The sequence below is a fragment of the Streptomyces griseicoloratus genome (assembly GCF_014534645.1).
Taxonomy (GTDB): Bacteria; Actinomycetota; Actinomycetes; order Streptomycetales; family Streptomycetaceae; genus Streptomyces; species Streptomyces griseicoloratus.
Window position 1 is genome coordinate 455,064 of the sequence record NZ_JACVQF010000200.1, and the last position, 55,430, is coordinate 510,493.

51 protein-coding genes and 1 pseudogene are annotated in these 55,430 nt (G+C 72.4%); 28 read left to right on the forward strand and 24 right to left on the reverse strand.

What is annotated here, in order from left to right; genetic code table 11:
• Window positions 1-68: 68 nt before the first annotated feature.
• Complete coding sequence (locus H0H10_RS40160; RefSeq protein ID WP_188182833.1) at window positions 69-329, reverse strand: transposase; 261 nt, start codon at window positions 327-329, stop codon at window positions 69-71.
• A gap of 39 nt (window positions 330-368) precedes the next feature.
• Window positions 369-1,625 carry a nitrate/nitrite transporter gene (locus H0H10_RS22525; RefSeq protein ID WP_188182834.1) on the reverse strand — a complete coding sequence of 419 codons (1,257 nt, stop codon included), beginning with the start codon at window positions 1,623-1,625 and terminating at the stop codon, window positions 369-371.
• Window positions 1,626-1,879: 254 nt separating this feature from the next.
• Between H0H10_RS22525 and H0H10_RS22530 the strand changes: the two genes are divergently transcribed.
• The 5 genes from H0H10_RS22530 (at window position 1,880) to narI (ending at window position 9,250) form a co-directional block, all read left to right on the forward strand.
• Window positions 1,880-2,302, forward strand: a complete 423-nt coding sequence (locus H0H10_RS22530; RefSeq protein WP_188182835.1) for a pyridoxamine 5'-phosphate oxidase family protein — start codon at window positions 1,880-1,882, stop codon at window positions 2,300-2,302.
• Between the two features lie 130 nt (window positions 2,303-2,432).
• Window positions 2,433-6,131: a nitrate reductase subunit alpha gene (locus H0H10_RS22535; protein WP_188182836.1), complete on the forward strand. Its 3,699-nt coding sequence runs from the start codon at window positions 2,433-2,435 to the stop codon at window positions 6,129-6,131.
• A 1-nt stretch (window position 6,132) separates the two neighbouring features.
• Window positions 6,133-7,668, forward strand: coding sequence for a nitrate reductase subunit beta (gene narH / locus H0H10_RS22540; RefSeq protein ID WP_188182837.1), 1,536 nt, complete (start codon window positions 6,133-6,135; stop codon window positions 7,666-7,668).
• Window positions 7,665-8,522 carry a nitrate reductase molybdenum cofactor assembly chaperone gene (gene narJ / locus H0H10_RS22545; protein ID WP_188182838.1) on the forward strand — a complete coding sequence of 286 codons (858 nt, stop codon included), beginning with the start codon at window positions 7,665-7,667 and terminating at the stop codon, window positions 8,520-8,522. Before narH ends, narJ begins: the two co-directional genes overlap by 4 nt.
• The gene (narI, locus tag H0H10_RS22550; protein WP_188182839.1) at window positions 8,519-9,250 is read left to right on the forward strand and encodes a respiratory nitrate reductase subunit gamma; all 732 of its coding nucleotides are present in this window, start codon (window positions 8,519-8,521) and stop codon (window positions 9,248-9,250) included. Before narJ ends, narI begins: the two co-directional genes overlap by 4 nt.
• An 83-nt stretch (window positions 9,251-9,333) precedes the next feature.
• Here narI and H0H10_RS22555 read toward each other — a convergent pair whose 3' ends face one another.
• The 3 genes from H0H10_RS22555 to H0H10_RS22565 all read right to left on the reverse strand — a co-directional run bounded on the left by H0H10_RS22555 (window position 9,334) and on the right by H0H10_RS22565 (window position 13,344).
• Window positions 9,334-10,539 (reverse strand): globin domain-containing protein, encoded by a 1,206-nt coding sequence (locus H0H10_RS22555; RefSeq protein WP_188182840.1) that lies wholly within the window; start codon window positions 10,537-10,539, stop codon window positions 9,334-9,336.
• Between the two features lie 242 nt (window positions 10,540-10,781).
• Window positions 10,782-12,524 (reverse strand): sensor histidine kinase, encoded by a 1,743-nt coding sequence (locus H0H10_RS22560; RefSeq protein ID WP_188182841.1) that lies wholly within the window; start codon window positions 12,522-12,524, stop codon window positions 10,782-10,784.
• A gap of 127 nt (window positions 12,525-12,651) precedes the next feature.
• Window positions 12,652-13,344, reverse strand: coding sequence for a response regulator (locus tag H0H10_RS22565; RefSeq protein WP_188182842.1), 693 nt, complete (start codon window positions 13,342-13,344; stop codon window positions 12,652-12,654).
• Window positions 13,345-13,575: 231 nt separating this feature from the next.
• On the opposite strand from H0H10_RS22565, the gene H0H10_RS22570 reads away from it, so the two are divergent.
• Window positions 13,576-14,085, forward strand: a complete 510-nt coding sequence (locus tag H0H10_RS22570) for a hypothetical protein (RefSeq protein WP_188182843.1) — start codon at window positions 13,576-13,578, stop codon at window positions 14,083-14,085.
• On the opposite strand, the pseudogene H0H10_RS40165 reads toward H0H10_RS22570, so the two are convergent.
• Window positions 14,085-14,180: pseudogene (locus H0H10_RS40165) on the reverse strand (MerR family transcriptional regulator); the annotation flags it as partial. The gene H0H10_RS22570 and the pseudogene H0H10_RS40165 overlap by 1 nt on opposite strands.
• Window positions 14,181-14,441: 261 nt before the next feature.
• Between H0H10_RS40165 and H0H10_RS22575 the strand changes: the two are divergent.
• Window positions 14,442-14,900 (forward strand): cyclic nucleotide-binding domain-containing protein, encoded by a 459-nt coding sequence (locus tag H0H10_RS22575; RefSeq protein ID WP_188182844.1) that lies wholly within the window; start codon window positions 14,442-14,444, stop codon window positions 14,898-14,900.
• A gap of 42 nt (window positions 14,901-14,942) precedes the next feature.
• On the opposite strand, the gene H0H10_RS22580 is transcribed toward H0H10_RS22575, so the two are convergent.
• Window positions 14,943-15,230, reverse strand: coding sequence for a DUF1876 domain-containing protein (locus H0H10_RS22580; RefSeq protein ID WP_188182845.1), 288 nt, complete (start codon window positions 15,228-15,230; stop codon window positions 14,943-14,945).
• A gap of 637 nt (window positions 15,231-15,867) precedes the next feature.
• Here H0H10_RS22580 and H0H10_RS22585 point away from each other — a divergent pair.
• The 3 genes from H0H10_RS22585 (at window position 15,868) to ppk2 (ending at window position 19,152) form a co-directional block, all read left to right on the forward strand.
• Window positions 15,868-17,346, forward strand: coding sequence for a glutamate-cysteine ligase family protein (locus tag H0H10_RS22585; RefSeq protein ID WP_188182846.1), 1,479 nt, complete (start codon window positions 15,868-15,870; stop codon window positions 17,344-17,346).
• Window positions 17,347-17,407: 61 nt separating this feature from the next.
• Window positions 17,408-18,241 carry a class II glutamine amidotransferase gene (locus H0H10_RS22590; protein ID WP_188182847.1) on the forward strand — a complete coding sequence of 278 codons (834 nt, stop codon included), beginning with the start codon at window positions 17,408-17,410 and terminating at the stop codon, window positions 18,239-18,241.
• A 107-nt stretch (window positions 18,242-18,348) separates the two neighbouring features.
• On the forward strand, window positions 18,349-19,152 hold the full coding sequence (gene ppk2, locus H0H10_RS22595) for a polyphosphate kinase 2 (RefSeq protein WP_188182848.1): 804 nt from the start codon (window positions 18,349-18,351) through the stop codon (window positions 19,150-19,152).
• Window positions 19,153-19,163: 11 nt separating this feature from the next.
• On the opposite strand, the gene H0H10_RS22600 is transcribed toward ppk2, so the two are convergent.
• Window positions 19,164-19,664 (reverse strand): hypothetical protein, encoded by a 501-nt coding sequence (locus H0H10_RS22600; RefSeq protein WP_188182849.1) that lies wholly within the window; start codon window positions 19,662-19,664, stop codon window positions 19,164-19,166.
• A gap of 128 nt (window positions 19,665-19,792) precedes the next feature.
• On the opposite strand from H0H10_RS22600, the gene H0H10_RS22605 reads away from it, so the two are divergent.
• From H0H10_RS22605 to H0H10_RS22615, 3 genes are all read left to right on the forward strand, one after another.
• Window positions 19,793-20,332 carry a hypothetical protein gene (locus H0H10_RS22605; protein ID WP_188182850.1) on the forward strand — a complete coding sequence of 180 codons (540 nt, stop codon included), beginning with the start codon at window positions 19,793-19,795 and terminating at the stop codon, window positions 20,330-20,332.
• A gap of 113 nt (window positions 20,333-20,445) precedes the next feature.
• The gene (locus tag H0H10_RS22610; RefSeq protein WP_188182851.1) at window positions 20,446-21,321 is read left to right on the forward strand and encodes an AraC family transcriptional regulator; all 876 of its coding nucleotides are present in this window, start codon (window positions 20,446-20,448) and stop codon (window positions 21,319-21,321) included.
• 129 nt (window positions 21,322-21,450) lie between these two features.
• Window positions 21,451-21,873 carry a DUF350 domain-containing protein gene (locus H0H10_RS22615; RefSeq protein ID WP_188182852.1) on the forward strand — a complete coding sequence of 141 codons (423 nt, stop codon included), beginning with the start codon at window positions 21,451-21,453 and terminating at the stop codon, window positions 21,871-21,873.
• 52 nt (window positions 21,874-21,925) lie between these two features.
• Here the strand turns inward: H0H10_RS22615 and H0H10_RS22620 are convergent, their stop codons facing one another.
• Window positions 21,926-22,357, reverse strand: a complete 432-nt coding sequence (locus H0H10_RS22620) for an SRPBCC family protein (protein WP_188182853.1) — start codon at window positions 22,355-22,357, stop codon at window positions 21,926-21,928.
• 462 nt (window positions 22,358-22,819) lie between these two features.
• Between H0H10_RS22620 and H0H10_RS22625 the strand changes: the two genes are divergently transcribed.
• From H0H10_RS22625 to H0H10_RS22645, 5 genes are read left to right on the forward strand one after another with little or no spacing between them, the layout of a single operon-like run.
• Window positions 22,820-23,896 carry an ABC transporter substrate-binding protein gene (locus tag H0H10_RS22625; protein ID WP_188182854.1) on the forward strand — a complete coding sequence of 359 codons (1,077 nt, stop codon included), beginning with the start codon at window positions 22,820-22,822 and terminating at the stop codon, window positions 23,894-23,896.
• A complete protein-coding gene (locus H0H10_RS22630) occupies window positions 23,893-24,750 on the forward strand; it encodes an ABC transporter permease (protein WP_188182855.1) in 858 nt (285 codons plus the stop codon). Before H0H10_RS22625 ends, H0H10_RS22630 begins: the two co-directional genes overlap by 4 nt.
• A complete protein-coding gene (locus H0H10_RS22635) occupies window positions 24,726-25,484 on the forward strand; it encodes an ABC transporter ATP-binding protein (RefSeq protein WP_188182856.1) in 759 nt (252 codons plus the stop codon). The genes H0H10_RS22630 and H0H10_RS22635 overlap by 25 nt, the downstream gene beginning before the upstream one ends.
• A complete protein-coding gene (locus H0H10_RS22640) occupies window positions 25,481-26,818 on the forward strand; it encodes an LLM class flavin-dependent oxidoreductase (protein ID WP_188182857.1) in 1,338 nt (445 codons plus the stop codon). The genes H0H10_RS22635 and H0H10_RS22640 overlap by 4 nt, the downstream gene beginning before the upstream one ends.
• Window positions 26,815-28,065 (forward strand): vanadium-dependent haloperoxidase, encoded by a 1,251-nt coding sequence (locus H0H10_RS22645; RefSeq protein ID WP_188182858.1) that lies wholly within the window; start codon window positions 26,815-26,817, stop codon window positions 28,063-28,065. Before H0H10_RS22640 ends, H0H10_RS22645 begins: the two co-directional genes overlap by 4 nt.
• 4 nt (window positions 28,066-28,069) lie before the next feature.
• Here H0H10_RS22645 and H0H10_RS22650 read toward each other — a convergent pair whose 3' ends face one another.
• Genes H0H10_RS22650 through H0H10_RS22665 form a run of 4 tightly spaced genes read right to left on the reverse strand, consistent with a single transcriptional unit; the run spans window position 28,070 to window position 33,220 of the window.
• Complete coding sequence (locus H0H10_RS22650) at window positions 28,070-29,989, reverse strand: amylo-alpha-1,6-glucosidase (protein ID WP_188182859.1); 1,920 nt, start codon at window positions 29,987-29,989, stop codon at window positions 28,070-28,072.
• Window positions 29,986-31,353, reverse strand: coding sequence for an MGH1-like glycoside hydrolase domain-containing protein (locus H0H10_RS22655; RefSeq protein ID WP_188182860.1), 1,368 nt, complete (start codon window positions 31,351-31,353; stop codon window positions 29,986-29,988). Before H0H10_RS22655 ends, H0H10_RS22650 begins: the two co-directional genes overlap by 4 nt.
• Window positions 31,350-32,150: a sugar phosphate isomerase/epimerase family protein gene (locus H0H10_RS22660; RefSeq protein WP_188182861.1), complete on the reverse strand. Its 801-nt coding sequence runs from the start codon at window positions 32,148-32,150 to the stop codon at window positions 31,350-31,352. The genes H0H10_RS22655 and H0H10_RS22660 overlap by 4 nt, the downstream gene beginning before the upstream one ends.
• A 23-nt stretch (window positions 32,151-32,173) precedes the next feature.
• On the reverse strand, window positions 32,174-33,220 hold the full coding sequence (locus tag H0H10_RS22665; RefSeq protein WP_188182862.1) for a zinc-dependent alcohol dehydrogenase: 1,047 nt from the start codon (window positions 33,218-33,220) through the stop codon (window positions 32,174-32,176).
• 151 nt (window positions 33,221-33,371) lie between these two features.
• Between H0H10_RS22665 and H0H10_RS22670 the strand changes: the two genes are divergently transcribed.
• The 7 genes from H0H10_RS22670 (at window position 33,372) to H0H10_RS22700 (ending at window position 42,344) form a co-directional block, all read left to right on the forward strand.
• Entirely contained in the window at window positions 33,372-34,775 is a 1,404-nt protein-coding gene (locus H0H10_RS22670; protein ID WP_188182863.1) for an ABC transporter substrate-binding protein, read from the forward strand.
• A gap of 31 nt (window positions 34,776-34,806) precedes the next feature.
• Window positions 34,807-35,826, forward strand: coding sequence for a carbohydrate ABC transporter permease (locus H0H10_RS22675; protein ID WP_188182864.1), 1,020 nt, complete (start codon window positions 34,807-34,809; stop codon window positions 35,824-35,826).
• Window positions 35,826-36,692, forward strand: coding sequence for a carbohydrate ABC transporter permease (locus H0H10_RS22680; protein WP_188182865.1), 867 nt, complete (start codon window positions 35,826-35,828; stop codon window positions 36,690-36,692). The genes H0H10_RS22675 and H0H10_RS22680 overlap by 1 nt, the downstream gene beginning before the upstream one ends.
• Before the next feature lie 18 nt (window positions 36,693-36,710).
• Entirely contained in the window at window positions 36,711-37,910 is a 1,200-nt protein-coding gene (locus tag H0H10_RS22685) for an ROK family transcriptional regulator (RefSeq protein WP_223180278.1), read from the forward strand.
• Between the two features lie 33 nt (window positions 37,911-37,943).
• A complete protein-coding gene (locus tag H0H10_RS22690; RefSeq protein ID WP_188182867.1) occupies window positions 37,944-38,840 on the forward strand; it encodes a Gfo/Idh/MocA family protein in 897 nt (298 codons plus the stop codon).
• Window positions 38,841-39,031: 191 nt separating this feature from the next.
• Window positions 39,032-40,240, forward strand: a complete 1,209-nt coding sequence (locus H0H10_RS22695; RefSeq protein ID WP_188182868.1) for a S8 family peptidase — start codon at window positions 39,032-39,034, stop codon at window positions 40,238-40,240.
• A gap of 196 nt (window positions 40,241-40,436) precedes the next feature.
• Complete coding sequence (locus tag H0H10_RS22700; protein ID WP_188182869.1) at window positions 40,437-42,344, forward strand: TerD family protein; 1,908 nt, start codon at window positions 40,437-40,439, stop codon at window positions 42,342-42,344.
• 70 nt (window positions 42,345-42,414) lie between these two features.
• Here the strand turns inward: H0H10_RS22700 and ykgO are convergent, their stop codons facing one another.
• From ykgO to H0H10_RS22725, 5 genes are all read right to left on the reverse strand, one after another.
• Complete coding sequence (ykgO, locus tag H0H10_RS22705) at window positions 42,415-42,537, reverse strand: type B 50S ribosomal protein L36 (protein WP_114533933.1); 123 nt, start codon at window positions 42,535-42,537, stop codon at window positions 42,415-42,417.
• A 26-nt stretch (window positions 42,538-42,563) separates the two neighbouring features.
• Window positions 42,564-42,728 carry a 50S ribosomal protein L33 gene (gene rpmG, locus H0H10_RS22710; RefSeq protein WP_188182870.1) on the reverse strand — a complete coding sequence of 55 codons (165 nt, stop codon included), beginning with the start codon at window positions 42,726-42,728 and terminating at the stop codon, window positions 42,564-42,566.
• 98 nt (window positions 42,729-42,826) lie between these two features.
• Entirely contained in the window at window positions 42,827-44,158 is a 1,332-nt protein-coding gene (locus H0H10_RS22715; protein ID WP_188182967.1) for a M20/M25/M40 family metallo-hydrolase, read from the reverse strand.
• A complete protein-coding gene (locus H0H10_RS22720) occupies window positions 44,158-45,555 on the reverse strand; it encodes a cytosine permease (protein ID WP_188182871.1) in 1,398 nt (465 codons plus the stop codon). Before H0H10_RS22720 ends, H0H10_RS22715 begins: the two co-directional genes overlap by 1 nt.
• A gap of 2 nt (window positions 45,556-45,557) precedes the next feature.
• A complete protein-coding gene (locus H0H10_RS22725; protein ID WP_188182872.1) occupies window positions 45,558-46,511 on the reverse strand; it encodes a DUF1177 domain-containing protein in 954 nt (317 codons plus the stop codon).
• A 149-nt stretch (window positions 46,512-46,660) separates the two neighbouring features.
• Here H0H10_RS22725 and H0H10_RS22730 point away from each other — a divergent pair, with 149 nt between their 5' ends.
• On the forward strand, window positions 46,661-47,494 hold the full coding sequence (locus H0H10_RS22730) for an IclR family transcriptional regulator (RefSeq protein ID WP_188182873.1): 834 nt from the start codon (window positions 46,661-46,663) through the stop codon (window positions 47,492-47,494).
• 58 nt (window positions 47,495-47,552) lie between these two features.
• Window positions 47,553-48,278: a dipeptidase PepE gene (gene pepE, locus H0H10_RS22735; RefSeq protein ID WP_188182874.1), complete on the forward strand. Its 726-nt coding sequence runs from the start codon at window positions 47,553-47,555 to the stop codon at window positions 48,276-48,278.
• A 54-nt stretch (window positions 48,279-48,332) separates the two neighbouring features.
• Here the strand turns inward: pepE and H0H10_RS22740 are convergent, their stop codons facing one another.
• From H0H10_RS22740 to H0H10_RS22765, 6 genes are read right to left on the reverse strand one after another with little or no spacing between them, the layout of a single operon-like run.
• Window positions 48,333-49,208, reverse strand: coding sequence for a phosphogluconate dehydrogenase C-terminal domain-containing protein (locus H0H10_RS22740; RefSeq protein ID WP_188182875.1), 876 nt, complete (start codon window positions 49,206-49,208; stop codon window positions 48,333-48,335).
• On the reverse strand, window positions 49,209-50,009 hold the full coding sequence (locus tag H0H10_RS22745; RefSeq protein WP_188182876.1) for a sugar phosphate isomerase/epimerase family protein: 801 nt from the start codon (window positions 50,007-50,009) through the stop codon (window positions 49,209-49,211).
• Window positions 50,009-50,782: a triose-phosphate isomerase family protein gene (locus H0H10_RS22750; RefSeq protein ID WP_188182877.1), complete on the reverse strand. Its 774-nt coding sequence runs from the start codon at window positions 50,780-50,782 to the stop codon at window positions 50,009-50,011. Before H0H10_RS22750 ends, H0H10_RS22745 begins: the two co-directional genes overlap by 1 nt.
• Entirely contained in the window at window positions 50,782-51,255 is a 474-nt protein-coding gene (locus H0H10_RS22755; protein ID WP_188182878.1) for a ribose-5-phosphate isomerase, read from the reverse strand. Before H0H10_RS22755 ends, H0H10_RS22750 begins: the two co-directional genes overlap by 1 nt.
• A gap of 11 nt (window positions 51,256-51,266) precedes the next feature.
• Complete coding sequence (locus H0H10_RS22760; RefSeq protein WP_188182879.1) at window positions 51,267-53,003, reverse strand: dihydroxyacetone kinase family protein; 1,737 nt, start codon at window positions 53,001-53,003, stop codon at window positions 51,267-51,269.
• On the reverse strand, window positions 53,000-54,367 hold the full coding sequence (locus tag H0H10_RS22765; RefSeq protein ID WP_188182880.1) for an MFS transporter: 1,368 nt from the start codon (window positions 54,365-54,367) through the stop codon (window positions 53,000-53,002). The genes H0H10_RS22760 and H0H10_RS22765 overlap by 4 nt, the downstream gene beginning before the upstream one ends.
• Before the next feature lie 238 nt (window positions 54,368-54,605).
• Between H0H10_RS22765 and H0H10_RS22770 the strand changes: the two genes are divergently transcribed.
• Window positions 54,606-55,367 (forward strand): FadR/GntR family transcriptional regulator, encoded by a 762-nt coding sequence (locus tag H0H10_RS22770; RefSeq protein ID WP_188182881.1) that lies wholly within the window; start codon window positions 54,606-54,608, stop codon window positions 55,365-55,367.
• The last annotated feature ends 63 nt before the right edge of the window (window positions 55,368-55,430 follow it).

Genomic DNA, 55,430 nt, shown 5'->3' on the forward strand with positions numbered 1-55,430 from the left:
TACGGGCCCGTACCCACCAAGGCGCGAGGTGAGCACGGGCCCGTACAGGAGCCGGGCCGCGGCGGCGGTCAATGGTGCGGGGCCGGCTGGACTCCGGCCTCGGTCCGGTCCCGCAGTCGGCGCCCACCGGTGATGCCGAAACAGCCCACCACCTGGATGGGAACGTCGCGCCAGGCCACGCCCTTGCGCAGCACGTAGATGATGCCTGCCAACGCCACCCGGTCAGACACGGGAAGGCGGCCGGGGTACCGGTGCCGACGTTGCTGTCGCGGCGGCAGCGACGCAGCTATGCGGTCCCACGGTTCATCCGGGATGAGATCGGCAGACACACGCCAGACCCTGCCGGCAGAGCCCGTCGTCCCGACCGGTCAGCGCGGTTGGGGCCGGGCGGGCCGGGTGCGGTGGGTGACGGCGCTGCGGACTCCCGTCCCGGTGAAGGCCAGGGCCGCCAGGGAGACCAGGCCCAGCAGCACCAGGCCGATCGCGTACGAGCCGTAGGCGCCGTAGAGCGAGCCCATCACCAGGGGCGGCAGGAAGCCGCCCAGGCCGCCGGCGGCACCGACGACGCCGGTGACCGCACCGACCTGCTCGGCCGGGGCCAGCAGGGCCACGAGGGCGAAGACGGCTCCGCTGCCCGCGCCGAGCGCGGCCGCCATGGCGAGGAACGCGATCGTGGCGGTCGGCGCGAGCGACGGGGTCAGGGACTGGACGAACGCTGCGGTGATCACCACGGCCAGCGTGGCGGTGAGCACGCGTACCGGGCCGAACCGGTCCGACAGCCAGCCGCCGGCCGGCCGCATCACCACCGCCAGCAGGACGAACCCCGCCATCCGGTTCGCGGCGTCCGCCTGGGCCAGGCCGTAGCCGGTCTTCAGATACGTGGGCAGGTAGACGGAGAAGGCGACGTAGCCGCCGAAGGCCACGGCGTACAGGGCGGACGCCTGCCAGGTGATCGGCAGCCTGCAGGCCCTGCCCATCCGGCGGAGCAGCGGCTCGGCCGGCACGGTGCGTCCAGGTGCGTCCCGCAGCACCAGACCGGCGACGACGGCGTACGCGGCGAGTACGCCCGCGGTGATCAGGAATGGGTTCGCCATGCCGTGGGCGTCGACCAGGCGGACCGTCGTCAGCGCACTGATCGCGGTGCCGCCCATGCCCATGCCGAAGACGCCGATGGCCAGCCCGCGCCGCCGCGGCGGGAACCATGCGCTGACGAAGGGCACGCCGACGGCGAACGCGGTGCCGCCGACGCCCAGGAAGAAGCCGCCCGCCAGGAGCGCGGGGAGCGAGGAGTGTCCGAGCAGGCCCAGGTGGAGCACCGGGAGGGTGGTGACGGCCGACACGAGCGGGAACATCACCCGTCCGCCGAAGCGGTCGGTCAGCGCCCCGACGGGTACGCGCCCGAGCGACCCGACGATGACGGGCACCGCCACCAGCAACGACTGCTCGAACGCGGACAGTCCCAGACTGTCCTCGAACCGCGGGGCGAGCGGGCTCAGCAGCGCCCACGCCCAGAAGTCGACGGCGAAACCGGCCGTGGCCACACCCAGCATCAGCCACGCCCGCCCGGACACCCGCGCGCCGTCCTGCGCCGGCGGTTCCTGCTTCCTTCTCGACGGCTCCTGCATGCCGCCTGTCCCTTCGCTCGCGCTGTGGTCCGGCACGGGGATCGCCCCGGGCCGCGGGCTGCCCTTTCACCGACCCGGCAGCCCGCTGCCACTGTCCTCGGCCGGACGCGCGGGCCACGAGGGCCGGGGGTCCCGGCGGCCGGGCCCCACGGTCCCGCTCGCCGCACCGGGGGGCATACCGAATGCCCGTAGCAGGGGAACAAGGGGGCCGACCGGCCCTAACGGTGGGCGGGGCGGGCGGGGAGGATGGGGGGATGTTGGAGAAAGACGGCTTTCGCCCGCTGGACCGGCAGGAGTGCCTGCGGCTGCTGGCCAAGGTGCCGGTCGGCCGCGTCGTGTACACGCGCCAGGCGCTCCCCGCGGTGCTGCCGGTGAACTTCGCCCTGGACGCGGACGCGTCCGTGCTGCTGCGCACCTCGGCGCGGTCGGACCTGGTCCGCGCCGTCGACGGTTTCGTGGTCGCCTTCGAGGCGGACGAGTTCGACGCCGTGAGCCGGTCCGGCTGGAGCGTGGTCGTCACCGGACGGGCCACCGTGGTGACCGATCCGGGCGAGCACGAGCGGCTGCTGCGCACCGGTCCGCGTTCCTGGATGCCCATCCACGAGGACGTCTTCGTCCGGATCGAGTCGGAGATGGTCACCGGGCGGGAACTCACCGACCCGCACGGCACCGGATGAGCGGCGGCCGGCCTCGCCGGGGATGGGGCCGATGGTCCCCGACCGGGCCGGCAGGACAGGGCCTTCGGGGACCGGGCGGGGGGCGTTCGGCCCAGGGAACGCCCGGTGGCGGCCTCGTAGGTTTCCCGCCATGGAGAACGAAGAGAACACACGGCAGCGGGAGCAACGCCCGGAACGGGACTGGCCGTTGGCCGCCCGCCGGCTGCTGACCCGTGGCGAGGTCTCCGCCGACGGGCGGGCCGTGTTCGGCGAGAACGACGGCAGGTGGGAGGGCTTCTACCGGAGCCGCTGGGCCCACGACAAGGTGGTGCGCTCCACGCACGGCGTGAACTGCACCGGTTCCTGCTCGTGGCTGGTGTACGTCAAGGACGGCATCATCACCTGGGAGCACCAGGCCACCGACTACCCGTCGATCGGCGCGGACTGCCCCGAGTACGAGCCGCGCGGCTGCCCGCGCGGTGCCTCGTTCTCCTGGTACACGTACTCCCCCAGCCGGGTCCGCCACCCCTACGTCCGGGGCACGCTGCTGGAGATGTGGCGGGAGGCCAGGAACCGGCTCGGCGACCCCGTGGCGGCGTGGGCCGAGATCACCGGCGACCCGGCGAAGGCACGGGCGTACAAGCGTGCCCGGGGCAAGGGCGGCCTGGTGCGCGCCGGCTGGGAGGAGGTGACCGAGCTGGTCGCCGCCGCCCACGTCCACACCGTCAAGGCGTACGGCCCGGACCGGGTGGCGGGCTTCTCGCCGATCCCGGCGATGTCGATGGCGTCGTTCGCGGCCGGCTCCCGGTTCATGTCGCTGATCGGCGGCACGCTGCTGTCGTTCTACGACTGGTACGCGGACCTGCCGGTCGCCTCCCCGCAGGTGTTCGGCGACCAGACGGACGTGCCGGAGGCGGCCGACTGGTGGAACGCGGGCTACCTGGTCATGTGGGGTTCCAACATCCCGGTCACCCGCACCCCGGACGCCCACTTCCTCACCGAGAGCCGCTACAACGGCACGAAGGTCGTCGCGGTCAGTCCCGACTACGCGGACAACGTGAAGTTCGCCGACGAGTGGCTGGCCCCGCACCCGGGCACCGACGGGGCCCTGGCGATGGCCATGGGGCATGTGATCCTGCGCGAGTTCCTCGTCGACCGCGACGTGCCCTACTTCCGCGACTACCTGCGGACGTACACGGACGCCCCGTTCCTGGTGACGCTGCGGGAGAGCGACCACGGGCTGGTCCCGGACGGGTTCCTGACCGCGGCCGACCTGGGCCGTGCGGAGGAGCACGCGGAGTTCAAGACGGTGCTGCTGGACCGGGCCACCGGGGAGGCGGTGGTCCCCGGCGGCTCGCTCGGCTTCCGGTGGGGGGAGGCCGGGCAGGGCCGCTGGAACCTGGATCTCGGGGACGTCGAGCCCGAGCTGAGTCTTCTCGACTCGGCCGAGGAGAGGGTGCGGGTGGCGCTCCCCCGCTTCGACGAGGGCGCCACCGAGGGCGGCTCGGTGATGGTGCGCGGGGTGCCGGCGCGGCGCCTCGGCGGCCGGCTCGTCACCACCGTCTTCGACCTGATGCTCGCCCAGTACGGGGTGGCCCGGCCCGGTCTGCCCGGCGTCTGGCCGCTCGCGTACGACGACGCGTCCCAGCCGTACACGCCGGCGTGGCAGGAGACCATCACCTCGGTGCCGGCCAAGCAGGCCGCGCGGATCGCCCGGGAGTTCGCCCGCAACGCCGAGCGGACGAACGGCCGCTCGATGATCGCCATGGGGGCGGGCACCAACCACTGGTTCCACTCCGACACCATCTACCGGGCGTTCCTGGCGCTGACCACGATGACCGGCTGTCAGGGCGTCAACGGCGGCGGCTGGGCCCACTACGTCGGGCAGGAGAAGGTCCGGCCGCTGACCGGCTTCCAGCACCTGGCGTTCGCCTTCGACTGGCAGCGGCCCACCCGGCACATGGCGGGCACCTCCTACTGGTACCTGAACACCGGCCAGTGGCGCTACGAGGCCTTCGGTCCCGGGGAGCTGGCCTCGCCGCTCGGCGAGGGCAGGTTCAGGGGCAGGGCGTTCGCGGACTGTCTCGCGCAGGCCGTGCGGCTGGGCTGGACGCCGGGCCACCCAGGCTTCGACCGCAACCCGCTGGACCTGGCCGACGAGGCCGCGGCCCGGGGACGCGGTGTCGCCGAGCACATCGTGGACGAACTGAAGTCCGGGCGGCTTCGGTTCGCCGCCGAGGACCCGGACGACCCGGCCAACTTCCCCCGTGTACTGACCGTGTGGCGGGCCAACCTGCTGGGCTCCTCCGGGAAGGGCAACGAGTACTTCCTGCGCCACCTGCTGGGCACGGACGCGGCGGTCCGCTCCGCGGAAACCCCGCCCGGTGAGCGGCCCGAGGAGGTGGTGTGGCGTGAGGAGGCCCCCGAGGGCAGGCTCGACCTGCTGGTCACCATGGACTTCCGGATGACCTCCACCGGCCTGCTGGCCGACGTGGTCCTGCCGGCCGCGACCTGGTACGAGAAGGACGACCTGTCCAGCACGGACATGCACCCGTTCGTGCACGCCTTCACCCCGGCCATCGCCCCGCCCTGGCAGGCCCGCACCGACTACGACACCTTCCTGGGCGTCGCCGACCGGTTCAGCGAGCTGGCCGCAGAGCACCTGGGCACCCGCACCGACGTCCTGGCCGTCCCCCTCACGCACGACACCCCGGACGAACTCGCCCAGCCGGGCGGGGTGGTGCGGGACTGGAGGACCGGCGAGTGCGAGCCGGTGCCGGGCCGCACGATGCCCAAGCTGGTCGTCGTCGAGCGCGACTACGCCGCCGTGGGCGAGAAGATCCGCGCCGTCGGCCCGCTGCTGGACACTCTCGGCACCACCACCAAGGGCGTCACCGTCCACCCGGACCGGGAGATCGAGGAGCTGCGGCGCCGCTGCGGCACCGTGCCGTCCGGGGCCGGCGCCGGACGGCCCTCCCTGGCCACCGCGAGCGACATGTGCGAGGCGATCCTCGCGCTGTCCGGCACCACCAACGGCCGCCTGGCGACCGAGGGTTTCCGCGAGCTGGAGCGGCAGACCGGCAGTGAGGGCCTGGTGGAGCTGGCCGCCGAGCGCGAGGCCGAGCGGATCACCTTCGCCGACACCCGCACGCAGCCGCGCGCGGTGCTGACCTCGTACGAGTGGTCGGGCTCCGAGTCGGGCGGGCGCCGCTACTCCCCGTTCGTCATCAACGTCGAGCACAAGAAGCCCTGGCACACCCTCACCGGCCGCCAGCACTTCTTCGTCCAGCACGACTGGATGGCCGAGCTGGGTGAGCAACTGCCCGTCTACCGGCCCCCGCTGAACGCGATCCGGCACTACGGCGACGAGCACCTGCACGAGGACGGTCGCGCCGAGGTGACCGTGCGCTACCTGACACCGCACTCCAAGTGGTCGATCCACTCCGAGTACCAGGACAACGCCTACATGCTGGCGCTGTCCCGGGGCGGCCCGGTGATCTGGATGTCCACCGCGGACGCCGAGAGGATCGGCGTCACGGACAACGACTGGATCGAGGCGTACAACCGCAACGGCGTCGTCACCGCCCGAGCGGTGGTCACCCACCGGATGCCAAAGGGCACGGTGTACATGTACCACGCCAAGGACCGCACGGTGAACGTGCCGAAGACCGAGGTCAGCGGCAGGCGCGGCGGCATCCACAACTCGCTGACCCGTCTTCTGGTCAAGCCCACCCATCTGGCGGGCGGCTACGCCCAGTTCACCTACGCCTTCAACTACTACGGCCCCACCGGCAACCAGCGTGACGAGGTCACCGTCATCCGGCGCCGCAGCCGGCGAGTGGAGTACTGAGATGCGTGTCATGGCCCAGATCGCCATGGTGATGAACCTCGACAAGTGCATCGGGTGCCACACCTGCTCGGTCACCTGCAAGCAGACCTGGACCAACCGGACCGGTGTCGAGTACGCCTGGTTCAACAACGTGGAGACCAAGCCGGGCGTCGGCTACCCACGCCGGTACGAGGACCAGGACCAGTGGAAGGGCGGCTGGAGACTGGATGGCAGGGGCCGGCTGGTGCTGCGCTCCGGTGGCCGGGTCAGGCGGCTGCTGTCGCTGTTCTCCAACCCGGACCTGCCGTCCATCGAGGACTACTACGAGCCGGTGACGTACGACTACGACACCCTGGTCAGCGCGCCCGCGGGTCCGGACATGCCGGTCGCCCGCCCCCGCTCGGTCCTCACCGGCAGGCCGACGTCCATCACCTGGGGCGCCAACTGGGAGGACGGACTGGGCGGCGCGCCGGAGCACGCGGGGGGCGATCCCAACCTTCGCGGCGAGTGGGCCGAGAAGGTCAGGTTCGAGTTCGAGCAGACCTTCCTGTTCCATCTGCCCCGGCTCTGCGAGCACTGCCTCAACCCGGCCTGCGTCTCGGCCTGTCCGTCCGGCGCGATGTACAAGCGGGCCGAGGACGGCATCGTCCTGGTCGACCAGGACCGCTGCCGGGGCTGGCGGATGTGCGTGACGGCGTGCCCGTACAAGAAGGTGTACGTCAACCACGCCACCGGCAAGGCCGAGAAGTGCACGTTCTGCTTCCCGCGCGTCGAGGCGGGTCAGCCCACGGTCTGCTCCGAGACGTGCGTGGGCCGGCTGCGCCACCTCGGACTGCTGCTGTACGACGCCGACAAGGTGGGCGAGGCCGCCGCGACCCCGGACGAGCAGGACCTGCTGGACGCCCAGCGCGACGTCTTCCTCGACCCGCACGACCCCGGGGTGATCGCGGCGGCGCGGCAGGCCGGCATTCCCGAGGACTGGCTGGACGCCGCGCGCCGCTCCCCGGTGTACGCGCTGGTGTCCCGGTACAGGGTGGCGCTGCCCCTGCACCCGCAGTACCGCACCCTGCCGATGGTCTGGTACGTGCCCCCGCTGTCACCCGTCCTGGACGCGGTGGCCGTCGCGGGCGGCGACCGGGACGACCCCGACCATGTCTTCGCCACCGTCACCCGGCTGCGCATCCCGCTGGAGTACCTGGCGGAGCTGTTCACCGCGGGGGACACCGACGTGGTCGCCGGGGTGCTGATGAAACTGACCGCGCTGCGCTCGTACATGCGGGAGAAGACCCTGGGTCAGGCGGGCGACGAGGCCGTGCTGGAGGCCGTGGGCCTGACCCCGCGTGAGGCGCAGGACCTGCACCGCCTGCTGGCGGTGGCCAAGTACCGGGACCGGTACGTCGTGCCGGCCGCCCACAAGGAGGACGCGGCCGCGCTCACCGCCCTGGAGAACCGCTGCCCGGTGGAGTCCCCCGGCGGGCCGTCCGGGCGGAAGGTCATGCTCGGTCTTCCCACCCTGCGCCGCCGCACCCCCGAAACCCCCGCCGGAGGCCGCCCGTGAGTCCGCTGCCCGACACCGTGCCCGCCATCGTCCGCGCCCGGCTGCGGGCGGCCGTGCGCCGCCCGTCCCGGTTCACGCCCGAGGAGATCGCGGACCGCGCGCTGGTCCTGCGGCTGCTGTCGCTGCTGCTGCAGTACCCGGACGCCGAGCTGACGGCCGCCCGGCCCGCCGTGGCCGCCGCGGGCCGGGCGCTGCCGCCGTCCCCGGCCGCCACCGAACTGTCCGCGTTCACGGACTGGTTCACCGGCCAGGAGCCACAGGCGCTGGAGCGGCACTACGTCGAGATGTTCGACCTGCGCCGCAAGAGCAGCCTCTACCTCACCTACTACCTGCACGGCGACACCCGCCGCCGGGGCGTGGCCCTGCTCACCCTGGCCCGGAGTTACCGGGCCGCGGGCTGGCAGGTCGGCGGCAGCGAACTCCCCGACCATCTGCCGGTGGTGCTGGAGTTCGCCGCGCTGTCGGGTCCGGGCGCCGGCGAGGCGCCGCTGCGCCGGCACCGGCGCAGCCTGGAGCTGATCCACCGGGCACTGACCGACGCGGGCTCGCCCTACCGGCACCTGCTGGCCGCGCTGCTCACCCTGATGCCGCCGGCCACCGAGGCCGACCTCGCGGCCGTGGCCGAACTGGCCGCCGAGGGGCCACCGGACGAGGACGTCGGCCTGGACCCGTACGCGGGCGGCGGCTTCACCCCTCCCGGCGGCTTCACCCCTCCCGGCGGCTTCGCCCCTCCCGGCGCCTTCGCCCCTCCCGGCGCCTTCGCCCCTCCCGGCGCCTCCGTCCCTCCCGAGCAGGCCCCGCCCGCCCCCGTGCCGCCCTCCCCCTCCGCCTCCTCCCCGGATGGTCCTCGATGAACGCTTCAGGAACCGACCTCGTGCTGTGGGTCGCCTTCCCCTACGTCTGCCTGGCCGTGTTCGCCGTCGGGCACGTCCGGCGCTACCGGCAGGACCAGTTCGGCTGGACCTCCCGCACCAGCCAGCTGCTGGAACACCGCCGGCTGCGCTGGGGCAGCCCGCTGTTCCACCTCGGGGCCTTCACGGTGATCGCCGGGCACGTGGCCGGCCTCGCCGTGCCCGCGTCGTGGACCGAGGCCGCCGGCATCAGCGAGCACGCCTACCACACCACCGCCGTGTGGGCGGGCTCGGTGGCGGGCGTCGCCATGGTCACCGGGCTCGGCATGCTGTGCGCCCGCCGGCTGCTGACCCGGCGCATCCGGCTCGGCACCGACCGCAGCGACAAGGTGCTCTTCCCGCTGCTGTCCGCGACCGTGCTGCTCGGCATCCTCGCAACGGCCGCGCACAACGTCTTCGGCGGCGGCTACGACTACCGGGAGACCGTCTCGGTGTGGTTCCGCGGCCTGTTCACCCTCCAGCCGCAGCCGGAGGCGATCTCCGGCGCGCCCCTGCTGTTCCGGCTGCACGCGCTGAGCGCCTGCCTGCTCTTCGCGGCCTGGCCCTTCACCCGGCTCGTGCACGTGTGGAGCGCCCCGATCGGCTACCTCGCCCGCCCCTACCTGGTCTACCGGCGCCGGGCCGCCACAGCGCCGCCGGTGGCCCACGGCAGCGCGCCCGACGAGACCTGACGGCCCGCACCACCGATGAAGCCCCTGGCGACCGCGTCCGGCTGCCAGGGGCTTCGCGTATCCGTGTCGTGGCGTGGGTGGGGTCAGTCCTCGGCGCGGGCCAGCCACAGATCCGGGCCGAAGACCTCGTAGCGGATGCGGCGGGCGGGCACGCCGGCCCGGAGGAGCTGTCCGCGGACGGCCCGCATGAAGGGCAGCGGACCGCACAGGTACACGTCGGCGTCGGCCGGCAGTCCGAGGCCGTCGAGGTCCATCAGGCCGCTGCGGGCGCCGGCTTCGCCGTCGGCGTCCTGCTCGTACCAGAAATCCGCCTGGGCATCGGTCAGTTCGTCCACCAGGCGACGGGTCTCGGCGCGCAGGGCGTGGTCGGCGGGGCTGCGGTCGGCGTGCAGGACCCTGACCTCACGGTCGGAGCCGCTGGCGGCGAGGTGTTGGAGCATGCCGACCATCGGGGTGCAGCCGATTCCCGCGGAGACCAGCAGCAGCGGTGCGTCGGAGTCGTCGAGGACCACGTCTCCGAACGGGGACGACAGGGTCAGCTCGTCACCGGCGCGGACGGTGCGGTGCAGGTGGTTGGAGACCTCGCCCTCGGGGGTCCCGGCCGCACTCGCGACCCGCTTGACGGTGATCCGGCGCATCCGGTCGCCGGGTGCGCCGGACAGGCTGTACTGGCGCAGTTGGCGGACGCCGTCGGACATCAGGACCCGGACGCTGACGTACTGGCCGGCCTTGGCGGGCGGTACGGGTTCGCCGTCGGCCGGGCGCAGCAGGAAGGACACCACGTCGTCGGTCTCCTGACGGCGTTCGACGACGGTCCACTGCCGCCAGGGGTGGCGCGGGTCGATGCCGGCCTCCTGGTAGAGGCGGGCCTCACGGGCTATGAGGGCGCCCGCCATCCGCCAGTACACCTCGTCCCACGCGCCGGCCACCTCAGGGGTGACCGCGTCCCCGAGGACGTCAGCGATGGCCCCGAACAGGTACTTGTGGACGATCGTGTACTGGTCCTCGGTCACACCGAGGGCCGCGTGCTTGTGCGCGATGCGGGACAGCAGCGCCTCCGGGCGGGCGTCGGGGTCGGCGAGCAGCGCCTGGGCGAACGCCGCGATGGACCCGGCCAGTGCCCTGCGCTGTTCCCCGCTCGCCTGGTTGCCGCGGTTGAACAAGCCGTCCAGCAGCTCGGGCCGTTCGGCGAACATCGTGCCGTAGAAGCGGGACGCGATCTCGTCGAGCGCTCCGCCCACGGCGGGCAGGGTGGCACGGACGACGGCGGCTGACTCGGTCGAGAGCATGGGTCTCCTCGGGAGTATGTGCTGGTGGGGGTGCGGCTCACGGAGTGCCGCTGTTCACCTGCCTATCAGCCACGAGGCCCGCTCCGGGCCCCCGGCGGCCCGATCGAGGCCGAACGGCCGTGGGGGTCGGGCCGGTCGGTCCCGTCGGCGCGGACCGGCAGGGGCCGTACGGCCCTACCGGCGGCGTGCGTCGCGTGGTGGCCGTTCCCCTCGCTCGGCCACGACGGGGCCACCCTCCCCCGTCACTGGCCGGGCGGGGCCTTCACGTCGCTCACCGGTGCGTGCCACACCAGCCTGGTTCCCCCGCCGTCGGGCGTGGTCAGTTGCAGGTCGCCGCCCAGTCGCCGGGCCCGCTCCGCCATGTTGGCCAGGCCGCTGCGGCGGCCCCCGGGCGCCGTGCCCACGCCGTTGTCGGCGACGGTCAGCCGTACGGTCCTGCCGTCCGTCTCCAGCGCCACTTCGGCCCGGTCGGCGTGCGCGTGCCGGGCGATGTTCGTCAGCGACTCCGACAAGACCGCCACCACGTGGTCCGCGGTCTCCCTGGTCACGTGCGTGTCGAGCAGCCCTTCCATCCGCACACTGGGCGCGAACCCGAGCACCCTCGCGGACTCCCCGACGACCCGCACCGCACGCGCCCGCAGGCCGGGGGCCGCGTCGTCGTCACGGGCGCGCAGGCCGAAGATGGTCGATCTGATGATCTTGATCGTCTCGTCGAGGTCGTCCACCGCCCGCAGGACGCGCTCCTTGGCACCGGCATGGTCGATCAGACGGCCCGCGCTCTGCAGCGTCATACCCGTGGCGAACAGCCTCTGGATGGCCAGGTCGTGCAGGTCGCGGGCGATCCGGTCCCGGTCCTCCAGCACGGCGATCTGCTCGGCGTCCCGGCGCCGTTCGGCCAGCTCCATGGCGAGGGCGGCCTGCGCGGCGAAGCTGCTCAGCGGCTCCAGCTCCTTGCCCAAGAAGTCTCCGGCGCCGGTCTCGCGGGCCAGCAGGACCACTCCGCGCACGTTCCCGCCCGCGCCGATGGGCACCGCAACGGCCGGCCCGAGACCGGCGAACCGGGGCGGACCGGCCGTGACCCGGTCGTCGTGCGCGACATCGGGGCTGGTCACGGGGGTGCCACTGGCGAACGCGGCGCCCGTGAGCGTGCCCTCGACGGACAGGACCAGGCCGCGGTGCGCGTCCGCCTGGTGCCCGATGGCCAGTTCCACGGTGAGGGTGTCGGTGTTCCGCACCGGAGTGGACAGCGCGGCGAGGGCGGAGCCGGTGATCTCCCGCGCGCGTTCGGCGATGAGTCCGAGGACCTCCGCCTGCGCGGCACCGGACATCAGGCTCTGGGTGATCTCCGCGCTGGCCCGGAGCCAGCGCTCGCGCAGCCGCGACTCCTCGTACAACCGGGCGTTGTCGATGGCCACACCCGCCGCCACGGCCAGCGTGGACAGGACCGACTCGTCCTCCTCGTCGAAGGCGAGACCGCCCCGCTTCTCCGTGAGGTAGAGATTGCCGAAGACCTGGTCGCGCACCCGGATCGGGACGCCGAGGAAGGTGTTCATCGGCGGGTGGTGCGCCGGGAAGCCGTACGACGACGGGTGCTCGGACAGCTTCGCCAGCCGCAGCGGCTCCGGGTGCCTGATCAGCTCCCCGAGAATCCCGTGCCCCTCCGGGAACGGGCCGATCCGGGCGATCTGCTCCTCGCTGACGCCGACGGTGTGGAAGGCCGACAGCAGTCTGCCGTCCGAGCCGATCACCCCCAGCGCCGCGTACTCGGCGTCCACGAGGGTCGCCGCGGCCTCCACGATGCTGCGCAGCGCCTGTGCCAGGTCGAGTTCGCGGCCGACGGAGAGCACCGCCTCCAGCAGACTGTGCACCCGGTCCCGCGTGCCGCGGGCCGCGTCCAGGCGTGCCTGCAGCTCCTCGAGCAGCTCGTCCAGCCGCAGCTGCGGCAGCCGTACGACGGCCTCCCCCGGCTGCTCGGAGCCTCCCACCGCTGATCCTCCAAGCCCCACGAAGTACCGATAGCCGTTCCGCTCGCGAGCAACACTAACGGCAGCGGTACGCGCACGGCAGTGCGGCCCCGGACGCGGGGGCACAGGGGGCGCGGGAGAGCCCGGGTCAGCCGGCGTCCCCCCGCGGCCGCTGTCCGGCCTGGGCGGCGATGACGGCGGCCTGGATGCGCCGTTCCACGCCGAGCTTGGCGAGCAGACGGGAGATGTGGTTCTTCACCGTCTTCTCGGCCAGGTAGAGGCGCTGACCGATCTGACGGTTGGTCAGACCGTCACCGATCAGGGCAAGGATCTCCCGCTCACGGTCGGTCAGGCCGGGCAGCGCGTCCGGCGCCTCCTCCTGCTGCTGCCCGCCCCGCAGCCGGGCCATCAGCTTCGTGGTGGCGCTGGGGTCGAGCAGCGACTGGCCCCGGGCCACCGTGCGCACCGCCGAGACGAGGTCCGAGCCCTGGATCTGCTTCAGCACGTAGCCGGAGGCACCCGCCATGATCGAGTCGAGCAGTGCCTCCTCGTCGTCGAAAGAGGTCAGCATCAGACAGGCCAACTCCGGTACGCGGGAGCGCAGCTCACGGCAGACGGTCACGCCGTCCCCCTCGGGCAGCCGGACGTCGAGCACCGCCACGTCCGGGCGCAGGGCGGGTACGCGGACCAGGGCCTGCTCGGCGGTGGCGGCCTCGCCGACCACCTCGATGTCCGGTTCGTCGTTCAGCAGATCGTGCACCCCACGCCGTACCACCTCGTGGTCGTCGAGAAGAAAGACCCGGATCGGGGTGTCGGGGCCGGCCTGCTCACGGTCCGCCATCGGTCGCTCCTTGTGCTGTTCTCGGTTTCGAAGGCAATCATTGTCCGGGTGCCGGGCCGCAACGCCAGGGCCGGTCGGCCCTCCATCCGGGCCTGTCAGCCCACGGACGGCGGCTGACCCGGCGTTGAAGAGTTCCGTCACGGGCCGGTCGCCTGCACCGGAGTCCGGCCGGCCCTGGAGCGCTGGGACCGCACCGGCGCGCGTACGGTGCGAAGAGAGGACTGCCCGGAAGTGATCGCAGTTGTGGGACACCCCGATCTCACCACGTCCACGTTCGCGTCGCTGGAGGAGGAACTGCGCTCCCGGCTCGCCGGATTCGCGCGGGCGGGCAGGGCGGCGGTGGTGCGCGCGGGGCAGGGACTCCCCGTCGTCGTCGGCCGCGCCGCCCGCGCCGCGGGGCTCGCCCTGGTGACGGTCCTGCCGTCGAGGAACGGCGTGCCCGCGGCCCTTCGGGAGGCCGACCGCAAGGCCGCCGGGGAACTGCTGTTGCTGTCGGAGCGGGTGCGGCTGCTGGAGTACGACCCCGCGGACCGGGACGCCTGCGTCGGCGCCGACGAGCGGCTGCTGGACGGCTGCGAGCGGCTGCTGGCCGTGTGGGACGGTTCCCCGTCGAACGGCCGGGACGCCACGGCACACCTGGTCGCCTTCGCCCGCGGTCGCGGCATCGGCGTCGAGGTGGTGTGGCCTCCCGGCGCCTCGCGGACCGCCGGACTTCTCCGGGGCTGCACCGCGGCCGGCTGATCACCGGCGGTGCAGAGCCGGTGTCCGGCAGCCGTGCGCAGCGACGGCCACACCTGGCCGGTCTCGTCCCAGTGGTGCAGCGCCCGAACCGTCACGCCCGGAGAAGGGCTTCGCCGCGGTGAGAACGATGCGTGCGTTGTCCGGGGTGATCACCGTCATGGTCATCCGAAGGGGGCCGAACGTCCCGGTATCGGGTCCGGGTGGCCCGTCGCCTCGCCCACCACTCGGGGGCAGGCTGAGGTCAGCAGGCCCCAGGGACCGCAGGCGGCGGTGATGCGGCGTCCCGGCGTCCCGGGGACGCACGGTCCGGCCGTTCGCCGACCGCCTGCACCGAGAGTACGAAGGGAGCCCGAGCGATGACCTCCACCACCACGCTGACCGCAGCCCTCCCGGCCGGCCACCGCGAGCGACTCACGCGGATCGCCCGCGAGGTGTCCGTCGACGAAGGTACGCGGCTGTTCGACGAGGGCCGGCGAGCCGACCGGTTCTGGATCATCCGAACGGGAACCGTGACGCTCGATCTGCGCGTCCCCGGGCGCCGTGCCGCCGTCATCGAGTCGCTGGGCCACGGCGAACTCGTCGGCTGGTCCTGGCTTTTCCCTCCCCACCGCTGGCACCTGGGCGCCGAGGCGATGAGCCCGGTGCGGGCCTGGGAGTTCGACGCGGACACCGTGCGGGCCATGGGAGCCCAGGACCCCGAGTTCGGCCGCGCGGTGGCCCACTGGGTCGGCAACGTGGCCGCCCGCCGACTGCACGCGACCCGGGTCCGGCTGCTGGACCTGTACGGCCCGTGCGGCAGCGGGAGCCGGCTGTGAGCAGCCGGCTCCCGGCTCGGTGCGGTGGGCTTCCGCCGGGGTTCACATGGGCCAGCCGGTGACCTGCCGTGTGCTCGGCCTGGACGCGCCCACTCCCTCGATGTCGCGTTCGGCGGCGTCCAGCAGCTGCTGGGCGAGGTTGTTCATGGCCCTGCCCGCCGCCAGCTCGTCGCCGATCTCCGGCAGGTACCTGTCCGCCGGATGGCAGTGGGCGGACCCGTGGCCGGTGAGCGCGGTGGCACCGGTGTCCAGCACCACGCGTGCCTTCGTCGTTCCCTCGTCGTCCTCGAAAAGGTGGAGACGAACCTTCCATTCCACCGTGTGCGGCATCCTTCTCCTCCTCACGTCGGGCAAGCGCTGCCGGCCTGCTGGGAGAGGTTCCCCGGTGACCGGCTTCCCCGCCCCCGTCCTGCCGAACGCCGCGCCCGGCACGCGCCGCGAGCCCGGTCCGGTTCGGTTCGGTTCGGTTCGGGGAGCTCGACGTCGCCCGGTTCGAGCTCGCGCCGCTGGCGGGCGTCACGGCGGGTGCCCCTGCCCGCCGCCGGGAGCGGCTGACCGGGCAGGGGCTGGTCTGAGCGAGGCGGTCACCGTCGAGCTCACGGCTCCCGGCGGGGCCGACCTGCTGCTCGACGTGCCGGCCCCGGCACCGGGCGCGCTGAACCGGTTCGTCACGGAGCGTCCGGCTCTGCTGCCCGACGTGACCGGGGCGGAGTGCCTGTCCGCCACATCGCTGTACACGGAGGGCAGCCGCCGGCGGAGCCGGCCCACCGCACCGGCTCCGGGGCGGCGACGTTCCGCTGCGACGTGGCTCCGGCGCCGACCGGCCTGCCGGTGGCGGTGACGTTCCGCGGACGGGCGCCGGCCCCGGCGGCCGCGCCTCGCGTGGTCGCGCCTCGCGTGGTCGCGCTCGTCGGGCGGTGCGACGCTGGGATGGAGAACGTCCGAGGAGGCAACCCCGGGAGGGCCGATGGGACGGGACGTCCCGGCGCTGGTCTTCACCCGCGAGGACCGCCGCCGCTACCGGATCAAGATGCAGGAGTGTCTCGACGCGTTCGCGCAGATGCTGCGCGAGTCGCGGTTCGAGGCCGAGCGGCCCCAGGTGGGGCTGGAGATCGAGCTGAACCTCGTCGACGGCGCGGCGGAACCCGCGATGCGCAACAGCGACGTGCTGGAGGCCATCGCCGACCCGGCGTGGTCGACCGAGCTGGGCCGGTTCAACCTGGAGATCAACGTTCCGCCGCGCCGTCTCACGGCGGGCGGTCCCGACGCCTGGGAGACCGAGATCCGCGCCGCGCTGAACCACGCCGACCAGCGCGCCAGGTCCGTCGGCGCCCATCTGATCATGATCGGCATCCTTCCCACGCTCAGGCAGCAGGACGTCGGCGAGGCCGCGCTGTCGGAGAACCCGCGCTACCGGCTGCTCAACGACCAGGTCTTCGCGGCCCGCGGCGAGGATCTGCGCATCGAGGTGGACGGGGTCGACCGGCTGCGCACCTACGCGGACACGATCACGCCGGAGGCCGCGTGCACCAGCACCCAGTTCCACCTGCAGGTGTCACCGGAGGAGTTCGCCGACTACTGGAACGCCGCCCAGGCGATCGCCGGCGTACAGGTCGGGCTCGCGGCCAACTCGCCGTTCCTGCTCGGCAAGGAGCTGTGGCACGAGACACGCATCCCCCTCTTCGAGCAGGCGACCGACACCCGTCCGCAGGAGATCAAGGTGCAGGGGGTGCGGCCCCGGGTGTGGTTCGGCGAGCGGTGGATCAACAGCGTCTTCGACCTCTTCGAGGAGAACCTGCGCTACTTCCCGGCGCTGCTGCCCCTGTGCGACGACCAGGACCCCGCGGAGACGCTGGACCGCGGCGACATCCCCGAACTCGGCGAGCTGACCCTGCACAACGGCACGATCTACCGGTGGAACCGCCCGGTGTACGCCGTCGCGCACGACAAGCCCCACGTCAGGGTGGAGAACCGGGTGCTGCCCGCCGGCCCGACCGTCGCCGACACCCTCGCCAACGGCGCCTTCTACTACGGGCTCACCCGCGCCTTGGTGGAGGAGGACCGCCCGGTGTGGTCGCGGATGTCCTTCTCGGCCGCCCAGGACAACCTGCACGAGGCGGCGCGGCACGGCATCGAGGCACGGCTGTACTGGCCCGGCATGGGCGAGGTACCGGTGCCCGAGCTGGTCCTGCGGCGCCTGCTGCCGCTCGCGCACCGGGGGCTGGAGCGGTCCGGCATGGACGAGGCCTGGCGGGAGCCGCTGCTCGGCATCATCGAGCAGCGGTGCGTCACCGGCCGCAACGGTGCGGTCTGGCAGAAGGAGATGTTCCACCGCCTGGACGCCTCCACCCGTTCCGGGCGGCACGAGTCGCTGCGCCGGATGACCCAGATGTACATCGACTACATGCACCTCAACGCCCCCGTCCACACCTGGCCGGTCGACTGACGCCCGGTCCGGGAGGGGAGGTGGCGGCGAGCGGCGGACCGGTGCCGGGAGGCGACGGAAGATGTGCCGATGGCTCGCCTACTCGGGTGCGCCCGTGCTCCTCGACACCATCCTCTACAAGCCGGAGCACTCGCTGATCGACCAGAGCCTGCACGCCCGCATGGGCGTCGAGACGACGAACGGGGACGGGTTCGGCGTGGGCTGGTACGGCCCGCACATGCAGACCCCGGCGGTGGTCCGGGAGATCGGTCCGGCCTGGAGCGACCGCAACCTCCGGGAGATCGCGGCCCACGTCCGTTCGTCCCTGTTCTTCGCCCACATCCGCGCCTCGACGGGCAGTGCCGTGCAGCAGACGAACTGCCATCCGTTCCGGCACGGCCGCTGGATGTGGATGCACAACGGAGCGATCGCCGAGTTCCACCTGAGCCGGCGCGACCTGGCTCTGGCCGTCGACCCGAGTCTGTACGCCTACATCGAGGGATCGACGGACTCGGAGATGATGTTCTTCCTGGCGCTCACGCTGGGGCTGGAGGACGACCCTCCGCGGGCCGTCGCCCGGATGGCGGCGATGATCGAACGGACCGGTCACGACCACGGCGTCGAGTACCCGCTGCAGATGACGGTCGCCGTGACCGACGGGCTGCGGCTGTGGGCCTTCCGCTACTCCAGCCAGGGCGCCTCGCGGTCGCTGTACTACAGCACGCGGGTGGACACCCTGCGTGCGCTCCACCCGGACCTGGGGTTCCTGAGGGACATGTCCGAGGACACCCGCCTGATCGTGTCCGAGCCCCTGGGCAGTCTGCCCGGCGCCTGGAACAAGGTCCCGGAGAGCAGCTACGGCGTCGTCCAGCCCGGTGAGGACGTCATGCTCCCCTTCGCACCGCAGGCCGACTGACCTCGCGGTACGGCGGACGGGGTGCGCGGGCGCCCGCACGGACGTACGGTGGCCCGCATCGGTGACGTGGTGGGTCACCGCCGGCGGGCTCAGCGGGTGGAGGCGGCATGGCCGGCAAGAAGGCGGCGAAGCTGCCGCGGAAGGTGTACGAGAAGGAACTGCGTAGGCTCCAGACGGAGTTGGCGAGGCTGCAGGAGTGGGTGCGGGCACAGGACGCGCGCCTGGTCGTCGTCTTCGAGGGCCGGGACGCGGCCGGCAAGGGCGGCACGATCAAGCGGGTCACCGAGCACCTGAACCCGCGTGTCGCGCGGATCGCGGCCCTGCCGAAGCCCACCGAGCGCGAACGGACGCAGTGGTACTTCCAGCGGTACGTGCAGCATCTGCCGGCCGCCGGGGAGATCGTGCTGTTCGACCGCTCCTGGTACAACCGGGCCGGGGTCGAGCATGTGATGGGCTTCTGCACCAAGGAGGAGCACCAGCGGTTCCTGCGCCAGTGCCCGATCTTCGAGCGGATGCTGGTGGAAGACGGCATCCTGCTGCGCAAGTACTGGTTCTCGGTGAGCGACACCGAACAGCAGGAGCGCTTCCGGCGCCGTCTGGAGGACCCCCTGCGCCGCTGGAAGCTGTCGCCGATGGACCTGGAGTCGATCACGCGCTGGGAGGCGTACTCGCGGGCCAAGGACGAGATGATGGTGCACACGGACATCCCCGAGGCGCCGTGGTACGTGGTGGAGAGCGACGACAAGCGCCGGGCGCGGCTGAACATGATCGCCCATCTGCTGGACTCCGTCCCCTACCACCACGTGTCACCGCCGGTCCTGGAGCTTCCCGATCGGCCCGCCTCCACGGGGTACGAGCGCACGCCGCGCGAACTGCAGACCTACGTCCCCGACCACGCGGCCGGCCTGTGAGGCGGCGGCCGTCAGGTGAAGGGGCTGATGGGGCTGCGTGTGCCCGGGCTGTCGGGGCGGGCCGTGTGGTCGGGATGGTTGCGGGTGCGGCGGGCCTCCTTCAGCTCCGCCTCGTACAGGTGGTCGCGGCCGTCGGCCAGCTCCTGGACCGCCGCGTGCTCCAGGTCCTTGAACGCCTCGTAGTACGTCCGGTCGTACGCCTCGACGACCTGGAACGTCCAGTGGCCGGGGATCACGTTGCGGCCCAGGATCTCCCTCTCCACACGGTCCGCCCACGCCTGGTGCCCCGCCCTGCGCAGCAGTGCCACCGTACGGTCCAGTTCCAGGTCGGCCGTGCCGGTCAGCTGGTGGAAGGAGTACAGGTGCCCGCGGGCCCGCTCGGTCGTCTCCAGCGCCTTCGACAAGGACCCGAGCGCTTCCACCGTCAGGTCGCTGACACCCTCGGGACGCCGGTACGGGTCTTCCCTGCCGTCCTCCCCCGGTTTCTTTCCCTCTCCAGGGCTCTTCGCCATCTCGGCACTCCCTCGCACACGAGCGGTGGCATCCGGCATGCTGCTCCCTACAGCCTGAGGGTCGTGCGGCCACTTCGCAGCTCAAGGTCCGGGCGGGCATCGCCACGGGTGAGAGGAATACGCTTGTCGTGTCTCGGCCACTGCTCTACCTCGACGTCGACGGCCCGCTCAATCCCTACGCGGCGCAGCCGCAGCGGCGTCCCGAGGGGTACTCCACCCACCGGATGAAGCCCGAGGGATGGGTGGCCCAGCATCCGGGGACACCACGGGCGTACGTGAAGCCGCTGCGTGTCTGGCTGAACCCGGAGCACGGCCGCAGGCTGCGGAGTCTGGGCGAGCTGTACGACCTGGTGTGGGCCACCACGTGGGGGCGGGAGGCGAACCTCTTCATCGCGCCGGTCCTCGGCCTTCCGGAACTGCCCGTCGTCACGTGGCCGGCGCCATGGGGCACGGAGCCGGACGGCACCTTCTGGAAGACCCGCGGTCTCGTGGAGCACGCCGACGGCCGTCCCTTCGCCTGGGTCGACGACGAGATCGGCCCTGCCGACCGGGCCTTCGTGGCGGCGCACCACGACGGTGCGGCGCTCCTGCACCGCGTCGACCCGCGGCTGGGTCTGCGCGACGGCGACTTCGGGGTCCTCGAGGCGTTCGCCCGCGCGATCGTGTGACACCGGTCCCCCGGGCGGCCGTGCGCACCCGACCTCATCGGGCACAGGATGTCGGGTCCGGCAGGGTGTGCGGTGCCTAGCGTGGTGATCGCAGATAAGGAAGGGGACCTGGCGTGCTGGAGCGGCTCAACCAGACCATGGAGTACATCGAGCGCCATCTCGACCGGTCCATCGACGTGGCAGGGCTGGCGCGTCTCGCGGCGACCTCCGAGTACCACCTGCGCCGGATGTTCTCCGCGCTCGCGGGCATCCCGCTGTCGGAGTACATCCGGCGCCGGCGTCTGACCGTCGCCGGCGCGGAGGTGCTCGCCGGGGACGTTCCGCTGCTGGACATCGCGGTGCGCTACGGGTACGGCTCGGGCGAGGCGTTCGCCCGTGCGTTCCGCGCCATGCACGGTGTCGGGCCGGGCGAGGCCCGGCGTACCGGCGCCGCGCTCGTCTCCCAGCCACGGCTGACCTTCCGCCTCACCCTCGAAGGGAGCAGCAGCATGCGATACCGCGTAGTGGACAGGCCGGCCTTCACCGTCGCCGGCTTCAAGGCCCGGGTGCCACTGGTGCATTCGGGGCCGAACCAGGCGATCATCGACTTCGTGCGCGGGATCGGGCCGCAGGAGGCCGAACGCCTGGAGGAGCTGTCGGATCTGGAGCCGCGGGGCGTCGTCGCTGTCTGCGACGACCTGGACCCGAGCCGCGCCGAGGGAACCGAACTCGACTACTACCACGGGGTGATCACGTCGATGGCCGCACCGGACGGCCTGTCGGTCCTGCCCGTCCCGGCCGGGACCTGGGCCGTGTTCACCACCTCGGGACCGGCTCCGCAGGCCATCCAGAACCTGTGGCGGGACGTGTTCACGGAGTGGTTCCCGTCCAACCCGTACCGCAGCCGGCCCGGCCCCGAGATCCTGCGCAGCCGTCTGTCGGCGGACGGGACCGAGGCCGACGCCGAACTGTGGCTGCCGGTGGAACGGGAGCAGGGCACGTCACGCTGAGGTGCGCCGCACCGTGGGAGCGCTTCGGTTTCCGGTCCACCGGTCAAGTGGCCGAACAGGTGCGCTACATTTTGCATCGCCTTGACCGCGATCACCCACGATCCCTCACGCTACGGAGCCGGCTACCCCATGAGCGACATCGTCAACGGACTCGGCCGGGCCACCGCCTACGGCGCCCTGGGCCTGGTCCTGCTGGTCCTCGGCATCGTCCTGGTCGACGTGCTGACGCCCGGCAAGCTCGGCCGGCAGATCTGGGAGCAGCGCAATCGCAATGCCGCCGTGCTGCTCAGCTCGGCGCTGCTCGGTATCGGCGGCATCGTGTTCACCTCGATCTGGACGACGTACGAGGACTTCGGCAAGGGACTGGTGTCGACGGCGGCCTTCGGTGTGCTGGGGCTGGTGATGATGGCCGTGGCGTTCCTGGTGGTCGACCTGATCACGCCGGGGCGCCTGGGCGCGACGCTGGTCGACCCGGAGCCTCACCCGGCGGTCTGGGTGACCGCGTCGTGCAACCTGGCCGTGGCCGCCGTCGTGTCGGCGTCCATCGCCTGACCCGGCCCCGAAGCAGCGCCGCCGACCGAGTCCTCGTACGCCTGACTGGGCGTCAGGCCCCCGTGTCGGCGGCCAGGTAGGCGCTCAGGCCGTCGAGCAGCATGTTGCTGCCCTGCTCCGCCAGGTCGCGTTCCTCCGCGCTGTCACAGGTCTGGCGGAGCACGATCCGCGTGCGTCCGGCGTCCGGCTCGTCGAGTTCCATGGTCATGACGGCGGGCGAGGTCCGGCCCGGTACGTCCATGCCCGTGACCAGGAGACGGTTCTCGGTGACGTCGAGGTAGGAGCCCGTGAGCGGGAACTGCCCGCCGTCGGGGGTGACCATCGTGGACTTCCACGCTCCGCCCGGCCGCACGTCCATCTCGACCGAACCGGCGGCGGCGTGAGCCCACTGCTCGTACTGCTCGGGGGTGGTCCACGCCTGCCACACCCTGACCGCGGGGACGTCCAGCGTGCGGGTGAGTGTGTAGGAGTAGCCGTCGCTCATGTTCCTGCTCCTCGTGTCCGTAGGTAGGCGGTTGGTCGTCAAGGTAGACGGCCGCGCGTGCGGAAGCTCATCGGTCTGCCGAACTCTTCCGCCGGCGGGTGCGGCGCGCCACAGCGGGACCATCGGCGCCCGGCCCGCCGGACGGTGACTCGGCCGCCAGGGCGGCGGTTTGTTGCGGAAACATGGCGCACCGACGAAGGTGTCGTTGCACTGGCCCGTCGGCCGACTCCATTGCCTTGACCGGTATTTGACGCATGGATAGCGTCCACGGCATGCCCGAGACCCGGCGGTTCCGAAAGAGGCGAGCCATCGATCTGATGCGCGTCGCCACCGCGGTGTGTCGCTGAACTCCACCGCTCCACTGCCCGTCCCGCCCTGTTTCCGTGTCATGCGATCCGGCACGCCGCACTTTTCTCCTGGGCGAATTCCCTCTTGGCGAAAGCTATTCCTGTGAAGGCCGTCATGACCTCCCGCACACGCATATCCGGATTCCGGCGTCCGACCTTCCCGGCCGTCGCATTGACCGTCTCGTTGGCCCTGACCTCCTGTGTGGACACGGCGCAGTCCACCGCGAGCAAGGACGTCTCCGGCGAGAAGATCCCCGCCGCGGTCTCCCCCGACACCACCCTCACGGTCGGCGCACCGGACCTCAAGGTCGCCCTGGAACTGTCGGGGCAGACCGACAAGCTGCCCTTCAAGGTGAAGTGGGCCAACATCAGCGGCGGCCCCCAGTGCTCGGAGGCTTTCCGGGCCGATGCCCTGGACATCTGCTCCGCCGCCGAGATCCCGTCCATCAACGCCCACTGGACGGGACTCGACACCAAACTGGTGGCGGCGAAGTTCCGCGAGGATCCGCTGAAGAACCCGATCTACGAACTGGGCATCGCTCCCGGCGCCGGCATCCGCACCCTCGCGGACCTGCGCGGAAAGAAGATCGCCTACAGCCCGGGGCAGGCCCAGGGCGCTCTGGTCCTGCGCATCCTGGACAAGGCCGGACTCACCCAGCAGGACGTCGAACTGGTCGAACTCGCCAGTACCGGCGACGTCTATCCCACGGCGCTCGGCAATCACCAGGTGGACGCCGCCCCCATCGCGGACGTCAATATCAAGCGCTATCTGACGAAGTACGGAAAGGAAGGCGCCACCACCGTCAAGCACGGCCTCCGGGACGACCCCGCCCACCTGTGGGCGCTCACCGAGTCGGTCGGCGACCCCCAGAAGTCCGCCGCGATCAGGGAACTCGTCAAGTTCTGGGCGCGGGCGCAGATCTGGATCGACAAACATCCGCAGGAATGGGTGGCGGGCTACTACGTCGAGGATCAGGGACTGAGCCGCGAGGACGGCGAGTACCTGGTCCGGCGGGCCGGTCACCCGGACATCCCCGCGGACTGGACCGAAGCCATCCGCCGCCAGCAGCAGACCATCGACCTGCTGGCGAAGGAGCAGGACCGCGAGCCCTTCGAGGCGGACCTGCTCTTCGACCGCCGCTACGAACCGGTGGCCGCCGCGGCCATCGCCGGCGAAGGGACGTCATCATGAGCACCACCGCCCTGGACGAGCAGGCGCCACCGGCGGTCGGGGCACCGGCGGCGCCGGTCCGGCCGCGCCGCCCGGGCCGCAAGCGGCTCGGCCCCGGCAGGCCCGTGCCGTACGGCTGGGCGATCGGCCCGCTGCTGCTCCTCGCGCTCTGGGCGGCGGGCTCCGGCCTCGGCCTCGTCGACGCGCGCAGTCTGCCCGCCCCGTGGACCATCGCCGGCACCGCCGGGGACCTGATCGACAACGGCAAGCTGCAGTCCCACCTGGCCACCTCCGCCCAACGCGCCCTGCTCGGCCTGCTGTTCGGCGTCGCGGCCGGACTGGTCCTCGCGCTGGTCTCCGGGCTGAGCCGGCTCGGCGAGGCGGTGATCGACGGTCCCGTGCAGATCAAGCGGGCCATCCCGTCGCTGGCGCTGATACCGCTGCTGATCCTCTGGTTCGGCATCGGCGAGACGATGAAGGTCGTCACGATCGCCCTCGGCGTCTTCGTACCGGTGTACATCCACACGCACAACGGGCTGCGCACCATCGACAACCGCTACGCCGAACTCGCCGAGACCGTGCGGCTCGGCCGGCTCGCCTTCGTCAGGCACGTCGTGCTGCCCGGCGCCCTGCCCGGCTTCCTGCTCGGCATGCGCTTCGCGGTGACCGCCGCCTGGCTCGCGCTGGTCGTGGTCGAGCAGGTCAACGCCACCAGCGGCATCGGCTACATGATGGAGCTCGCGCGGACGTACGGGCAGACCGACGTCATCATCGTCGGCCTCGTCGTGTACGGACTGCTCGGCCTCGTCTCCGACGCCCTCGTACGCCTCGTGGAGAGGAGGACCCTGACATGGCGGCGCACACTGGCGGGCTGACGGAGACCGGCGGGCGCACGACGGTCCGGATCGAGAACCTGGTGCGTTCCTTCGGCGAGCGCCGGGTGCTGGACGGACTGGACCTGTCCATCGCGCCGGGCGAGTTCGTCGCCCTGCTCGGGCGCAGCGGGTCCGGCAAGAGCACGCTGCTGCGGGCGCTGGCCCGGCTCGACCACGAGGTGGCGGGCAGCGGCGGGCTGACGGCTCCGGACCACGTGTCCGTCGTCTTCCAGGACGCACGGCTGCTGCCCTGGAAACGGCTTCTCGACAATGTCGTCCTGGGCCTGGACGGGCCGTCGGCGCGGGAGCGCGGCAGGGCGGCCCTCGCCGAGGTCGGGCTCGCCGGGCGTGAGCGGGCCTGGCCCGTCGAGCTGTCCGGCGGCGAGCAGCAGCGCGTGTCACTGGCCCGTTCCCTCGTGCGGGAGCCGCAACTGCTGCTCGCCGACGAGCCGTTCGGTGCGCTGGACGCGCTCACCCGGATCCGGATGCACGCGCTGCTGCGGCGCCTGTGCGAGCGGCACCGGCCCTCCGTGCTCCTCGTCACGCACGACGTCGACGAGGCCATCGCACTCGCGGACCGGGTCGTGGTGCTGGACCGCGGCCGGATCGCGGCCGATCTTCCCGTGGACCTCCCGGCACCGCGCCGCCACGGCAGCGGCGAGTACGCGGCCCTGCGCGGCCGGCTGCTCGCCCGGCTGGGAGTGGACCTCGCCGAGGAGGAGGACGCGGCATGAGTGCCCGGGAACTGCACCTGAACCTGTTCGTCTACCCGGGCGGTCACCACGAGGCCGCCTGGCGGTACCACGGCACCGATCCCGGCCGGCTCCTGGACATCGGCTTCTACCAGGACCTCGCCCGCAGGGCCGAGCAGGCCGCGTTCGACGCCGTGTTCTTCGCGGACGGCCCGTCGCTGGCCGACAACGTGCGCTACGCCAGCCGGTTCCGGCTGGAGCCGTTCACCTGGCTGTCGGCCGTCGCCGCCGCCACCGAGCGGATCGGCCTGATCGCCACCGCGTCGACCACCTACACCGAGCCGTACAACCTGGCGCGTCTGTTCGCTTCGCTGGACCATCTCAGCCGGGGCCGGGCGGGCTGGAACATCGTGACGACGGGCGCGCCGCAGGCCGCAGCCAACTTCGGTCTCGACGCGCACCCGGTGCACGCCGAACGGTACGACCGCGCACGGGAGTTCGTGGACGTCGTGACGAAGCTGTGGGACAGCTGGGAGGACGAGGCGCTGGTCGCCGACCAGAAGTCCGGGCTGTTCGCCGACACGGACCGCATCCACGAGATCGACCACGCCGGCCGCCATCTGAAGGTGCGCGGACCGCTGAACCTGCCCCGCTCCCCGCAGGGCCGCCCGGTCTACGTGCAGGCCGGGTCCTCCGAGGACGGCCGCGCCTTCGCGGCCGCGTACGCCGAGGCCGTGTTCACCGCGCACCAGACGCTGCGCAGCGGCCAGGAGTTCTACGCCGACCTCAAGGCGCGGGCCGCCGCGCTGGGCCGGGATCCGCAGCGGGTGATCGTCCTGCCGGGCATCAGCCCCTTCATCGGCTCGACGGAGGCGGAGGCACGCGCGCTGCACGAGGAGTTCAACGAACTCACCCAGCCCGAGTACTCGCTCCACCTGCTCCAGCGGCTGCTGGGGCTGGAGCTGAGCGCCGACGAGCTCGACGGCCCCGTGCCGCGGGCCCTCATCGAGACCCGGGGCGAACGCGGCAACGGCAGCCGCTTCCAGCTCGTCCTGGACATCATCGACCGCGAACAGCCCACGGTCCGGCAGCTCCTGCACCGCCTGGCCGGCGCCCGCGGCCACCGTGTGGTCGCGGGTACGCCGGAGCAGGTCGCCGACGAGATCCAGGAGTGGTTCGAGCACGGAGCCGCCGACGGCTTCAACATCATGCCGCCCTGGCTCACCGGCGGATTCGACCTCTTCACCGAACACGTGGTGCCGATCCTGCGGGCGCGCGGCCTGTTCCGCACCGCCTACACCGGCGCCACGCTCCGCGAGCACTACGGGCTGCCGCGCCCCGCCGCCGCCCCCGTCCCGTCGAAGGAGACCGCGTGACACCGCCCCTGTCCCGTCCCAGCCGCCGCACGTTCGTCGCCCTCGGCGCGGCGGCCCTGCTGCCGGCGTCCGTCGCCGCCCCGCGGGCCGTCGCGGCCGACCGCCGCTCGGCGGTGCTCACCTGGTACGACACCACGGCCGAGACGATCGCGGCGGCCGGAGCCGCCACCCAGGTCACCAACAGCCGTACGTGGGCGATCGCGTGGCTCGCCGCGGCCCGCGCCGTCCGGAGCGTGCCCGGGGGTGTCGACCGCGCCGCCTACCAGGAGGCCGCTCTCGTCTCGGCCGTGCACCAGGCGCTGGTGGACCTGGTCCCCGGCCGGGCCGAGCAGCTGGACGCCACGTACCGGCAGAGCCTGGACCGCGTCCCGGGCGGCGAGGCCCGCAGCCTCGGCGTCGCGGCGGGGCGGCGCGAGGCCGCCGTCGTGCTCGGCTCGCGCCGCGACGACGGGCTCGATCCCGCCTCGGTCAACGCCCCGTACCCGGTACCGGCTCCCGGGCCCGGGGTCTGGCAGCCGACGCCACCCTCGTACGCACCGGCGACCCAGTACGGCAACCGGCTCGCCGTGCCCTTCCTGCTCAGGACGCCCGACCAGTTCAGACCGGGTCCGCCGCCCGCGCTGGACTCCGACCGCTATGCCGCCGACCTCGCGGAGGTCCGTGCGTACGGCTCCGTGGACAGCCCGGTGCGCAGCCCGCACCAGACCGAGACGGCCACCTTCTGGCTGGGCTCCTCGCTCACCCTGTACACCGAGCCGCTGCGGGTGGCGCTCTCCCGCACCCCGCGGGGGATCGCCGAACAGGCCCGGCTGGTCGCCCTGTTCCACGTGGCCCTGGTGGACACGCAGATCGCCACGTCCGACGGCAAGTACGCGTACGAGCGGTGGCGCCCGGTCACCGCGATCCGCACCGGGGCCGTCGACCCCGACCCGGGCTGGACCCCGCTGCACACCACGCCCGCCCACCCCGACCACCCGAGCGGCCACAACACCTACTCGGGGGCGGCGGAGGCTGTGCTCACGGCGTTCTCCGGTGCGCGCACCGCCCCGTTCGCACTGACCAGTCCCACCGCACCCGGGGTGACCCGCACCTACACCACCTGGAGGCAGCTCACCGACGAGAACGTCGAGGCCCGGGTCCTGTCCGGCATCCACACCCGGTCGGCCGACGAGGCGGGCGTCGTCCTGGGCAGGCGGGTGGCCCGCTTCGCGCTGGAGCACGCCGGGGAGCTGTTCGGCTCCGCGTGAGGGGTCAGCCCTGTTCCAGTGCCGTGCGCAGGGCCAGCGGCGTGGCGGCCGCCCAGGCCTGCGGCGAGCAGGCGTGCGGGTACGGGACGGGTCCGGCGGTCGCCGCGCGGTCGTAGCCGGCGATGACCTCGGGCAGCCGGTGACCGTGGTGGGCCGCCGCCGCGACGAGGCCCCCGGCGACCGTACGTGCCTCGGCGGCGAGGCCGTGGCGGGCCAGGCCGAGGGCGATGACGGCGTTGTCGTGCGGCCAGGCGCTGCCCCGGTGGTAGGACAGGGGGTGGTACGGCTTCTGTCCTGCCGCCAGGGTGCGGATCGCCCAGCCGGAGAAGAAGTCGGGCTCCAGCAGCCGGCGGCCCACCCGGCGGGCGCGGCCCTCGTCGAGGATGCCCGACCAGAGCAGGTGCCCGGCGTCCGACGCCAGGGCGTCCACCTGTCGCCCCGCACCGTCCAGCGCGAGGGCGGGGAAGCCGGCCTCCGGCATCCAGAAGTCGGTGAGGAACCGCTCGCGCAGCCGGCCGGCGGCTTCGCGCAGGCGCCGTGCGTACGGCTCGTCCCGCCAGACCTCGTCGGCGAGTTCGGCCGTGCGCACGAGGGCGTCGTAGGCGTAGCCCTGTGCTTCCGACACCGCGATCGGGCCCTGGGCCTGGGTGCCGTCGCGGAAGCAGACGGCGCCCGCGGAGTCCTTCCAGTTCTGGTTGACCAGTCCGCCCGGGTCCGGGGTGTAGACGAGGTAGCCGTGCTCCCGCAGTCCGCCGTCGGTGAGCATCCAGTCCACGGCCTGCCGTGCGTGCCCCTCCAGGCGTGCCGCGAGCGAGGCGTCGCGGACGGTCTCGTAGTGGGCGTGGAGCAGCACCAGGAAGAGGGGCGTGGCGTCGACGGCGCCGTAGTACCGGCCGTACGGGACCTGCCGGAAGTGGGCGAGTTCGCCGTGCCGGGTCTCGTGGACGATGCGGCCGGGCTGCTCCCCGCTGAAGGTGTCGTGGCGCCGCCCCTGCGTGGCGGCGAGCGCGCTCAGGACGGCGGCGGCCGTCGCGGGCCGGTACGGCAGCAGGAAGTACGACGTCAGCAGGGAGTCCCGGCCGAACAGGGTGAGGAACCACGGGATGCCGGCGGCGGGTATGCGCACCTCCTCGCCGTCCACGCCGGTGACCGGGATCGTCAGCAGGTCGATGTCGGCGAGGCCGCGCTCGCAGGCGCGGGTCAGGTCGTCCGTCCCGTCCACCGCCGCGGGGCCGCGCCGGTGCGGGCGCGGTTCGGCGGGGGCCGTGAGCGGACGGCCGTGGGGGCGGGCGCGGACGGTCAGGTGCAGGTCGGCCTGTCCGTGCGCCGCGAGGGACAGCCGCCAGGTGAGCGTCCGTGCGGTGCCTGGCGGATCCGGGGGCGTGGTGGCGGCCGGGTCCGGCGCGGGACGGCAGGTGACGGAGGTGGCGGAGTGCCAGTCGGATCGCCGGTAGTCGAAGCGCAGTCCGTCGGCCGTGTGGTGGACGTGGCCTTCCGCGCCGGGTTTGGTGTAGTGGCGGTCGTCGGCGCGCAGTTCGAAGAGGTCGGCGAAGTCGGCGTCGACGGTGAGGTCGAGGCGTGCGGTCACCGGGTCGGGGCGGTTGCTGACGATGCGCAGGTGTTCGGTGAACGTGCCCGCGCCGACGCTCTGTGTGCGGAAGACGGTGTACGGGGGCGGGTTGTCCCGCGTGCCCTCGGGCGTCAGGACGCAGGCGGCCGTGTCGTCCGTCTCCGCGGTCGCCGGCACGAGGGCGACGGGTGCGGTGCCGTCGACGGTGAGCTGCCAGCGGCTGAGGTGACGGGCGTCGCGGGCGAACAGTCCGTCGGGGGCGGATCCGCGGGTGCCGCTGATCTCCCCGTCTGCGCCGAGGCGTACGAAGGTGGCGTCGCGCACCAGTTGGACGCGGTGGTCGGCCGCGGTCATGGCATGGGTTCCTTCGGGTCGGCGCACAGCAGGTCGAGCGTGAGCGCGGCGGTCCAGGAGAACTGCCGGGTGCCGCGGGCGGCGCCGGTGGACGGGTCGACGTACTCGGCGAACCCGGAGCGTCCCGCCTCGGCGAGGAAGCCGTCCCGCAGGCGTGCGGCGCCCTCCTGGAGGCCGTGGGTGCGCAGTCCGCGCTGGATCAGCCAGGCGGTGTTGAACCAGGCGGGGCCGCGCCAGTACCGCGTGGGGTCGAAGGCGTGGCCGGTGAGGTCGTAGCTCGGGACCAGGCGGGTGGCCGGGGCGTCGAAGTGCGGGCCGTCGAGCGTCGTGCACAGGTGCCGGACGACGTCCGTCGGCAGGCCGGGCACGACGAGCGGGATCAGCCCGGAGACACCGCGTTCGTCGACGAGGGTGTCGGTGTGCAGGTCGCGCGCGCGGAACAGGCCGGCGTCCTCGTCCCACAGCCGGGTGACCATCCGCCGGGTCAGCCGGGCGGCGCGTGCGGTGTGCGGTTCGCCGTTCGTGCCCAGTTCGCGGGCGATGGCGGCCAGGGCCAGTTCGCTGACGACCAGCAGGGCGTTGAAGCAGGGGTCCTCGACGGCGAACCGGTGCGTGAGTCCGCGGTCGTCGTAGCCCGCCTCGCGGTAGTCGGTCGCCAGCCGCACGTAGCGGCCGTAGTCGAGGTCGGTGGGCCGGTCGGCGGGATGGCCGTGGTCGAGGTCGGCGCGCCGGAAGGCCCCGGGCGGCGTGGGTTCGACGCGTTCCAGGGCGCGGTCCCAGCAGGGGCTGTTGTCCATGCCCGGTTCCCACGGGTGGACGACGGCGGCCAGTCCGCCGCCGCCGAGGTCGCGGCGGGTGAGGAGGTAGTCGTGCCAGGCCGCGAGCCGTGGCCGGAGGCGGGCGAGGAAGCCGCGGCGCCGGGACTCCGCCGGGTCGGCCCGGTGCACGAGCCAGGCGGCCAGGGCGTGCACCGGGGGCTGGACGATGCCGGAGGTCTCGGGAGACGGGGGTGCGCCCGCGGTCCGGCCGGCCCGGGAGGACTGCCAGAAGTCGGGGCTCGGGAAGTAGGCGTCGTGCGGCAGGGCGGGGTTGAAGACGATGTGGGGGACGCGTCCGTCGGCCCACTGCCCGGCCAGCAGGGATTCCAGCTCCCGCTGGGCGCGGCGCACGGAGAGGTGGCGCAGGCCGATGGCGATGAACGCCGAGTCCCAGCTCCACTGGTGGGGGTAGAGGGTGCGGGAGGGGACGGTGGAGGTGCCGGTCCAGTTGCCGAGGAGGACCCGCGCCGCACCGCGCCGCAGTGTCAGGTGGTCTGCGGGCGCGGTGGGCGCGGGCCGGTCGAGGAGGTCCAGGGGGGATGTCACGCGCCCGACCTCTTCAGGAAGGCGGGGACGGAGCGCACGGCTTCGACGGGGTCGCCGGTCAGGCGGCACTCCAGGGCCAGGTGGCCGTCGTAGCCGATGGTGTGCAGGGCGCCGAGCCAGGCGGGCCAGTCGAGGTGTCCGGCGCCGGGCTGGAAGCGGTTGGAGTCGGAGACCTGGGCGTGGCCGATGACGTCGGCGTGGGCGAGGATCGCGGCGGCGGGGTCGGTCTCCTCGATGTTCATGTGGTAGCTGTCGATGCCGATCCGGATCGAGTCCAGGCCGGTCGCGCGGATCAGGTCGGCGGCCTGTTCGAGCCGGTTGACCATGTGGTCCTCGTAGCGGTTGAGCGGCTCCAGGAAGAGCGTGACGCCCTCCTTGCGGGCGTGCTCGCCGAGTTCGGTGAGGCCGGCGAGGAGCACCTCGCGGTCCTCCTCCTCGGTGCGCGGGGGCTCGAAGGGGGGCAGGCGCCGGGAGAACATGCCGTACGAGGCGGGGGTCTGGGCGCCCACGCCGCCGATCTCGGCGATGACGGTGAGCTGGGACTTCATCTGGGCGACGGCGTCGCGCCGCAGGTCCTCGTCGAAGGCGCCGAGGAAGTGCAGCATGTCGACGCAGACGGTCGGCATGACGACGCCGTCCTTGGCGGCCTGCTTGAGTTCGTCGAGCCGGGAGGCGAAGTGGAGGTCGCCCTTGCCGCGCAGTTCGACGGCGTCGTAGCCGGCCTGCTGGGCGAAGTCCCACTTGGCCTGGAGGGTGTCTCCGGGCAGGAGTTGTTCCTGGACGGCGGTCTTGAGCATGGGGAGGGGGCCTTTCGGGACTCTCAGAATTCCAGGACGACCTGCAGCGCCTCGGCGGGGCGCTCGTCCAGCAGTACGTAGGCGTCGGCGGCGTCGGCGGCCGGGATCACGTGGCTCACCAGGGAGGTGACGTCCACCTGGCCCTCGGCGACCAGGCGCAGGAAGGTCTGCTGGAGGCGCTCGACCGTCCAGCGGTTCGACAGCTGCGGGGGCACGCCGCCGATCTGGGAGCAGATCAGCTGGACGCGGTTGTGGTGGAACTCGTCGCCGAGGCGCAGGCCGATTCCGTCGCCCTGGTAGAAGCCGGAGGCGACCACCCGGCCGCCGGCGGCGACCGAGCGCAGGGCCTCGTGCAGGGCCGGGTAGGCGCCGCTGATCTCGATGGCGAGGTCGGCGCCGAGGCCCGCGGTGGCCTCGCGGATCCGTTCGGCGACGGCGTCGGTGCGGGCGTTGAGGGTGTGCTGGGCGCCGTAGCGCTTCGCGGTCTCCAGGCGGCCGTCGAGGGCGTCGACGGCCGTGACGCGGGCACCGCTGAGCTGGGCGAGGCGGGTGGTGAGCAGGCCGATGACGCCCTGCCCGAACACGGCGACGTCCTCGCCGAGGTGGATGTCGCCGGCCAGGACGGCGTTGTACGCGATGGCGCCGACCCGGGCGAAGGCACCGGCCAGCGGCTCCAGGCCGGCCGGCAGGGTGTGGCCGGTCATGCGCTCGGCGGGGACGATCCCCTCGCTGCGGTGGCCCCAGATGCCCCACACCAGGTCGCCGACGGCCGGCAGTCCCGGCGTGCCGGCCAGCTCCGGGGAGATCTCGACGACCTCGCCGACCTCCGAGTAGCCCCAGCCGGCCACCGGATACTCGATGCCGGGCGCGCCCTCGCGGAACAGGCGTGCCTCGGGGTCCCAGGTGCGCGTCAGATACGGGTTGGTGCCGCGGTAGGCGGTGAGCTCGGTGCCCGCCGAGATGCCCGAGTAGCGGGTGCGGACCCGCAGATGGCCGGGCGGCAGTTCGGCCCGGACGTGCTCGGCGACCTCCACCTGACGGGGGCCGGTGAACTGAACGACGCGTTCCACGGATGAGACGGACGACACGGGCGACACGGACGGCTCCGGATGGTTGCTGGTGCGGTTGCGTCGACAATATCCACAACTTATGTCTTGTCAACACGCAAAACTGATGCTGAGATGCGTGGCGAGTAGACGTAAGCCGGAACGAGGACACGCAATGCGCATCATGACCCTGCGGTCGAGGATGACCGCGGTCGGCGTCACGGCAGCCCTGGCGACAGGGCTGCTGTCGGGCTGTGCCGGCAGCACCGGACCCGGCACACCGGACCGTGAGATCACGGTCTGGTCCCAGGAGAACCTTCCTGATCGCGTCGCCGCGACGCGGAAGGTGATCGACGGGTTCGAGAAGGAAACGGGGATCAAGGTCCATCTCGTCGGGGTCGACGAGGGCCAGATGCCCCAGCTGATCATGTCGGCGGCGGCCTCGGGCACGCTGCCCGACGTGATCGGCGCGGCGCCGATGGGCCAGGTCTGGCAGATGTACACCAACGGCCTGCTGAACACCGACATCCCGAAGCGGATCGTGGGCGAGCTCGGGCGCGACACGTTCAACGCCAACGCGCTGGAGCTGACCTCCGACGGCGCCACCAGCCTCGGCGTGCCCTCCGACGCCTGGCTCCAGCTGCTGGTGTACCGGAAGGACCGGTTCGAGCAGAAGGACCTCCCGGCCCCGGACACCTACGGGAACGCGCTGGCCGCCGCCAAGGCCCTCACCACCAAGGGGTACGACGGCGTCTCGGCGGCCACCGACCCGAGCGACGTCTTCACCTCCCAGAGCTTCGAGAGCATCGCGCTCGCCAACGACTGCCAGCTCGTCGACGACCGGAGCGAGGTCGCCCTCGACTCCCCGCAGTGCGAGACCGCGTTCCGCGCCTACGACCAGCTGGCCCGCACCTACGGCGCCCCGGGCACCCAGACCGTGGACTCCACCCGCGCGACCTACTTCGCCGGCCGCTCCTCCATGATCATCTGGTCCTCGTTCCTGCTGGACGAGCTGGCCGGCCTGCGCGAGGACGCCCTGCCCAGCTGCCCCGAGTGCAAGAAGGACCCCCGGTACCTGTCGGACAACAGCGGCATCGTGACCGCGATGAAGGGCCCCGACGGCAAGGAGGCGGCCCAGTTCGGCGAGATCACCTCCTGGGTGACCACCAAGACGGCCGAGACGGCGGCGTCCCGTGAGTTCATCGAGTACATGATGGGCACGGGCTACGAGTCCTGGTTCGGCATGGCGCCCGAGGGCAAGATCCCCGTCCGCACCGGCACCGCCGCCGACCCCGGCCGCTATCTCGACGCCTGGCGGCACAGCGACATCGGCGTCGACACCCGCAAGCCCCTCGACGAGGTCTTCCCCGCCAGCCTGCTGAACCAGCTCGCCGACGGCGTCGGCAACATGCGGCGCTGGGGCATCACCCAGGGCGAAGGAACCCTCGTCGGCGCCACCAACGGCGAACTGCCCGTGCCCAAGGCCATCGGCGCCATGACCAGCGGCCAGAGTTCGCCGTCCGAGGCGGCACGCGAAGCCGACGACGAGGTCGCCGCCCTGAAGAAGTCCCTGCAGTAGCCGCCCGCCTGCACGTCACGAAGGTCCCCTCATGACTACAGCCCCAGCCGGCGCCCCAGAGCGCCGGGACTCCGGCCCCCGGCCGGCGGACCCGTCCGCCTCCTCGGGCCGCCGCCCGATGACCGCGAGCCGGCGCGCCAACCGCGCGGGCCTCGCGTTCGTCTCCCCCACCTTCCTCGTGGTCCTCGTGGTGGTCGTGCTGCCCATCGCGTGGACCGTGCTGCTGGCGTTCCAGGACGCCAAGCTCGTCGACATCCAGGGCATGGGCCTGTTCGGCAACTGGTCCCTGGACAACTTCACCCAGGTCTTCGACTCGGCCGGCTTCTGGTCCAGCCTCGGCACCACCCTGCTGTACACGGCCGGGTCCACGCTCGGCTCCGTCGTCCTCGGCCTGGCCGCCGCGCTCGCGCTGCGCAAGCCGTTCCGGGGGCGCGGGCTGCTGCGCGCGGCGATGCTGCTGCCGTACGTCGCACCCGTCGTCGCCGTGGCCTTCGTCTGGGAGGTCGCGCTCAGTCCGCAGTACGGCGTCGTCAACGACTGGGGCCGGCGCCTGTTCGGCTGGGACGACCCGATCGCGTTCCTGTCCACCCGCGAGTACGAAGTGCACCTGCTCGGGCTGCACTTCGAGATCCCGCTGGCGCTGCTGACCGTCATCGCCTTCGAGTGCTGGCGCTACTTCCCCTTCGCCTTCCTGTTCATCCTGGCCCGGTTGCAGGCGGTGCCCGACGGGCTGGAGGAGGCCGCGCTCGTCGACGGGGCCACCCCCACCCAGCGGTTCCGGCACATCCTGCTCCCCCAGCTGATGCCGGTCATCGCCCTGCTGTGCGTCCTGCGGTTCATCATGACGTTCAACAAGTTCGACGACGTCTACCTGCTCACCGGGGGCGGCGCGGGCACCGACGTGGCGGCCGTGCGCGTCTACGACTTCCTGACCGCCCGCTACGACGTGGGGGCCGCCGCCGCCCAGGCCCTGGTCCTGGCCGTCTCGCTCATGATCCTGCTGGGCTGCTACTTCAAGTTCTTCGGCAACAAGGTCCAGGAGGAGTCGTGATGACCCGCGCCCAGTTCGAGGAGAGGTTCTTCGGCGTCCTGCGCCGGGTCGTCATCGCGTTCCTCGCGGTGATCACCGTGCTGCCCTTCTACTACATGGTGCTGCTGTCGCTGAAGCCCATCGACGCGCTGCTGCTCGACCCGGGGTCCCTGTGGGTCTCGGCCAAGGACTTCACCGTCACCACCTACCGCGACGTGCTGCGCTCCGCCGACTCCGGCGGTCAGGGCTTCCTGAAGTTCCTGCTCAACTCCGCGCTGGTGTCCCTCGGCACGGTGGTGCTCACCCTGGTCGCCGCCGTGCCCGGCGCCTACGCCGTGAGCCGGCTGAAGTTCTTCGGCCACCGCCAGGTCAGCGCGCTCTTCCTGGCCGTGTACCTGTTTCCGGCGACGCTGCTGGCGGTCCCGCTGTTCGTCATCTTCGCGAAGATGGGACTGTCCTCCAGCCTGGTCGGCCTCGCCATCGTCTACGTCGCCCAGACCGTGCCGGTGTCGATCTACATGCTGAAGAACTACCTGGTCACCATCCCGTACTCCATCGAGGAGGCGGCGGCGCTGGACGGGTGCTCCCGGCTGCAGACGGTCCGCAAGGTGATCCTGCCGCTCGCCCTGCCGTCCCTGATGGCGACCGGTCTGTACGTCTTCATGATCGCGTGGAACGAGTTCCTCTTCGCCCTGCTCTTCCTCGCGGCCGACCCCGACAAGTGGACCGTCTCCCTCGGCCTCGCCCAGCTCTCCAACGGGATCGAGGTGCCGAAGACCGTCCTGATGGCCGGTTCCGTGGTGTTGACGATCCCCGTGGTACTTCTGTTCTTCGCCGCCGAACGCCTGCTCACCGAGGGCCTGACCAGCGGCGCCGACAAGAGCTGAGCTATGGGGGCCTCCATGATGACGTCAAGCCAGGTAAGCGCGGGAGAACTGCTGCAGCTGATCCGCAGCGGCCGCGCCAACACCCGGGCCGGCCTCCAGCGTGCCACCGGGCTGTCCCGCTCCACCGTCGGGCAGCGCCTCGACCTGCTCAACCAGGCGGGCTGGCTGCGTCACACGACCGGCACCTCCACCGGCGGCCGGCCGTCCGACCGGATCGTCTTCGACCCCACCCACGCCTCGGTCATCGCCCTCGACCTGGAGACCCGGCACGCCCGCGCGGCGGTCGTCGACCTCGCGGGCACCATCCTGGCCGAGCACACCGGTCCGATGGACATCAGCGAAGGCCCCGAGCCCGTGCTGGACCGTCTGGCGGGCTGGTTCCCGGACCTGATCGCGGCCGCCGGTGTGCCGCCGGCCCATGTCTGCGGCATCGGGCTGTCCGTGCCCGGTCCCGTCGACTGGGAGTCGGGCCGGGTGATCGAGCCGCCCATCATGCCCGGCTGGGACCGTTACCCGATCCGCGAGCGCCTGCAGAAGGCGTACGCGCACCAGATGGGAACCGGCCCCGAGGACGAGGCCGTTCCGGTCCTGGTGGACAACGACGCCAACCTCATGGCGCTGGCCGAGCACCAGGCCAACCACCGTGACTGCTCCGCCTTCCTCCTGCTGAAGGTGTCCACCGGCATCGGCGCGGGCGTCGTCATCGACGGCAACCTCTTCCGGGGTGTCGACGGCGGGGCCGGCGACATCGGGCACATCCGTCTGCACGACCGGCCCGACGCCCTGTGCATGTGCGGCTCCCCCGGCTGCCTGGCCGCCGTCGCCAGCGGCCGGGCGATCGCCAGGGAGCTGTCCGCCCTGGGCCACGACACCACTTCCGGACGGGACGTCAAACGGCTGCTCAACGAGGGTCACCCGGACGCCATCCGCCTGGCCCGGGAGGCCGGACGCCGGGTGGGCGAGGTCCTGGTGACCGTCGTCACCCTGCTCAACCCCGGCGTCCTGATGATCGCCGGCGAACTCTCGGGAGTCCCCTTCCTGACCGGCGTGCGTGAGCTGCTCTACCAGCGCGCCATGCCGCGTGCCACCGCCAACCTCCAGGTCGTCACCTCGCGGCTGGGCGACCACGCCGGGCTCATCGGGGCCGCCGCCATGGTCGTGGAGTCCCTCTACTCCCCCGCCCGCGCCGACGCCCGGCTCGACCGCCTCGCACGGTGACCGCCGTGCCGCCCTCCCACAGACAGGAACACCGTGACCACTGCCTCCCCCGCCCCGTGGACCCACCGGCCCGTCGAGGTCGGGCTCGTGGGCGCCGGGCCCTGGGCCAGGGCCATGCACGCCCGCGTCCTCGCCGCCGGGCCGGAGACCCGGCTCGCCGCGGTCTGGGCCCGCCGTCCGGAGGCGGCCCGTGAGACCGCCGCCCCGTACGCCGCCCATGTCGCCGCCGGCTTCGAGGAGCTGCTGGACCGCTGCGAGGCCGTGGCCTTCGCCGTTCCCCCTGCGGTCCAGGCCGAGTTGGCCCCGCTGGCGGCGAAGCGGGGCAAGGCCCTGCTGCTGGAGAAGCCCCTCGGCCCCGACCTGCCCGCGGCCCGCCGGGTGGCCGACGCGATCGCCGAGGCGGGAGTCGTCTCCCAGCTCGTCCTCACCAAGCGCTACCACCCCGCGACCCGTGCCTTCCTGGAGGCCGCGCGCACGCTCGATGTCCGCGGCGCCCGCGCCTGCTACCTCCACGGCGCCTTCCTGGAGGGCGAGTTCGCCACCGGCTGGCGCCTCGAACACGGAGCCCTGCTCGACCTCGGACCCCATCTGCTCGACCTGCTGGACGCGGCGATCGGCCCCATCACCGCCATCCGCGGCACGGGCGACGCACGCCGGTGGTTCGAGCTGACCTGCGAACACGAGAACGGCGCGGTGAGCCAGGCCTCCCTGTCCGGCTCGGTCGCCGTCCCGCACACCCTCACCCGCGTCGAGCTGTTCGGCCCCGCGCTCCCCCTCGTCTACGACACGGCCGGCATCGACCACGAGGAGTGCTGGCCCGTTCTGCGCCGCGACTTCGCGACCGCCGTCCGCACCCACACGCCGGGCCCGCTGGACGCCGGGCGCGGTCTGTATCTGCAGACCTTGCTGGAGCGGGCCGCACACCACTGAGCATTTCGTGCTCATGACAGGTTTGTTGACAAGTCCTCAACTCCCTTGTTCCGCAGTCACGGACGGCCGACGCTTGATCACGGCCCGGAGCGGAACGCGATGCTCCCGGTCGTGTGCGCGATCACGCGCACACCCCCCACAGACGCGCGCCCCACCCGGGCGCGCGCCGTCCGGAGGAGGACTCCCTCGTCATGGCACGACTGCGGAGCAAGAGATTCCGGTTCGCCGCACTGGCCGGCGTGGCCACCACCGCCCTCGCCGGCGGGCTCACCGCCGTTCCCGCCCAGGCCGCTCCCGCGGAGGGCACCGTCCTCGCCGCCGGTTCGCCGACGGCGGTCAAGGACAGCTACATCGTCACGCTCAAGAAGAGCACCGGCCTGAAGGCGTCCTCGGCCGCCGGCAAGGACGTCGTCGAGGAGTACGGCGGCACGGTGAAGAAGACGTTCCGGAGCGCCCTGAACGGCTACGCCGTCACCCTCTCCGCCACCGAGGCCAGGCGGCTCGCCGCCGACCCGGCCGTGGCCTCCGTCGAGCAGGACCAGCGCGTCCGCCTCGCCGACACGACGCAGTCCAACGCGCCCTGGGGCCTGGACCGCATCGACCAGACGTCGCTCCCGCTCTCCGGCACCTACACCTACCCGGACAGCGCCGGCAGCGGCGTGACGGCGTACGTCATCGACACCGGCGTACGCATCACCCACCAGCAGATCAGCGGCCGTGCCTCCTACGGCTACGACGCCGTGGACGGCGACACCACCGCCTCCGACGGCAACGGCCACGGCACCCATGTGGCCACCACGATCGCGGGCACGACCTACGGCGCCGCCAAGAAGGCGAAGGTCGTGGCGGTCCGGGTGCTGGACAACAACGGCTCGGGCACGACCGCCGGCGTCATCGCCGGCATCGACTGGGTCACCGCGAACCACTCGGGCCCCTCGGTCGCCAACCTGTCGCTCGGCGGCGGGGCGTCCACCACCCTGGACAGAGCCGTCCGCAACTCCATAGCCAGCGGCGTCACCTACGCCGTCGCGGCGGGCAACAGCGGTGCCAGCGCCTCCTCGTACTCCCCCGCCCGGGTCACCGAGGCCATCACGGTCGGCGCCACCACCAGCACCGACGCGAAGGCCGGTTACTCCAACTACGGCTCGGTGCTCGACCTCTTCGCGCCCGGCTCCTCCATCACGGCCGGCTGGCACACCGGTGACACCGCCACCAACACCATCTCCGGTACGTCGATGGCGACCCCGCACGTCGCGGGCGCGGCCGCGGTCTACCTGGCGAACCACGCCACCGCCACCCCGGCACAGGTCGCCACCGCCCTGGTGAACGGCGCCACGACGGGCAAGGTCACCAGCCCCGGTACGGGCTCACCGAACCGCCTGCTGAAGATCGTGCCGTGACACGGTGACACCATGACACGCTTCACACCTTCGGCCTGAAGCAACCGTGCCCCGGGGCTCCCCACACCCCGGGGCACGTCCGCGCCCGGCCCCGCTCCGACGGGGTGGCGCAGTACTCCTCACTGGGTGTCAGGCAAACCAGGAGCAATGGGCATTCGGGTTGAAGGACCGAGGGATATGCCATCATCCTTCCGTCATGTCTCTCGCGTCTGCCGCCCCCGACCTGTCCGACCTGCACGACTACGCCCATGACTGGGCGTTGGTGGACGTGGAGACCTCGGGGCTCGTCCCACGCCGTGACCGGGTGCTCTCCGTTGCCGTGGTGACGCTGGGCCCCGACGGTGGGCAGACCGGGGAGTTCTCGACGCTCCTGGACCCCGGCTGCGACCCGGGGCCGGTGCACGTGCACGGTCTGACGGCCGAGCGGCTGCGCGGGGCGCCCACCTTCGAGCAGGTGGCCGAGCGGATCGGCGGCATGCTGCGGGACCGGGTCCTGGTCGCGCACAACGCACAGTTCGACTACGACTTCCTGGCCCACGAGTTCGCCCGTGCCGGCGTCCCGCTGCCGGTCACCCGACGGCTGTGCACGCTCGCGCTGAACCGCCGCGTCGATCCGCCGACCGACGACCTGAGACTCGGCACGCTCGCCGCGCACTACGGCGTCCCTCAGGTCCGGGCGCACGACGCGCTCGACGACACCCGGGTACTGGCCGGCGTGCTGCGCGCCTCGCTGCGGGAGGCGGCGCAGCTCGGCCTGCCGCTGCCGCTGGTGGCCTGCCCGCCCCGGCAGGATCCGCGGTTCGCGCCGAAGCCGCCGAAGGCGGTGTGCGCCTTCCGCAATCCGGGGCGGCTCACGGCGGGCGGACCTCTGGTGCAGGGCATGAAGATCGCCATCACCGGGGAGACGCGGACCGCGCGGGCCGAACTGGTGAGCCGGGCCTCCGCAGCCGGACTGAACATGATGACGACCGTCAGCCGGCACACCAGCGCCCTGGTCACCAATGACGCCTCCACGGGCTCCGCCAAGGCCCGGCGCGCCCTGGCCGAAGGTGTTCCGGTCATCGACGAGCCGGCGTTCCTGCGGCTGCTCGGTGATGTCCGGCCCGGCACCCGCCACGACGGCACGAGCCCGCGGACCGCCGCCGGCCCGTCCGCCACCGGCCCGTCCGCCACCGCGCCCGTACCACCGGCCGTTCCGGCACCGCGCGAGCCGTCGCCCGAGGCCACCGGGCCTGCGGCGCGGACGGAACCGGAGGCGGCGCACCGCCCACAGCCCGTCCGGCGTCCGGCCAAGCCGCGCGGGCCGCTCTCCGGGCGGCGTGTGCTCGTGCTCGGCGGCACCCACCCCGACGCGGTGGCCGCTCGCACCCGCGTCGTGGAACTCGGTGGAGCCGCGGCCATCAACCTGTCCGCCGGTGTCACCGACGTCGTCCTCCTCGACGGTGGCCACGCCGACCGCCGCATGGCCCGCATCACCTCGTTGCTCCTGCCCACCCACGACGCCGCGTGGCTGATCGCCCCTGTCGTCGCGGAACAGCCCCGAGCCGGTGACCGGCGCGCGGCCGCCCACGTGCTGCCGTGCGGTGGCGTCGTCGACCTGCCGCTGCCCGACGGACGAGGGCCGGCGCCCCGTTGGACCGTCACCGCGTCGTGGGCGCAGCAGACGGTGTGCGAGATCGACGTGGTCGCCTTCGTGCTGGACGAGGACGACCAGGTCGCGTTCGACGAGGACTTCGTCTTCTACGGCGCACCGGAGAACCCGGGCGGCACGGTACGGCTCCTGAGCGACGGGCCGACCGAGCAGACCGTCAGCGTGGACCTCGCCACACTGCCGCCCTCGGCCCGCAAGGTCGTCGTCGCGGCCGCCATCGACGGTTCCCCGGCCTTCGGCGACGTCGGTGCCCTGCACATCAGCTCCGGCCCCGGCTCCAGCGCGGCGGCGCTCGTGCAGGCCACCCTGGACGCCGCCACCACCGAGCGCACCATGCTGCTCGCCGAGATCTACCGGCGCGGTGACAGCTGGCGCCTGCGGGCCGTCGGCCAGGGTTACGACCACGGGCTGGAGGCCCTGGCCCGGGGGTACGGCGTCGACATCGCCGACTGAGCCGCGTCACGGCATGGAACGGCCCGGTCCCGCCGCTCACGGGACCGGGCCGCAGGGACCGTGACGCTTCTCAGCCCTGGCGGGCCTTGAAACGCGGGTCCTTCTTGTTGATCACGTAGGTCACGCCCCGGCGGCGCACCACCTGTGCGCCGGGCCTGGCCTTCAGTGAGCGCAGGGAATTGCGAACCTTCATGAGATCTCCTCGCTCCGGCCTGCCGTTCAGCGTTCCTCGCGGAAGGGGACGTGCTGCCCGGCCACCGGGTCGTACTTGCGCAGGACGAGCCGGTCGGGGTCGTTGAGCCGGTTCTTGCGCGTCACGTAGGTGACGCCGGTCCCGGCGGTCGACTTCAGCCGGACGACCGGGCGTGCGGTGCTGCGTGCCATGGGTGCTCCTCTCGACCGCCGCGCGGCTGCGGTTCTGACCCGCGCATGTCAGTCGCCCCAGTCAACACCGTCCGCCGCCGGCGCATTCCCGGGCCGTTTCAGCAGCCCTGCCACAGCCGGGTCATCACCCGCACCCCGAAGCGCAGGCCCTCCAGCGGTACCCGTTCGTCGACGCCGTGGAAGAGGCGGCCGTAGTCGAGGTCGTGGGGCAGCTTCAGGCCCTTGAAGCCGAAGCAGCGGATGTCCAGCTTGGTGAAGGCCTTGGCGTCGGTGCCGCCCGGGTTGCAGTACGGCACCGGGTGGCCGTCGGGGTCCTCGGCGCGTACGGCGGCGCACATGGCGTCGACGAGCGGGCCGTCGAAGGTGGTCTCCATCGCGATGTCGTGGTTGACCCACCTCCGGGAGACCGAGGGCAGGAGCAGCGCGTCGATCGTGTCGATCAGCTCCTGTTCGTGGCCGGGCAGGAAGCGGCCGTCGACGCGGGCCGTGGCCTTCCCCGGGATCACGTTCGTCTGGTAGCCGGCCGAGAACATGGTCGGGTTGGCCGAGTTGCGCAGCACGACCTGCATGAAGTCGGTCACCGGGCCCAGCTTGGCCAGCTCGGTGTCCAGGTCCTCCGCGTCGAGGTCGACGTCGACGCCCTGGAGGCGGGCGGCCTCGGCGAGCAGGGCCCGCACGGGTTCGATCAACCGGACCGGGAAGGTGTGGCGGCCGATGCGGGTGAGGGACTCGGCGAGGTCGGTGACGGCGTTCTCGTCGTTCGGGGAGGAGCCGTGCCCGGCCCGCCCGGTGGCCGTCAGCTCCATCCACGCCATGCCGCGCTGGGCGTTCTCGATCGGGTACAGGCGCCGGGTGTCGTCCAGGGCGTAGCTGAAGCCGCCGCCCTCGCCGATCGCCTCGGTGACCCCGGCGAACAGTTCGGGCCGCTGCTCGACCAGCCAGTGGGCGCCGAACCTGCCGCCCGCCTCCTCGTCGGCGAGGAAGGCGAGGACGATCTCGCGGGCGGGCCGGGTGCCGGTGCGGGCGAAGTGCCGGGCGGTGGCCAGCATGACGGCCACCGTGTCCTTCATGTCGATGGCGCCGCGCCCCCACAGGTAGCCGTCGCGGATCTCGCCGGAGAACGGCGGCACCTGCCACTCGGCCGGGTCGGCGGGGACGACGTCCAGGTGACCGTGGACGAGCAGGGCGCCGCGCGCCGGGTCGGCGCCGGGGATGCGGGCGATGACGTTGGCGCGGCCCGGGGCGCTCTCCACCAGCTCGGAGGCGATGCCCACCTCGGCGAGACGGGCCACGACCCAGTCGGCGCAGGCCCGCTCGTCGCTGGTGGGGTTGGAGGTGTCGAAGCGGATCAGCTCCGCGCACAGCTCGACGACTTCGCGCTGCGCCTCCTCGGAGGCGGGGACGAGGGCGGTCGGGACGGTGGTGCTCATCATGCTCCTACGGTGGCCGTGCCGGGGGCGGCCTGGGACGGGACGGTGCCGGCGTCGTCGTCGAGGGTCGTGGTGCCGTACGTCCTGATCCAGCCGGCGTAGCCGAGGACGCAGTAGAGGACGAACGCGGCCAGCAGGGAGTTCAGGGCGGGGATGCCGCCGTCGTAGAACTTGCCGACACAGAACGCGACCGCCCAGATGACGAGGGACATCGGCACCCAGGTCGGCGAGGTGGCGGGCAGGGTCCCGGCCTCGCGGGTGGCGTCCAGGGGCGCACGCGTGCGGCGCACCACCCAGTACTCGGCGACGATGATGCCGCCCACCGGCGGGATGGCCACGCCCAGCACGGACAGGAAGTCGGTGAAGTGGGTCATGATGCCGACCGCGGACAGGACGGTGCCGGCGACGCCGAGGGCGATGGTGACCGCGCCGCGGTGCAGGCGCTTGCCGAAGACGACCTGGAAGAAGTTGACGACGCCGAGCGAGGAGCCGTACAGGTTCCAGTCGTTGATCTTCGCCGTGGACATCAGGACGACGAGCACGCCGAAGACGCCGGAGGTCGAGAGCACGATCTGCGAGACCTGGCCGCTGCCGACCATGTGGCCGAGCAGGACGCCGGTCAGGCCGACTATGTACTCGGACAGGATCATCGACGAGGCGCTCTGCAGGAAGACGTGGCTGCCCTTGCGGTTGTAGCGGGTCATCTCCGGCGAGACGATCGCGCCCGTCATGTAGCCGCCCGCGATGGCGGTCGCGGCGACGGCGAGCGGGATGCTCTCCCCGGGCGCCGGGGAGTGGATCAGCTCGGACAGCGAGTGGTCGCTCAGGGCGTCGGTGACCGACCAGGCGACCATCGCGAAGAACAGCGGGGTGACGATCTTCGCGAAGACGGCCATGTACCGGAAGCCGAAGATGACCAGCACGGTGATCGCCACGCCGGCGACCGCGCACCACAGCCAGGACGGCCCGCCGACCAGCGAGGACACACTGTCGCCGAAGATCGTGTTCTGCACACCGAACCAGCCGACGAGGCTGATGGAGATCACCAGGCTGACCAGGGCCGAGCCGTTGCGGCCGAAGCCGACCCAGCGGGTGAGCAGCGGCGTCGCCAGGCCCTCGCGCATGCCGGCCAGGCCGATCGCGAAGATCACGACCTCCAGGATCACCGCGCCGAGGGTGAACGCGAGGAAGGCGTCCCCGAAGGACATGCCCACGCCGATGGTGGCGCCGAGGGTGAACTGCGAGATCGAGCCCGACTGGGCGAGCCACTGCAGCAGCATCGTCCAGAAGCCGAGCCGCTTCTCGCGCGGGACGCGGGACAGCGCGTAGTCGTCGCTGCCCACCGCTCTGGCGCCGCCGGTCTCCGGGGCGGCGTCGGTGTTGTAGTGCGCGGCCATGATCACGACTCCCTGGGGGCGCGGCCGAAGGTCTGCAGGTGTGCCAGCGAGCCGTAACGGGACACGAGCGAGTCGAACTCCTGGGCATCGTGGAACTCCAGGCGTCCGCCGCCGTAGGCCTTCGCGGTCTCGACGGCGAACCGGGCCGCGGCCGCGATGTCGGTCTCGTGGCTCGCGCCCGTCTGGCAGCCGGGCACCGCCGCCGCGGAGGTGATCGCGAGGCCGACGACCGGAGCGGCCGTCGCCGTGGCCGGCTGCAGGATCGAATTGATGTGGTGTACACCGTTACCGTACGGGGTGATGTCCTGGGTGGTCACCGGGTACGTGACCAACGGCTCACCGGTCACGACGGCCAGCAGCTGACCGAGCTGGTCGCTGACCTTGAGCACCCAGCCCTCCTTGACGGTGGGCGACAGGGCGAGGCCCTTGTGGTTGATGATCCGGTTGCCCTTGGTGGTGTCGATGGAGAGCACCGCCTCCATCTCGCCCGTGACCTCGTGCCGGTTCATGGTCGCGATGTCGACCGGCGAGTCCATGAACGGCACCGGGTCGTGCGGTGCGGTCGGGGCGTCCGGGCAGATGTGCGTCGCGACGACCACGTCGCCGTCGAGCACGTCCCCGCGGCGGCGCATGTCGAGCAGCTTGGCGGCGGTGGCCAGCGCGGCCACCGCGCCGTCGGCGTCGGAGACCAGGCCGGTCATCTCCGGGCGCGCCCCGACGCCGCCCAGCCGCCCCACCACACCGAGGGTGCGGGCCGGGCCGCCGCCGGTCCGGCCGTTGCGGCCCGGGATGCGGACGAGCACGAAGTCCGTCGAGCCGCGCTCGCCGGTGACGGTGGTGACCTCCGCGCCGGAGCCCTCGGGCCCCGCGACGGAGTCGAGGTGGGCCGCGACGCGCTTGCCGTCGACGTCGGGATCGTCCAGCAGATCCACGATGTCCAGGACGTACTTCAACATGGGGCAGTTCTCCTGATCCGCACCTGGGGCGGTGCTGACAGCAGGTTCGTGATCCGTTAACGTTCTCCGCAACTGTTTCCCGTTATCTGCAATTCAGGTCTGAATGGCGAGATGCGCGGGACAGTGGCGACCGAGTGAGAGGAGCTGCCGTGACCGGTCAGCCCGTGCAGCCCGCCGACCGGAAGACCCCGGCCGGGGCGTTGCAGACCGTCGACCGCGCCCTGCTGGTGCTGCTGGCGTTCGAGCGCACCCGGCCCGACTGGGGCGTCACGGAGATCGCCGGCGAGTTCGGCTGGGACACCTCGGTCGCCCAGCGCCTGCTCTCGACGCTCGCGGGACGCGGCTTCCTGGTCTCCGACCCGGCGACCCGCCGCTACCGCATCGGCCCGGCCGCCCTGCGCCTGGGCCGCCTCTGGGAGCGCTCGGGCTCCCTGGAACTGCTCGCGGAACCGGTCCTGCAGGAACTGCGGGCGGCGACCGGCGACACGGTGCTGTTCTGCCTGCCCGACAGCTTCCACATGCGCTGTGTGGCGGCCGTCGAGGGCGAGGAGGGGCCGCTGCGCTACTACCCGCTGGTCGGCGAGCTGTACCCGGCGCACGCCGGTGCGACCAGCAAGTCGTACTACGCCTTCCTGCCGGACGACCAGCGCCACCGGCTCTTCCACGGCCGTCCCATGGCGCGCTTCACGGAGCGCACGGTCACCGACCCCGACCAGCTGGAGCGCGAGTTCCGGCAGGTGCGGGCGCAGGGCTGGGCCTGGACGGTCGGCGAGTACGACAGCGGCATCGGCACCGTCGCGGTGCCGGTGTTCCTCGGCTCGGAGCCGTACGGCAGCCTCAGCCTCGGCGCCGCCAAGGAGCGCTTCCCCGACGGGCCCGAGGACCGGCTCGACGTGCTGCGCCGCGCCGCCCGGCTGCTGGAGCAGCGTCTGACGCACCCGCCCCAGCACCACCGCCGCCCGCGTTCCCCCCGTACAACCTGACGCACCGTCGCACCCCCGACCCGACGCACCGATCCACCCCGCTGATGAGGACCGCCCCGTGAAACTGCTGCTCCTGTCCAACTCCACCCAGTACGGCCGCGGCTACCTGGAACACGCCCTCGACACCGTCACCGGCTTCCTGCCGGCCGGGGCCCGGCTGGCCTTCGTGCCGTACGCGCTCGCCGACCACGACGCCTACACCGCCAAGGTGCGCGAGGCGCTCACCGGGCACGGCATCGACGTACGGGGCGTGCACGACGGCGGCGACCCGGTGGCCCGGCTCGGCGAGGCGGACGCGGTGTTCGTGGGCGGCGGCAACTCCTTCCGGCTGCTCAGCGCGCTGTACCGCACGGGGCTGCGGGAGGCGCTGATCAAGGCGGTCGGGGACGGGCTGCCCTACATGGGCGCCAGCGCGGGCACCAACATGGCCGCGCCCTCGCTGCGCACCACCAACGACATGCCGATCGTCCAGCCCCCGTCCTTCGAGGCGCTCGGGCTGGTGCCGTTCCAGATCAACCCGCACTACCTCGACCCGGACCCGGACTCGACGCACAAGGGCGAGACCCGCGAGGAGCGGCTGACGGAGTTCCTGGAGGAGAACGACGTGCCCGTGCTCGGCCTGCGCGAGGGCTCCTGGCTGCGGGTCGAGGGCGACCGCGCCGTCCTCGGGGGTGAACGGGACGCCCGCCTGTTCCGTCGGGGCTCGGCCCCGCGCGAGATCCCCGTGGGCTCGGACGTGTCCGAGCTGCTGCGGATCACCGCCGAGTTCGACACGCGGGCGTAGACGCGGCGACGCCGGAGGCACCCACCGGCCTCCGGCGTCACACCCGGGGGTGCGTCAGCGCTTGATCTCCTTGATCTTCAGCATGCGCGTGATGACCTTGTCCAGCTCCTCGTCGTCGAAGACCTTCTTCCAGTCGTCGCGGACGATGGACTCGCGCCCGTAGTCCATGGCGATCAGGCAGGCGTCCGAGAAGGGGTTGGAGCCCTTCAGGGTGTTGGCCAGGGCGACCTGGGTGTGACCCAGCAGCATCGCGCGGGCGGCCTTCTCCGGGACGCCGACGGTGTGGACGGTCTCGTGCAGGGCCTCGGTGAGCAGGGCGCCGACCATGCAGGCGATGGTCTCGACGAGGGTGGGCTCCAGCACGGCGAGCTGCTTGACGGTGACCCAGTGGACGTCGACCACGGGGGCGTACATCACGCGGATGACGGCCTCGGCCAGCTCCTGCCTGCCGGCGTCCCCGCCCTCGTACGCGGCGACGACCTCCTGCGGGGCGGCGATGCCGCCGAAGGTGTCCTGCCACTCCTCCTTGGTGGTGCGCTCCAGGAACACCGACGGGTGGCAGGGGTGGGCGCAGGCGTAGTGGATGTCCTCGCGTGCGAAGAGCAGACCGGCGTAGGCGGCGGCCGGGTCGAGGGTGAGGACGATCGTGCCCGGCTTCATCAGCGGCACCAGTTCCTCGGAGACCTTGCCGAGGACGACGTCCGGGACGGCGAGGATCACCACGTCGGCCTCGGCGGCGGCGTCGGCGGACTCGGTCAGCTCCCGGCCGAGGCCGCGGATCAGGTCCTGGCCCTTGGGGGACGCCTCGCTGAAGAGCACCCGGAAGTCGCTCTTGACCAGGTTGTTGGAGACGCGCTGGCCCATCTTGCCGGCGGCCCCGATGACGGCGACGGTCTTCACGCCGGCCTGGGTCTGGATCTCGGTGGCCATTTACTTGCTCCTCAGAAGAGTGGTGATGCTGTGCTGCGTCCACTGGTGTTCGAGCCGGGCGGTGGCGTCGTAGCCCTCGTCCTGCCACGGGAGCCAGTGCTCCACGATCTGGTTGATGCCGCTCTCTCGCGGGCGTACGGCGGCGATCATGCCGTCGTAGTCGAGCAGGCCCTCGCCGAGCGGGCAGCCGGCGTAGGTGAAGCCGACCCAGCCGTCGCGGCGGGTGAACGCGAAGTCCTTGACGTGGATGTTGACCACGTGCGGCGCGGTGGCGGCCACGACGTCCGCGGGGCGTTCCAGCCGGGCGACGCTGTTGCCGGGGTCCAGGACGACGCCGAGGTGCGGGCTGTCGACGGCGCGTACGACGGTCATCAGGTCGTCGGTGGCCACCTGCTCGTAGGTCTCCAGGCCCAGGGTCACGCCGGCGTCGGCGTAGCGGGGCACCGCCTCCTTCAGCAGGGCGACCGCCTCGGTGGTGTCCGGCCGGTGGTCCGCCGTGTTGAGCATGGAGCGCACCAGGGTGACGCCCAGCTCGCCCGCCATGTCCAGGTACTTCCGCAGGTGTCCGGGGCGGATGCCGCGGGTGCCGAGTTCCAGGCGCAGGCCGAGGCCGTCGGCGGTGGCGCGGAGGTCGGCGAGCTGCTCGGTGTCGTAGGACTCGATGGGGGCGTAGTCGCAGATCTGGAAGACCTGTCCGCCGAGGCGGGCGGTGTCCGTCAGCATCTCGGTGAGGGTCATCGGCCGCGGTGCGCGGGCGGAGATGCGCCAGAAGTAGGCGTAGGTGCTGATGCCGTACGCCATCACGCCACCGCCGGCGGGGTGCGGATCTCGTCCAGGATCGCCTCGACGTTCGCCGGGTCGTGCGCGAACCGGCCGAGGAAGAGCCCTTCGGCGGTGCCCTCCAGGCGGGTGAGCAGGCCGGGGCCGGCGCTGCCGCCGTAGATGACGGTCGAACCGGGGTGCCCCGGACGGCTGTCGAGCCAGTCCCGCAACGCGGTGCAGACGGTGGCGATGTGCTCGGTGGAGGCGGGCTCGGGTGCGCCGATGGCCCACTGGGGTTCGTAGGCGAGGACGACTGCGCCGTCGAGTCCGTGCAGCAGGCGCTCGGCCTCGGCGACCGTGCGCCGCGCCGCCTCCTCCGGCGGGACCTGGTCGCGTTCGCCCACGCACAGCACCGGCGTGAGTCCGTTGCGCAGGGCGGCGGCGGTCTTGGCGGCGACGACCATGTCCCCCTCGCCGTACAGGCGGCGGCGCTCGGCGTGGCCGACCTCGGCGTAGCGGCAGCCGATCTCCTTCAGGAACGGGCCGCCGACCTCGCCGGTGTAGGGGCCGGTGTCCTCGGTGGCGATGTCCTGGGCGCCGAGCGCGATGCCGTACGGGGTGAGGATGCCGGCGGCCGGGACGATGGCCGGGAAGGCGGGGAGGACGAACAGGCGGGCGGCGCCGGAGGTGACGGCGGGGTGCCGGTGGGCCAGGCCGGCGACCTTGCGGGCCCAGTTGAGGGTCTGGTGGTGGCCGAAGTACATCTTCAGGCTCACCCCCAGCAGGACGGGGGGTGTGGCGGGGCCGGACATCAGGCGGCGGCCTCGCCGTTCTCGTAGTCGCACATCAGCTGGACCTTGGCCGCCGACGCCGAGGACTCGTCGAAGCGGTAGGTGAGCCACTCGGCGGCCAGGCGGCGGGCGAGTTCCAGGCCGATGACCCGCTGGCCGAAGGTGAGGATCTGCGCGTTGTTGGAGAGGATCGCCCGCTCGACGGAGAAGGAGTCGTGGGCGGTGACGGCGCGGATGCCCTTGACCTTGTTGGCGGCGATGGCCACGCCCAGGCCGGTGCCGCACACCAGGAGGGCGCGGTCGGCGTCGCCGCGGGCGACCATCTCGGCGGCGGCGATGGCGACCTTGGGGTAGGCGGTGTGGCCGTCGGCGTCGACGCCCACGTCGGTGACCTCGGCGACCAGGGAGCTGTTCTGCAGGTCCTGCTTGAGGGCTTCCTTGTACTGGTGGCCGGCGTCGTCGGATCCGACGACGATGCGGAGCTTGTCGGTCATGTCGGCTTTCCTCAGTGGTGGTTGAGCAGTACGCCGTGCACGGCGCGGGTGATCAGGGCGAGCGAGTGGGCGCCGGCGTCCGGCGTGCCGAGGGACTTCTCGGCGTGCGGCCGGGCCCGGCCCTTGCGGGGCAGCAGGCCGGCGGTGGCGGCGGCCGCGGCCTCGGCGGCACCGGCGGCGCGGTCCCAGGCAGTGGTGAGGCGCAGGCCCTCGGAGACGGCGGCGGCGAGGGTGTCGGCGAAGGGGACGAGGACGTCGACCATCGTCTTGTCGCCGACCTCGGCCCCGCCCAGCCGGCGCACGGCGGCGGAGGCCTCCGTGACCCCTTCCGCGACGCGGGCGGCGGTGGGGGCCTCCTGGTCGCCGAGGGCGTTGCCGACGGCGCGCAGGATGGTGCCCCACAGGGCGCCGGAGGTGCCGCCCGCCTTGTCGGCCCAGGCGTCGGCGGCATGCGCGAGGACGGTGCCGGCGCCCGCGCCGAGTTCGTGGGCGTCGGCGGCGGCCCGGCGGGCGGCGGTGGAGCCGCGCTGCATGCCGATGCCGTGGTCGCCGTCGCCGGCCACGGCGTCGATGCGGCCGAGCTCGTCCACGTGCGCGTCGACGGTGACGGCCACGGCGTCGAGTGCGGCCAGGACGGCGCCGGCGGCGTGCCGGGAGGCTTCGGACGCGGCGGGGATGCCCGCCTCCGGCGCCTCATCGGCCGCGCGGACCGGGCCGGAGGCGGGCGCCTCGGGCTCGCCGAGGGCGCCCTTGCGGTAGGCGGGGGTGTCGGCCGGGGCGCGCCACAGCTCTTCCAGGCGGTCGTCCAGCCAGGTGAGGGTGAGGGAGACGCCGGCCATGTCGAAGCTGGTGACGAGTTCCCCGACCTCGGGGTCGACGATCTCCACGCCGGCCTCGTCGAGGAGGGCCGCGACCTTGCGGTAGACGACGAACAGTTCCTCGTACTTGACCGAGCCGAGGCCGTTGAGGATCACGGCGGCGCGCCGTCCGCCGGGGCGCCCGACGTCCTCGGGGAGTTCCTTCAGCAGCGTGCCGACCAGGAGGCGGGCCGCCTCGTCGGCGGTGGGCAGGGGCTCCTCGCCGATGCCCGGCTCCCCGTGGATGCCGAGGCCGACGGCCATGCGGGCCTCGGGGACGGTGAACAGGGGGTGGTCGGCGCCGGGCAGGGTGCAGCCGGAGAACGCGATACCGAAGGAGCGGGTACGGGCGTTCGCGCGTTCTGCGACGGCCAGCACCTCCTCCAGCGGCAGGCCCTGTTCGGCCGCCGCGGCCGCCGCCTTGAAGACGGGCAGGTCGCCGGCGATGCCACGCCGCTTCGCGGACTCCCCGGGGGCCGCGCTGGAGATGTCGTCGGTGACGGCGAAGGTCCGTGCGTCGATGCCGTCGGCGGCGAGCCGCTCGGCGGCCTGCCCGAAGTGCAGGACGTCGCCGGCGTAGTTGCCGTACATCAGCAGCACACCGGCGCCGCCGTGCGCGGCCCGGGCCACGGAGCGGATCTGCTGGGCGGAGGGGGAGGCGAAGACGTTGCCGACCGCCGCGCCGTGCGCCAGGCCCCGGCCGACCAGCCCGGAGAAGGCGGGGTAGTGGCCCGAGCCGCCGCCGATCACCACGGCCACCTGACCGGCCGGGGTGGCGCCGGCCCGGACGACACCGCCGGTGACGGGCCGGACCCGGCGCCGGTGCGCGGCGGTGAAGCCTTCCAGTGCCTCGTCGGCGAAGGCGGCGGGGTCGTTGAACAGACGGGTCATCGAAGGGCCTCCAGGGACTGGTGCTCGGGCTCGGGGGCCGGTTCGCCGGTGCGGTGCCGGGTGGCGAGCCAGATCATCAGGGCGGCCGACAGCAGCATGAAGAAGCCGACCAGGTAGAGCGGTACGTAGTAGGCGCCGGTCCAGTCCTTGAGCCAGCCGGTGATGTAGCTGGAGGCGAACCCGGCGATGTTGCCGGCCGTGTTGATCAGGGCGATGCCGGCCGCGGCGGCGGCGCCGGTCAGGAAGCGGGAGGGCACGGACCAGAAGACGGGCAGGGCGGCGAAGATCGCGCAGGCGGTCACGGTGATCACGGCGACCGTGGCGGTCGGGGAGCCCATGTAGAGGGCGAGGGGGATGGAGAGGCCGCCGACGACGGCCGGGCCGGCCACGTGCCAGGTGCGGGTGCCGTGGCGGGTGGCGTGCCGGGTCCAGAAGAAGAGGACGACGGCGGCGGGCAGGTACGGGATGGCGGTGATCCACGCCTTGTCCATCACGCTGAACGTGGTGTCGTACTGCTCCTGGAAGCCGTTGATGATCGTCGGCAGGAAGAAGGCGAGCGCGTAGAGGCCGTAGACGAATCCGAAGTAGACCACCGCGAGGATCCAGACGCGGCCGCTGGTGAAGGCGGCCTTGAGGTCGCCCTTGGCGTGCTTGCCCTCGTGGCCGGTCTTGCGGGCGTTCTCCGCGGCCAGTTCCCGGGTCAGCCAGTCCCGCTCGGCGGACGTGAGCCACTTGGCGTCCGCGGGCTTGTCGATGAGGTAGAACCAGGCGACGACGCCGAGGACGATGGCGGGCAGCGAGACGAAGAGGAACATCACGCGCCAGCCCTCGAGGCCGAACAGGCCGTGGCGTCCGATGAGCCAGCCCGCCAGCGGGGCGCCGAACACGGTGGTCAGCGGCTGGGCGAGATAGAACAGGCCGAGGATCTTGGTGCGGTGGCGGGCGGGCACCCACTGGCTGAGGAACAGGATCGCGCCGGGGAAGAAGCCGGCCTCGGCGACACCGAGCAGGAAGCGCAGCGCGTAGAGCTGTTCGCTGTTGCTGACCCAGGTGAACAGCAGGGAGACGATGCCCCAGGTCACCATGATCCGGGCCAGCCAGCGGCGGGCCCCGAAGCGGTGCAGGGCCATGTTGCTGGGCACCTCGAGCACGATGTAGCCGAGGAAGAAGATCCCGGACGCGAAGCCGAACTGGGCGGCGGTCAGGGCAAGGTCCTGGCCCATGCCGTTCGGTTCCGCGAACGAGACGGCCGTGCGGTCCAGGTAGTTCACGAAGAACATCAGCGCCACGAACGGCACGAGGCGGACTGAGACCTTCTTGATGGCAGTTCTCTCGACTGCCTCGGATGGCGCGTGGGCACCCATGGCGACTCCTCGGCTCGCCCGGACAACTCCGTCCGGGGTGGGTCACACCAGGCGGTCCGCCATTCTTCGGGCGTCCGACCGGTTCGCCCTCACGCTATGCCCCCGATCCAAATTGGTCACCAATTTACCAGTGTGGCGACGATCATAGATTCCGTGGTGACCCAACTCTTGACAAACCACACCCATGGGATGGGTGAACCCGCTGGCCAGTCGGGTGACGACGGCATCTGGTTGACTGGTGACCGTGACCAGTCAGCCTGATCAGCACAGCTCCGCCACCGCGCCCGACCTCGCGCAACTGCTGCGCCCCGTGGTGCGCGAGTCCTCCGTGAGCGAGGTCGCCAAGCGGCTCCTCGACCACCTCTCGGCCGGGGACATCAAGCCCGGCACGCGGCTGCCCGCCGAGCGGCAGCTGGCCGAGGCCCTCGGGGTCGCCCGGTCCAGCGTGCGCGGCGCACTGTCCGCACTGGACGTCCTCGGCATCATCGAGATCCGTCCGGGCTCCGGCTCCTACGTGCGCGAGGGCACCTCGGAGTTCCTGCCCCGCGCGATCAACTGGGGCCTGATGCTGGGCCAGCGGCGCACCCAGGACCTGGTCGAGGTGCGGACCTACATGGAGGGTGTGTCCGCCCGTCTGGCGGCGGAGCGCGCGACCGACGAGGACGTGGCCCGGCTGGAGGAGCACCTGCGGCACATGCGCGACGCGGGCGGCGACGTCACGGCCTTCATCGACGCCGACATCGCCTTCCACCTGGAGACGGCCAGGATCGCGCGCAACAGCGTCCTCAGCGACATCCTGCACAGCATCCGGGCGCTGCTCCAGGTGTGGATGGAACGGGTCAGCGACATCGAGGGCACGGTCAGCGGCACGCTGTGCGAGCACGACGCGGTGCTCCAGGCCATCCGCGCCCGCGATCCGGAGGCCGCGGACCGGGCCATGGCGGAGCACATGCGCATGGCCAGCGCGCGACTGCGCGCGTCCGTGGCCGGCGAGGGCTGAGCCCTGTCCGTGGCCGGGGAAGGCTGAGCCCGGTCGCTCCCGGCCCCCGCGCGGCACAGCCGG

What these genes read in the sequence shown, in the direction of transcription:
- H0H10_RS22525 (WP_188182834.1), bottom strand. Translation starts at nt 1,625, where the DNA reads ATGCAGGAGCCGTCGAGAAGGAAGCAGGAACCGCCGGCGCAGGACGGC.
- H0H10_RS22530 (WP_188182835.1), top strand. Translation starts at nt 1,880, where the DNA reads ATGTTGGAGAAAGACGGCTTTCGCCCGCTGGACCGGCAGGAGTGCCTG.
- H0H10_RS22535 (WP_188182836.1), top strand. Translation starts at nt 2,433, where the DNA reads ATGGAGAACGAAGAGAACACACGGCAGCGGGAGCAACGCCCGGAACGG.
- narH (WP_188182837.1), top strand. Translation starts at nt 6,133, where the DNA reads ATGCGTGTCATGGCCCAGATCGCCATGGTGATGAACCTCGACAAGTGC.
- narI (WP_188182839.1), top strand. Translation starts at nt 8,519, where the DNA reads ATGAACGCTTCAGGAACCGACCTCGTGCTGTGGGTCGCCTTCCCCTAC.
- H0H10_RS22555 (WP_188182840.1), bottom strand. Translation starts at nt 10,539, where the DNA reads ATGCTCTCGACCGAGTCAGCCGCCGTCGTCCGTGCCACCCTGCCCGCC.
- H0H10_RS22565 (WP_188182842.1), bottom strand. Translation starts at nt 13,344, where the DNA reads ATGGCGGACCGTGAGCAGGCCGGCCCCGACACCCCGATCCGGGTCTTT.
- H0H10_RS22575 (WP_188182844.1), top strand. Translation starts at nt 14,442, where the DNA reads ATGACCTCCACCACCACGCTGACCGCAGCCCTCCCGGCCGGCCACCGC.
- H0H10_RS22580 (WP_188182845.1), bottom strand. Translation starts at nt 15,230, where the DNA reads ATGCCGCACACGGTGGAATGGAAGGTTCGTCTCCACCTTTTCGAGGAC.
- H0H10_RS22585 (WP_188182846.1), top strand. Translation starts at nt 15,868, where the DNA reads ATGGGACGGGACGTCCCGGCGCTGGTCTTCACCCGCGAGGACCGCCGC.
- H0H10_RS22590 (WP_188182847.1), top strand. Translation starts at nt 17,408, where the DNA reads ATGTGCCGATGGCTCGCCTACTCGGGTGCGCCCGTGCTCCTCGACACC.
- ppk2 (WP_188182848.1), top strand. Translation starts at nt 18,349, where the DNA reads ATGGCCGGCAAGAAGGCGGCGAAGCTGCCGCGGAAGGTGTACGAGAAG.
- H0H10_RS22600 (WP_188182849.1), bottom strand. Translation starts at nt 19,664, where the DNA reads ATGGCGAAGAGCCCTGGAGAGGGAAAGAAACCGGGGGAGGACGGCAGG.
- H0H10_RS22615 (WP_188182852.1), top strand. Translation starts at nt 21,451, where the DNA reads ATGAGCGACATCGTCAACGGACTCGGCCGGGCCACCGCCTACGGCGCC.
- H0H10_RS22620 (WP_188182853.1), bottom strand. Translation starts at nt 22,357, where the DNA reads ATGAGCGACGGCTACTCCTACACACTCACCCGCACGCTGGACGTCCCC.
- H0H10_RS22625 (WP_188182854.1), top strand. Translation starts at nt 22,820, where the DNA reads ATGACCTCCCGCACACGCATATCCGGATTCCGGCGTCCGACCTTCCCG.
- H0H10_RS22630 (WP_188182855.1), top strand. Translation starts at nt 23,893, where the DNA reads ATGAGCACCACCGCCCTGGACGAGCAGGCGCCACCGGCGGTCGGGGCA.
- H0H10_RS22635 (WP_188182856.1), top strand. Translation starts at nt 24,726, where the DNA reads ATGGCGGCGCACACTGGCGGGCTGACGGAGACCGGCGGGCGCACGACG.
- H0H10_RS22640 (WP_188182857.1), top strand. Translation starts at nt 25,481, where the DNA reads ATGAGTGCCCGGGAACTGCACCTGAACCTGTTCGTCTACCCGGGCGGT.
- H0H10_RS22650 (WP_188182859.1), bottom strand. Translation starts at nt 29,989, where the DNA reads ATGACCGCGGCCGACCACCGCGTCCAACTGGTGCGCGACGCCACCTTC.
- H0H10_RS22660 (WP_188182861.1), bottom strand. Translation starts at nt 32,150, where the DNA reads ATGCTCAAGACCGCCGTCCAGGAACAACTCCTGCCCGGAGACACCCTC.
- H0H10_RS22670 (WP_188182863.1), top strand. Translation starts at nt 33,372, where the DNA reads ATGCGCATCATGACCCTGCGGTCGAGGATGACCGCGGTCGGCGTCACG.
- H0H10_RS22675 (WP_188182864.1), top strand. Translation starts at nt 34,807, where the DNA reads ATGACTACAGCCCCAGCCGGCGCCCCAGAGCGCCGGGACTCCGGCCCC.
- H0H10_RS22680 (WP_188182865.1), top strand. Translation starts at nt 35,826, where the DNA reads ATGACCCGCGCCCAGTTCGAGGAGAGGTTCTTCGGCGTCCTGCGCCGG.
- H0H10_RS22685 (WP_223180278.1), top strand. Translation starts at nt 36,711, where the DNA reads ATGACGTCAAGCCAGGTAAGCGCGGGAGAACTGCTGCAGCTGATCCGC.
- H0H10_RS22695 (WP_188182868.1), top strand. Translation starts at nt 39,032, where the DNA reads ATGGCACGACTGCGGAGCAAGAGATTCCGGTTCGCCGCACTGGCCGGC.
- H0H10_RS22700 (WP_188182869.1), top strand. Translation starts at nt 40,437, where the DNA reads ATGTCTCTCGCGTCTGCCGCCCCCGACCTGTCCGACCTGCACGACTAC.
- ykgO (WP_114533933.1), bottom strand. Translation starts at nt 42,537, where the DNA reads ATGAAGGTTCGCAATTCCCTGCGCTCACTGAAGGCCAGGCCCGGCGCA.
- rpmG (WP_188182870.1), bottom strand. Translation starts at nt 42,728, where the DNA reads ATGGCACGCAGCACCGCACGCCCGGTCGTCCGGCTGAAGTCGACCGCC.
- H0H10_RS22715 (WP_188182967.1), bottom strand. Translation starts at nt 44,158, where the DNA reads ATGAGCACCACCGTCCCGACCGCCCTCGTCCCCGCCTCCGAGGAGGCG.
- H0H10_RS22720 (WP_188182871.1), bottom strand. Translation starts at nt 45,555, where the DNA reads ATGGCCGCGCACTACAACACCGACGCCGCCCCGGAGACCGGCGGCGCC.
- H0H10_RS22725 (WP_188182872.1), bottom strand. Translation starts at nt 46,511, where the DNA reads ATGTTGAAGTACGTCCTGGACATCGTGGATCTGCTGGACGATCCCGAC.
- H0H10_RS22740 (WP_188182875.1), bottom strand. Translation starts at nt 49,208, where the DNA reads ATGGCCACCGAGATCCAGACCCAGGCCGGCGTGAAGACCGTCGCCGTC.
- H0H10_RS22745 (WP_188182876.1), bottom strand. Translation starts at nt 50,009, where the DNA reads ATGGCGTACGGCATCAGCACCTACGCCTACTTCTGGCGCATCTCCGCC.
- H0H10_RS22750 (WP_188182877.1), bottom strand. Translation starts at nt 50,782, where the DNA reads ATGTCCGGCCCCGCCACACCCCCCGTCCTGCTGGGGGTGAGCCTGAAG.
- H0H10_RS22755 (WP_188182878.1), bottom strand. Translation starts at nt 51,255, where the DNA reads ATGACCGACAAGCTCCGCATCGTCGTCGGATCCGACGACGCCGGCCAC.
- H0H10_RS22760 (WP_188182879.1), bottom strand. Translation starts at nt 53,003, where the DNA reads ATGACCCGTCTGTTCAACGACCCCGCCGCCTTCGCCGACGAGGCACTG.
- H0H10_RS22765 (WP_188182880.1), bottom strand. Translation starts at nt 54,367, where the DNA reads ATGGGTGCCCACGCGCCATCCGAGGCAGTCGAGAGAACTGCCATCAAG.